This window comes from Cupriavidus sp. 10L43_2, from assembly GCF_056395265.1.
Genome location: NZ_JBFTJE010000017.1, coordinates 1 through 56,461 on the forward strand (window position 1 = coordinate 1; position 56,461 = coordinate 56,461).

The 56,461-nt window shown below is 66.2% G+C and carries 53 protein-coding genes, 1 pseudogene and 1 riboswitch (1 of these 55 cut by a window edge); of the genes and pseudogenes, 24 read left to right on the forward strand and 30 right to left on the reverse strand.

Annotated features, from left to right (window positions below):
• The 3 genes from AC1DEL_RS21010 to pruA form a co-directional block, all read right to left on the reverse strand.
• The coding region (locus AC1DEL_RS21010) for an ATP-binding cassette domain-containing protein (protein WP_477105502.1) at positions 1–222 on the reverse strand (222 nt) is incomplete at its 3' end.
• Positions 223–306: 84 nt separating this feature from the next.
• On the reverse strand, positions 307–1,515 hold the full coding sequence (locus AC1DEL_RS21015) for an ABC transporter substrate-binding protein (RefSeq protein ID WP_092296814.1): 1,209 nt from the start codon (positions 1,513–1,515) through the stop codon (positions 307–309).
• A gap of 45 nt (positions 1,516–1,560) precedes the next feature.
• Complete coding sequence (gene pruA, locus AC1DEL_RS21020; RefSeq protein ID WP_477126179.1) at positions 1,561–3,186, reverse strand: L-glutamate gamma-semialdehyde dehydrogenase; 1,626 nt, start codon at positions 3,184–3,186, stop codon at positions 1,561–1,563.
• A 118-nt stretch (positions 3,187–3,304) separates the two neighbouring features.
• Between pruA and AC1DEL_RS21025 the strand changes: the two genes are divergently transcribed.
• Complete coding sequence (locus AC1DEL_RS21025; RefSeq protein WP_092296809.1) at positions 3,305–3,976, forward strand: GntR family transcriptional regulator; 672 nt, start codon at positions 3,305–3,307, stop codon at positions 3,974–3,976.
• A gap of 6 nt (positions 3,977–3,982) precedes the next feature.
• Here the strand turns inward: AC1DEL_RS21025 and AC1DEL_RS21030 are convergent, their stop codons facing one another.
• A complete protein-coding gene (locus AC1DEL_RS21030; protein ID WP_477126180.1) occupies positions 3,983–4,594 on the reverse strand; it encodes a helix-turn-helix domain-containing protein in 612 nt (203 codons plus the stop codon).
• A 98-nt stretch (positions 4,595–4,692) separates the two neighbouring features.
• On the opposite strand from AC1DEL_RS21030, the gene kbl reads away from it, so the two are divergent.
• From kbl to cydB, 9 genes and pseudogenes are all read left to right on the forward strand, one after another.
• Entirely contained in the window at positions 4,693–5,895 is a 1,203-nt protein-coding gene (gene kbl / locus AC1DEL_RS21035; protein ID WP_477159172.1) for a glycine C-acetyltransferase, read from the forward strand.
• Entirely contained in the window at positions 5,892–6,851 is a 960-nt protein-coding gene (locus AC1DEL_RS21040) for an NAD-dependent epimerase/dehydratase family protein (RefSeq protein WP_477126181.1), read from the forward strand. Before kbl ends, AC1DEL_RS21040 begins: the two co-directional genes overlap by 4 nt.
• A 77-nt stretch (positions 6,852–6,928) precedes the next feature.
• On the forward strand, positions 6,929–7,393 hold the full coding sequence (locus AC1DEL_RS21045) for a MarR family winged helix-turn-helix transcriptional regulator (protein WP_092296800.1): 465 nt from the start codon (positions 6,929–6,931) through the stop codon (positions 7,391–7,393).
• A gap of 5 nt (positions 7,394–7,398) precedes the next feature.
• Positions 7,399–9,375, forward strand: a complete 1,977-nt coding sequence (locus AC1DEL_RS21050; RefSeq protein ID WP_441593306.1) for an FUSC family protein — start codon at positions 7,399–7,401, stop codon at positions 9,373–9,375.
• Positions 9,375–9,584, forward strand: a complete 210-nt coding sequence (locus tag AC1DEL_RS21055) for a DUF1656 domain-containing protein (protein WP_092296794.1) — start codon at positions 9,375–9,377, stop codon at positions 9,582–9,584. Before AC1DEL_RS21050 ends, AC1DEL_RS21055 begins: the two co-directional genes overlap by 1 nt.
• On the forward strand, positions 9,581–10,456 hold the full coding sequence (locus AC1DEL_RS21060; protein ID WP_477126182.1) for an efflux RND transporter periplasmic adaptor subunit: 876 nt from the start codon (positions 9,581–9,583) through the stop codon (positions 10,454–10,456). The genes AC1DEL_RS21055 and AC1DEL_RS21060 overlap by 4 nt, the downstream gene beginning before the upstream one ends.
• An 8-nt stretch (positions 10,457–10,464) precedes the next feature.
• A complete protein-coding gene (locus tag AC1DEL_RS21065) occupies positions 10,465–11,916 on the forward strand; it encodes an efflux transporter outer membrane subunit (protein ID WP_441593302.1) in 1,452 nt (483 codons plus the stop codon).
• 284 nt (positions 11,917–12,200) lie between these two features.
• Positions 12,201–13,571 (forward strand): annotated as a pseudogene (locus AC1DEL_RS21070) (cytochrome ubiquinol oxidase subunit I).
• A gap of 26 nt (positions 13,572–13,597) precedes the next feature.
• A complete protein-coding gene (cydB, locus tag AC1DEL_RS21075; protein WP_477126183.1) occupies positions 13,598–14,584 on the forward strand; it encodes a cytochrome d ubiquinol oxidase subunit II in 987 nt (328 codons plus the stop codon).
• A 64-nt stretch (positions 14,585–14,648) separates the two neighbouring features.
• Here the strand turns inward: cydB and AC1DEL_RS21080 are convergent, their stop codons facing one another.
• The 8 genes from AC1DEL_RS21080 to AC1DEL_RS21115 form a co-directional block, all read right to left on the reverse strand.
• Complete coding sequence (locus AC1DEL_RS21080) at positions 14,649–15,902, reverse strand: cupin domain-containing protein (protein WP_477159173.1); 1,254 nt, start codon at positions 15,900–15,902, stop codon at positions 14,649–14,651.
• A 106-nt stretch (positions 15,903–16,008) separates the two neighbouring features.
• On the reverse strand, positions 16,009–16,344 hold the full coding sequence (locus AC1DEL_RS21085; protein ID WP_177219956.1) for an HdeA/HdeB family chaperone: 336 nt from the start codon (positions 16,342–16,344) through the stop codon (positions 16,009–16,011).
• A gap of 141 nt (positions 16,345–16,485) precedes the next feature.
• Positions 16,486–18,807, reverse strand: coding sequence for an FdhF/YdeP family oxidoreductase (locus AC1DEL_RS21090; RefSeq protein WP_441593296.1), 2,322 nt, complete (start codon positions 18,805–18,807; stop codon positions 16,486–16,488).
• A gap of 214 nt (positions 18,808–19,021) precedes the next feature.
• Positions 19,022–19,201, reverse strand: coding sequence for a hypothetical protein (locus AC1DEL_RS21095; protein WP_143093917.1), 180 nt, complete (start codon positions 19,199–19,201; stop codon positions 19,022–19,024).
• A 189-nt stretch (positions 19,202–19,390) separates the two neighbouring features.
• Positions 19,391–19,594, reverse strand: coding sequence for a hypothetical protein (locus AC1DEL_RS21100; RefSeq protein WP_092296770.1), 204 nt, complete (start codon positions 19,592–19,594; stop codon positions 19,391–19,393).
• Positions 19,595–19,890: 296 nt separating this feature from the next.
• On the reverse strand, positions 19,891–21,372 hold the full coding sequence (locus AC1DEL_RS21105) for an efflux transporter outer membrane subunit (protein WP_477126184.1): 1,482 nt from the start codon (positions 21,370–21,372) through the stop codon (positions 19,891–19,893).
• Positions 21,373–21,386: 14 nt separating this feature from the next.
• Complete coding sequence (locus AC1DEL_RS21110; protein WP_477126185.1) at positions 21,387–22,571, reverse strand: efflux RND transporter periplasmic adaptor subunit; 1,185 nt, start codon at positions 22,569–22,571, stop codon at positions 21,387–21,389.
• Entirely contained in the window at positions 22,568–25,765 is a 3,198-nt protein-coding gene (locus AC1DEL_RS21115) for an efflux RND transporter permease subunit (protein ID WP_441593289.1), read from the reverse strand. The genes AC1DEL_RS21110 and AC1DEL_RS21115 overlap by 4 nt, the downstream gene beginning before the upstream one ends.
• Before the next feature lie 333 nt (positions 25,766–26,098).
• On the opposite strand from AC1DEL_RS21115, the gene AC1DEL_RS21120 reads away from it, so the two are divergent.
• Both AC1DEL_RS21120 and msuE read left to right on the forward strand, forming a co-directional pair.
• The gene (locus AC1DEL_RS21120) at positions 26,099–26,854 is read left to right on the forward strand and encodes a MetQ/NlpA family ABC transporter substrate-binding protein (protein ID WP_477126215.1); all 756 of its coding nucleotides are present in this window, start codon (positions 26,099–26,101) and stop codon (positions 26,852–26,854) included.
• Between the two features lie 92 nt (positions 26,855–26,946).
• The gene (gene msuE / locus AC1DEL_RS21125) at positions 26,947–27,510 is read left to right on the forward strand and encodes an FMN reductase (RefSeq protein ID WP_477113480.1); all 564 of its coding nucleotides are present in this window, start codon (positions 26,947–26,949) and stop codon (positions 27,508–27,510) included.
• 27 nt (positions 27,511–27,537) lie between these two features.
• Here the strand turns inward: msuE and AC1DEL_RS21130 are convergent, their stop codons facing one another.
• From AC1DEL_RS21130 to AC1DEL_RS21155, 6 genes are all read right to left on the reverse strand, one after another.
• Complete coding sequence (locus AC1DEL_RS21130; RefSeq protein ID WP_454757879.1) at positions 27,538–27,786, reverse strand: hypothetical protein; 249 nt, start codon at positions 27,784–27,786, stop codon at positions 27,538–27,540.
• Positions 27,787–27,837: 51 nt separating this feature from the next.
• Positions 27,838–29,310, reverse strand: coding sequence for an amidase (locus tag AC1DEL_RS21135; protein WP_477126186.1), 1,473 nt, complete (start codon positions 29,308–29,310; stop codon positions 27,838–27,840).
• A 15-nt stretch (positions 29,311–29,325) separates the two neighbouring features.
• Positions 29,326–30,174: an S-formylglutathione hydrolase gene (gene fghA / locus AC1DEL_RS21140; protein WP_092296873.1), complete on the reverse strand. Its 849-nt coding sequence runs from the start codon at positions 30,172–30,174 to the stop codon at positions 29,326–29,328.
• Between the two features lie 11 nt (positions 30,175–30,185).
• A complete protein-coding gene (locus AC1DEL_RS21145; protein ID WP_092296751.1) occupies positions 30,186–31,292 on the reverse strand; it encodes an S-(hydroxymethyl)glutathione dehydrogenase/class III alcohol dehydrogenase in 1,107 nt (368 codons plus the stop codon).
• Between the two features lie 99 nt (positions 31,293–31,391).
• Positions 31,392–32,750 (reverse strand): NTP/NDP exchange transporter, encoded by a 1,359-nt coding sequence (locus AC1DEL_RS21150; protein WP_477126187.1) that lies wholly within the window; start codon positions 32,748–32,750, stop codon positions 31,392–31,394.
• Between the two features lie 9 nt (positions 32,751–32,759).
• A complete protein-coding gene (locus AC1DEL_RS21155) occupies positions 32,760–33,704 on the reverse strand; it encodes an aldo/keto reductase (protein ID WP_477126188.1) in 945 nt (314 codons plus the stop codon).
• Positions 33,705–33,871: 167 nt separating this feature from the next.
• On the opposite strand from AC1DEL_RS21155, the gene AC1DEL_RS21160 reads away from it, so the two are divergent.
• From AC1DEL_RS21160 to AC1DEL_RS21180, 5 genes are all read left to right on the forward strand, one after another.
• Positions 33,872–34,735, forward strand: coding sequence for a branched-chain amino acid ABC transporter permease (locus AC1DEL_RS21160; protein WP_177219959.1), 864 nt, complete (start codon positions 33,872–33,874; stop codon positions 34,733–34,735).
• Positions 34,732–35,754, forward strand: coding sequence for a branched-chain amino acid ABC transporter permease (locus tag AC1DEL_RS21165; protein ID WP_092296740.1), 1,023 nt, complete (start codon positions 34,732–34,734; stop codon positions 35,752–35,754). Before AC1DEL_RS21160 ends, AC1DEL_RS21165 begins: the two co-directional genes overlap by 4 nt.
• Positions 35,751–36,503: an ABC transporter ATP-binding protein gene (locus AC1DEL_RS21170; RefSeq protein ID WP_092296737.1), complete on the forward strand. Its 753-nt coding sequence runs from the start codon at positions 35,751–35,753 to the stop codon at positions 36,501–36,503. The genes AC1DEL_RS21165 and AC1DEL_RS21170 overlap by 4 nt, the downstream gene beginning before the upstream one ends.
• Positions 36,496–37,200 (forward strand): ABC transporter ATP-binding protein, encoded by a 705-nt coding sequence (locus AC1DEL_RS21175; protein WP_477126189.1) that lies wholly within the window; start codon positions 36,496–36,498, stop codon positions 37,198–37,200. Before AC1DEL_RS21170 ends, AC1DEL_RS21175 begins: the two co-directional genes overlap by 8 nt.
• A 126-nt stretch (positions 37,201–37,326) precedes the next feature.
• Entirely contained in the window at positions 37,327–37,614 is a 288-nt protein-coding gene (locus tag AC1DEL_RS21180; protein WP_143093916.1) for a hypothetical protein, read from the forward strand.
• Here the strand turns inward: AC1DEL_RS21180 and AC1DEL_RS21185 are convergent.
• The 7 genes from AC1DEL_RS21185 to AC1DEL_RS21215 all read right to left on the reverse strand — a co-directional run bounded on the left by AC1DEL_RS21185 (position 37,593) and on the right by AC1DEL_RS21215 (position 44,875).
• Positions 37,593–37,913 (reverse strand): c-type cytochrome, encoded by a 321-nt coding sequence (locus AC1DEL_RS21185; RefSeq protein WP_369823487.1) that lies wholly within the window; start codon positions 37,911–37,913, stop codon positions 37,593–37,595. The two genes, AC1DEL_RS21180 and AC1DEL_RS21185, sit on opposite strands and share 22 nt — an antisense overlap.
• Complete coding sequence (locus AC1DEL_RS21190; protein WP_477145026.1) at positions 37,910–39,172, reverse strand: PQQ-dependent sugar dehydrogenase; 1,263 nt, start codon at positions 39,170–39,172, stop codon at positions 37,910–37,912. Before AC1DEL_RS21190 ends, AC1DEL_RS21185 begins: the two co-directional genes overlap by 4 nt.
• Positions 39,173–39,295: 123 nt before the next feature.
• A complete protein-coding gene (locus tag AC1DEL_RS21195) occupies positions 39,296–40,477 on the reverse strand; it encodes an ABC transporter substrate-binding protein (RefSeq protein ID WP_477159174.1) in 1,182 nt (393 codons plus the stop codon).
• 126 nt (positions 40,478–40,603) lie between these two features.
• Positions 40,604–41,965 carry a GntP family permease gene (locus AC1DEL_RS21200; RefSeq protein ID WP_092296719.1) on the reverse strand — a complete coding sequence of 454 codons (1,362 nt, stop codon included), beginning with the start codon at positions 41,963–41,965 and terminating at the stop codon, positions 40,604–40,606.
• A gap of 116 nt (positions 41,966–42,081) precedes the next feature.
• Positions 42,082–42,474 carry a RidA family protein gene (locus AC1DEL_RS21205; protein ID WP_477110565.1) on the reverse strand — a complete coding sequence of 131 codons (393 nt, stop codon included), beginning with the start codon at positions 42,472–42,474 and terminating at the stop codon, positions 42,082–42,084.
• A 32-nt stretch (positions 42,475–42,506) separates the two neighbouring features.
• The gene (locus tag AC1DEL_RS21210; RefSeq protein ID WP_092296713.1) at positions 42,507–43,970 is read right to left on the reverse strand and encodes an N-acyl-D-amino-acid deacylase family protein; all 1,464 of its coding nucleotides are present in this window, start codon (positions 43,968–43,970) and stop codon (positions 42,507–42,509) included.
• Positions 43,971–43,972: 2 nt separating this feature from the next.
• On the reverse strand, positions 43,973–44,875 hold the full coding sequence (locus AC1DEL_RS21215) for a MurR/RpiR family transcriptional regulator (protein ID WP_441593273.1): 903 nt from the start codon (positions 44,873–44,875) through the stop codon (positions 43,973–43,975).
• A gap of 126 nt (positions 44,876–45,001) precedes the next feature.
• Here AC1DEL_RS21215 and AC1DEL_RS21220 point away from each other — a divergent pair, with 126 nt between their 5' ends.
• Genes AC1DEL_RS21220 through AC1DEL_RS21230 form a run of 3 tightly spaced genes read left to right on the forward strand, consistent with a single transcriptional unit; the run spans position 45,002 to position 47,933 of the window.
• Positions 45,002–46,282: an amino acid deaminase gene (locus AC1DEL_RS21220; protein ID WP_092296707.1), complete on the forward strand. Its 1,281-nt coding sequence runs from the start codon at positions 45,002–45,004 to the stop codon at positions 46,280–46,282.
• Between the two features lie 15 nt (positions 46,283–46,297).
• Positions 46,298–47,233 carry a sugar kinase gene (locus AC1DEL_RS21225; RefSeq protein WP_441593269.1) on the forward strand — a complete coding sequence of 312 codons (936 nt, stop codon included), beginning with the start codon at positions 46,298–46,300 and terminating at the stop codon, positions 47,231–47,233.
• Between the two features lie 58 nt (positions 47,234–47,291).
• The gene (locus AC1DEL_RS21230) at positions 47,292–47,933 is read left to right on the forward strand and encodes a bifunctional 4-hydroxy-2-oxoglutarate aldolase/2-dehydro-3-deoxy-phosphogluconate aldolase (protein WP_092296701.1); all 642 of its coding nucleotides are present in this window, start codon (positions 47,292–47,294) and stop codon (positions 47,931–47,933) included.
• A 115-nt stretch (positions 47,934–48,048) separates the two neighbouring features.
• Here the strand turns inward: AC1DEL_RS21230 and AC1DEL_RS21235 are convergent, their stop codons facing one another.
• The 5 genes from AC1DEL_RS21235 to AC1DEL_RS21255 all read right to left on the reverse strand — a co-directional run bounded on the left by AC1DEL_RS21235 (position 48,049) and on the right by AC1DEL_RS21255 (position 52,106).
• Positions 48,049–48,180, reverse strand: coding sequence for an entericidin A/B family lipoprotein (locus tag AC1DEL_RS21235; RefSeq protein ID WP_092296698.1), 132 nt, complete (start codon positions 48,178–48,180; stop codon positions 48,049–48,051).
• A gap of 151 nt (positions 48,181–48,331) precedes the next feature.
• Complete coding sequence (locus AC1DEL_RS21240; protein WP_441593266.1) at positions 48,332–49,654, reverse strand: GGDEF domain-containing protein; 1,323 nt, start codon at positions 49,652–49,654, stop codon at positions 48,332–48,334.
• 352 nt (positions 49,655–50,006) lie between these two features.
• Positions 50,007–51,320, reverse strand: coding sequence for a hemolysin family protein (locus tag AC1DEL_RS21245; RefSeq protein WP_092296692.1), 1,314 nt, complete (start codon positions 51,318–51,320; stop codon positions 50,007–50,009).
• A gap of 142 nt (positions 51,321–51,462) precedes the next feature.
• Positions 51,463–51,810: a HigA family addiction module antitoxin gene (locus AC1DEL_RS21250; protein ID WP_477126190.1), complete on the reverse strand. Its 348-nt coding sequence runs from the start codon at positions 51,808–51,810 to the stop codon at positions 51,463–51,465.
• Positions 51,807–52,106: a type II toxin-antitoxin system RelE/ParE family toxin gene (locus tag AC1DEL_RS21255; RefSeq protein ID WP_092296686.1), complete on the reverse strand. Its 300-nt coding sequence runs from the start codon at positions 52,104–52,106 to the stop codon at positions 51,807–51,809. Before AC1DEL_RS21255 ends, AC1DEL_RS21250 begins: the two co-directional genes overlap by 4 nt.
• Positions 52,107–52,281: 175 nt before the next feature.
• On the opposite strand from AC1DEL_RS21255, the gene AC1DEL_RS21260 reads away from it, so the two are divergent.
• From AC1DEL_RS21260 to AC1DEL_RS21275, 4 genes are all read left to right on the forward strand, one after another.
• Entirely contained in the window at positions 52,282–53,172 is an 891-nt protein-coding gene (locus tag AC1DEL_RS21260) for a helix-turn-helix domain-containing protein (protein WP_477159175.1), read from the forward strand.
• Positions 53,173–53,251: 79 nt separating this feature from the next.
• Positions 53,252–53,419: riboswitch (FMN riboswitch) on the forward strand.
• A 128-nt stretch (positions 53,420–53,547) separates the two neighbouring features.
• Positions 53,548–54,237, forward strand: coding sequence for a 3,4-dihydroxy-2-butanone-4-phosphate synthase (gene ribB, locus AC1DEL_RS21265; protein WP_092296680.1), 690 nt, complete (start codon positions 53,548–53,550; stop codon positions 54,235–54,237).
• Positions 54,238–54,383: 146 nt separating this feature from the next.
• On the forward strand, positions 54,384–54,860 hold the full coding sequence (locus AC1DEL_RS21270; protein ID WP_092296677.1) for a surface-adhesin E family protein: 477 nt from the start codon (positions 54,384–54,386) through the stop codon (positions 54,858–54,860).
• Between the two features lie 97 nt (positions 54,861–54,957).
• Positions 54,958–56,461, forward strand: partial view of a mechanosensitive ion channel family protein gene (locus AC1DEL_RS21275; protein ID WP_092296674.1) — the 5' portion only. The gene runs 215 nt beyond the window's last position; only the first 1,504 of its 1,719 coding nucleotides appear in the window; the start codon lies at positions 54,958–54,960; its stop codon lies off the right edge, out of view.

Below are 56,461 nucleotides of genomic sequence, written 5' to 3' on the forward strand. Positions count from 1 at the left end.
CGGTTTCTCGCGGGTGATGTCGATGCCGTTGAAAAGGATGGTGCCGGTGGTCGGCTCCAGGAACTTGGTGAGCAGGTTGAAGCAGGTCGTCTTGCCCGCGCCGTTGGGGCCGATCAATGCGTGGATCGAGCCGCGTCGCACCTGCAGGTCCACGCCGCTGACCGCCGTGAAGCCCTTGAAGGACTTGGTCAGGTTGCGGACTTCTAGTACGTTGGTTTGCATGAGTCTCTTATAGGCTGCCGGTTGGCTCCCCTCCGTCTGCGGGAAAGCGGCAGGAGAGGGGAGCAAAGCATGGCTGTCGTCTATTTACTTCTTCACCAGCGGGCAGCGCGATTGCGACAGCGGCTGGAAGGCTTCCTCAGCCGGCACGGTGGCCACGAGCTTGAGGTAGTCCCACGGCGTCTTCGACTCGTTCGGCGCCTTCACTTCCATCAGGTACATGTCATGCATCATGCGGCCGTCGGCGCGGATGTAGCCGTTCTTGGCGAACGCGTCGTTGATCTTGGCCTTCTTCAGCGCCGCCATCACGGCGTCCGAATCGTCGCTGCCTGCCGCCTGCACGGCCTTCAGGTACTGCAGCACGGCCGAGTACGTGCCGGCATGCACCATGTTCGGCATGCGCTTCATGCGGGCGAAGAAGCGGGCGCCGAACTCGCGCGTCTGCGGGTTCAGGTCCCAGTACCAGGCATCGGTCAGCTTCATGCGCTGCGTCAGCTTCAGGCCCAGGCTGTGCACGTCGCTGATGGTCATCAGCAGGCCCACCAGGGTCTGGTTGCGCGGCAGGCCGAAGTCGTTGGCCGCCTTGATGGCGTTGATGGTGTCGCCGCCGCCGTTGGCCAGCGCCACCACCTGGGCCTTGCTGGCCTGGGCCTGGAGGATGAACGACGAGAAGTCCGATGCGTTCAGCGGGTGCTTGATGTTGCCGGCCACCGTACCGCCCGACGCCTTCACCACATCCGCCGTGGCGGTTTCCAGCGACTGGCCGAACGCGTAGTCGGCCGTCAGGAAATACCAGCTCTTCAGACCCTGCTTGACCATGGCCTTGCCGGCTACGTTGGCCAGCGCGTACGTGTCATACACATAGTGGACGATGTACGGCGAGCATTCCTCGTTGGTGTGGCGCAGGTTGGCGCCGCCAGTGATCAGCGAGATGCGCTTCTTCTCCGACGCGATGCGCGAGACGGCCAGCGCGACCGACGAGTTCGGCAGGTCGACGATGGCGTCGACGCCATCACGGTCGATCCACTCGCGCGCCTTGGCGCTGCCGATGTCCGCCTTGTTCTGGTGGTCGGCGGTAACCAGCTCGATCTTCTTGCCCGGCAGCCCATTGCCGAAATCCTCGATGGCCAGCTTGGCGGCTTCGACCGAGCCCTTGCCGGCGTAGTCAAGGTAGACGCCAGACAGGTCGGTCATCACGCCGATCTTGACGACATCTCCGGAAATCGCGGCGCTGGCAGCGCCGGCAAACGTGGAAAGGCTGAACGCCAGGGCGGACAGCAGGGTGGCTCGCTTCATCTCTTCTTCTCCGTGGTGGTGTTGCTAGAAAAGCTGGGCGGCTGCTCAGACCGCCATGTGCGCGTACCGGTAGTCGGCCGGCGGCACGAATGTTTCCTTGACCGTGCGCGGCGACACCCAGCGCAGCAGGTTCAGCGGCGAACCGGCCTTGTCGTTGGTGCCACTGCGGCGCGCGCCGCCGAACGGCTGCTGGCCGACCACCGCGCCGGTCGGCTTGTCGTTGATATAGAAGTTGCCGGCGGCGAAGCGCAGGGCGTTGGAAGCCTGGGCGATGGCCGCGCGATCCCTTGCAAAGATCGCGCCCGTCAGTGCGTAGGGGCTGGTGCCGTCGACCAGTTCGAGCACCTCGGGCCAGTGCGCGTCGGCGTAGACGTAGACGGACAGCACCGGGCCGAACAGTTCGGTTTCCATCAGCGTGTGGCGCGGGTTGTCCACCTCCAGCACGGTTGGCGTGATGAAGTAGCCCACGCTGTCGTCGGCCTTGCCGCCGGTGACGAGCTTGACGGCGCTGTCGCTGGCGGCGCGTTGCAGATGGCCATGGATGCGGTCGAACGCGCGGCGGTCGATCACGGCGCCCATGAAGTTGGTGAAGTCGGTCACATCGCCCATCTGGATGGTCTCGGCCATCGCCACCACGCGCTCGCGCACGGCCGGCCACAGCGAGGCGGGGATGTAGGCGCGCGACGCCGCGCTGCACTTCTGGCCCTGGTACTCGAAGGCGCCGCGCAGCAGCGCCACGGCCAGCGTGTCGGCATCGGCGGACGGGTGGGCGAGCACGAAGTCCTTGCCGCCGGTTTCGCCGACCAGACGCGGATAGCTGCGGTAGCGCGACACATTGCGGCCGACTTCGCCCCACAGTGTGTCGAACACGGCCGTCGAGCCGGTGAAGTGAATGCCGGCCAGTTCGGGCCGCGCCAGCACGGCACCGCTGATCGCCACCGGGTCGCCCGGCAGGAAGTTGATGACCCCCTTCGGCAGACCGGCGGCCTCGAGCAGCTCCATGAACAGGAAGTTCGACAGCGACGCCGTGGCGGCCGGCTTCCACAGCACGGTGTTGCCCATCAGCGCCGGGGCGATGGCCAGATTGCCGCCGATGGCCGTGAAGTTGAACGGCGTGACGGCGTAGACGAAGCCTTCCAGCGGACGGTATTCGAGGTGATTGCGCATGCCCGGCGACGAAATCGGCTGGCCGGCCGTCAGTTCGTGCGCGAACTGCACGTTGAAGCGCAGGAAGTCGATCAGTTCGCAGGCCGAGTCGATTTCGGCCTGGTAGGCGGTCTTGCTCTGGCCGAGCATGGTCGCCGCGTTCAGGCGGGCGCGCCACGGGCCGGCCAGCAGGTCAGCGGCCTTGAGGAAGACGGCGGAGCGCTCGGCCAGCGTGGCGTTGGCCCAGTCGCGTTGGGCGGCCACTGCGGCGTCGATGGCGGCGTGGATGGTGGTCTCGCCGGCGTTATGGACTTCGCCCAGGCGGCGGGCGTGGGCGTGCGGGGCGCGCACGTCGGTGATGTCGCCGCTAAGGATGCGCTCGCCGCCGACGATGGCCGGGATCTCGCGCACCAAGGCTTGCTGCTTGTCGAGTTCTGCCGTCAGCGCGACGCGTTCGGCGGTGCCCGGGGCGTAGTTCAGGACCGTTTCATTGATGGATTTTGGATAGGAATTGTTTGCAGACATATACGTTACTAGCTTCTTTGGATATGAACATTAATAAATTGGATCCAGTTTAGCAGTCGGGATATTCAGGCACAATAGGGGCCTCACTCGAATCGCATACCGATCTCCAGCACCTCCCATGTCCACGCAAACGGGCCGCGCAAGCGCTCCTACCAAGGGTTTACCCCAGATCATTCGCGATCAGCTTCGCTACGAAATTCAGAAAGGCACGTTGCCGGCCGGGGCGCAGTTGCGCCAGGACGCGCTGGCGGAACGCTTCAACGCGAGTCGCATTCCCGTGCGGGAAGCGCTGCGCCAGCTCGAAACGGAAGGGCTCGTCACCTATCAGCGCAACCGTGGCGCGGTGGTGTCAGGCATGGATGCGACGCAGATCTGCGAGTTGCTCGATATCCGTGTCGCGCTGGAATGCCACGCGGCGCGCATCGGCGTGCCGAACATGGTTCAGCAGGACTTCCAGCAGATGCAGGAGATTCTGGACGCGTACTCGCAGTCGGATTCGCTCGCGGAGTGGGCCGAGTACAACCGGCGCTTCCATTTGGCGCTGTGCGCGCCCGCTAATAACAAGCGGCTGCGCCGGCTGATCGAGGAGTTCTGCCTGAACACGGACCGCTACACGCACGAGCAGATGTCGATGGCCACCGGCAAGGAAGGCCCGCAGGCGGACCACTATCGCATTCTGGAAGCATGCAAGGCGCGCGATGCCGAGAAGGTGGCGTCGCTGCTCGAGGAGCACATCCTCGAGACCAAGCGCAATCTGCTTGCCAGCGAGCGGATGAAGGACGTGGATTAAATCAAATCAGGCGGGGTGCACGACCACGAGCAGCGCCGTGGCGGCACTCTTGCCCGGATTGGCGATCGCATGGGCCACGTCCGCGCCATAGCGGGCGGTATCGCCATGCTTCAGCTTCTTCTCGTCCTCTGCGGCACGCACGGTCATTGACCCGCTCAGCACCGACAGGTGCTCCTGCGTGCCCGCGTCATGCGGCTCGGACGCCAGCACCCCACCGGGCTGGATCGTCAGCTCATACCACTCGAATTTCCCCGCCAGGTCGATCGGCCCGAGGATGCGCAGCTCGCAGCGCCCGTCCGGGCTTTTCAGCGCCGGGATGGCGTGCGGCTGCACCACGGCAATCGCCGGGGCCGGCGCGCTGGCCGCGCCATTGGCGAGGAAGTCCGCCAGGTTCACGCCCAGCGCGTTGGCCAGCCGCCACAGCACCGCCACCGTCGGATTGGTCAGGTTTCGTTCGATCTGGGACAGCATAGACTTGGAGACACCGGCGCGGCGCGACAGGTCGTCCAGCGAGAGCTGCTGGGACTGCCGCAGCGCCTGGAGCGCGCCTCCCACGGCGGGTGGCCCATCGGACTGGACGGGCGGCTTGGGGGAGTTGGGCGGGGAGGGTTGCGTCATCGTCATGTGTTCGTTATAGTGCACGAACCGTTCGTTATATAGAACATGTTCGATTTATCGAATCGAACGACCGAGACACTACCACCGGGAGCCGGGCCATGTCGAGTGCCGAGACTTTCTATGCATCCATCCGTGCGGAACTGGATGCCATCCGCGACGCGGGGCTGTACAAGCGCGAGCGCATCATCGCCACGCCGCAGGGCGCGGTCATCCGCACGGCCGACGGCCGGGAAGTGATCAACCTCTGCGCCAACAACTATCTGGGACTGTCCTCGCACCCGCAGGTGATCGAGGCCGCCCACGAAGCCTTGCGCACTCACGGCTTCGGCCTCAGCTCGGTGCGCTTCATCTGCGGCACGCAGGACCTGCACAAGACGCTGGAGGCGCGGCTGGCCCGCTTCCTCGGCACCGAGGACACCATCCTCTACGGCTCCGCCTTCGACGCCAACGGCGGCCTGTTCGAAACCCTGCTGGGCCCGGACGACGCCGTGATCAGCGATGCGCTGAACCATGCGTCGATCATCGACGGCATCCGGCTCTCCAAGGCAAAGCGCTACCGCTACCAGCACAACGACCTCGACGACCTGCGCGTCCAACTCCAACAAGCCGACGCTGACGGCGCGCGCTTCAAGCTCGTGTTCAGCGACGGCGTGTTCTCGATGGACGGCACCGTGGCGCGTCTCGATGAGATCCGTGCGATCTGCGACGAGTACGGCGCGCTGCTTGGCATCGACGAATGCCACGCCAGCGGCTTCATGGGCGCACGCGGGCGCGGCACGCACGAGGCGCGCGGGGTGTTCGGCAAGATCGACATCATCACCGGCACGCTCGGCAAGGCGCTGGGCGGCGCCTCGGGCGGCTTCACCAGCGGGCGCAAGGAAGTGGTGGAACTGCTGCGTCAGCGTTCGCGTCCGTATCTGTTCTCGAATACCGTGGCCCCGGCCATCGTCGGCGCCAGCATCGCCGTGCTGGATATCCTCGAGGCCAGCACCGACCTGCGCGACCGGCTCGAGCGCAACACCGCCTTCTTCCGCAAGGGGATTGCCGCGCTGGGCTTCGATATCAAGCCGGGCGACCATCCGATCGTCCCGATCATGGTCTACGATGCGGAGAAAGCCCAGCAGCTTGCCGAGCGGCTGCTGGCGCTGGRCGTCTACGTGGTGGGCTTCTTCTACCCCGTGGTGCCGAAGGGCCAGGCGCGCATCCGCGTGCAGCTGAGCGCGGTGCACGATGAACCCACGCTGCAACGCGCGCTGGACGCCTTCGCGCAGGCCGGCCGTGAACTGGGGCTGATTCGATGAGCCAGGCAGTGAGCAAGCCGCAGATCCTGATCATCGGCGCCAACGGGCAGCTTGGGTCCGAACTCGCGCTGGCGCTGGCCGAGCGGCACGGGCGCGAGCATGTGGTCACCTCGGACGTGGTGCCTACCGGCCGCCACGTGCATATCGCCCATGAAATGCTCAACGTGACGGACCGGGGCGAACTGGCCACGGTGGTGGAGCGCCACGGCATCACGCAGATCTACCTGCTGGCCGCCGCGCTCTCCGCCACGGGCGAGAAGGCGCCGCAGTGGGCGTGGAACCTGAACATGACCGGACTGCTGAACGTGCTGGAACTGGCACGCCAGCAGGGCATCGAGCGCGTGTTCTGGCCCAGCTCGATCGCCGCGTTCGGCCCCACCACGCCCGCCGTGGACACCCCGCAGAAAACCGTCATGGAGCCGACCACGGTCTACGGCATCTCCAAGCAGGCGGGCGAGGGCTGGTGCCGGTGGTACTTCGAGAACCATGGTGTGGATGTGCGCAGCGTGCGCTATCCGGGGCTGATCTCGCACAAGACCCCGCCCGGCGGCGGCACCACCGACTATGCGGTCGATATCTTCCACCACGCGGTGCGCGGCCAGCCCTACGACTGCTTCCTGGAGTCCGACGAGCGACTGCCGATGATGTATATGCCCGACGCGATCCGCGCCACGCTGGAGCTGATGGAAGCGCCGCGCGAATCGATCCGGGAGCGGGGCAGCTACAACCTCGCCGGCATGAGCTTTACCCCGGCCGAGATTGCCGAGGCGATCCGCCGCCGGGTGCCGGACTTCGCCGTGCGCTATGCGCCGGACTACCGGCAGGCTATCGCCCGGGGCTGGCCCGATTCGATCGATGACAGCGCCGCGCGTACCGACTGGGGCTGGCAGCCGAAGTTCGGCCTCTCGGAGATGGTCGACGACATGCTGGAGAACCTGAAGGCCACCGTCGAATAAGCGCTCCCCAGATCACGTGAACTAGTTCGGAAAGAAATAGTTTGCATCCTAATTAATTCACGTCTATCATTCGGCCCATGCCAAAGATAGACGCCCTCCTTTTTGCCTTTACCGGCCAGCTCATGCTGGCGGGCCGCCAATGGCGCCAGATCAGCCAGGCGTCGGTCACGGCACACGGGATTTCCGCAGCGGCCGCCGCGCCGCTGCTTTTCATTCGCCGCCTCGGCGGTGGGGTGCGCCAGGTGACACTGGCGGACTACGTGGGCGTGGAAGGCGCCACGCTGGTCCGTCTGGTCGATCAACTGAGCGCCGCCGGGCTGGTCCGCCGCGAGGTGGACCCCAGCGACCGCCGCGCCAACGTGCTCTCGCTCACCGATGCCGGTGAGCGCATGGCCGAGCAGATCGAAGTCGAACTCAAGCAACTCCGCGCCGAAGTGTTCGCCGAGATCAGCGAGACTGACCTCGAAGCCACGCTGCGCGTGCTGGACGCCTTGTACAAGGCCGCAGGAAATGCTTCCGCGGCGGCCAAGCTGGAGCCCTGAGCATCATGGGTAGTTGGCCATCCGCAAGGGACTGGGTTTTCTCGTTCAAGGCGTTCGCCGCCGCCATGCTGGCGCTCTGGATCGCGATGTACATGGGCCTGCCGCGGCCGTATTGGGCGATGGCGTCCGTCTACGTCGTGGCGCATCCGCTGACCGGCGCCACGCGTTCCAAGGCGCTGTACCGCGTGCTTGGCACGCTGCTGGGCGCCGCAGCCGGCGTGGCGATGGTGCCCTCGCTGGTCAACTCGCCGCCGCTGTTGATGGGCGCGGTGGCGCTCTGGACCGGCTGCCTGCTCTACATCGCGCTGCTGCACCGCACCCCGCGTAGCTACGTCTTCATGCTCGCCGCCTACACGCTGCCGCTGGTGGCGCTGCCGGCGGTCGACAATCCCGCCGCCATCTTCGATATCGCCATTGCCCGGGCCGAGGAAATCAGCCTGGGCATCCTGTGCGCGGCCGTGGTCGGCGCCGTGGTGTTCCCGGCGAGCGTGGCAGACGTGCTGCGCGACAAGTCGCGCCAGTGGATGGCCGACGCCGCGCTCTGGGCCGGCGACATGCTCTCGCCCAGCCCCGGCATGCAGGTCACGCGCCACCAGAGCCGTCACCGTCTGGCCGCCGATATTCTGGCCCTCGATCAACTCATCAGCCAGCTTGGCTACGACACCGAAAGCATCGCCCGGGTGCGCGCCGCGCGCGAACTGCGCGGGCGCATGACGATGCTGCTGCCGGTGATGTCCTCGCTGGCGGCCATCGTGGAATCGCTCCAGGCCGCCGGCGGCTTGCCGGACGGGCTGCGGACCCAGATGCGCGGGGTCCGCGCATGGATACAGGGCGGAGCGGTAGACGCGCCGCCCGAGCTGACCGGTACGCCGCTCGAACCCGGCTGGGATGCCGCGCTGGTCACTGCCGCCGAAGACCGCCTGCAACAGATGGTGGCGCTGTGGCGCGACTGCGTGTCCCTGTGCCGGCGCATCGGCGAACGCGACGTGCGTGGCGGCTGGATGCCTGAGTTCCGGCGTTGGGACGTCGGCCAGACGCGCCACTACGACCACGGCCTGCTGCTGTTTTCCACCGTCACGGTGGCCCTGTCGATCTTCGCCATGGGCATGCTCTGGATCCACATGGGCTGGGCCGATGGCGCCGGCGCCGTGGCGCTGGGCGCGGTGTCGTGCTGCTTCTTCGCCGCCCTTGATGAACCCGCGCCGATGATCCAGTCGTTCTTCAACTGGAACGTGGTGTGCATGGTGATCTCGATGGTGTTCCTGTTCGCCGTGCTGCCCGTGGCGCATGACTTCGAGATGCTGGTGCTGATGTTCGCCGTGCCGTACCTGATCATCGGCCTGCTGGTGGCGCAGCCGCGCCTGGCGATGATCGGCATGCCGCTGGCAGTGGTCACGGCCAACGACATCGGCATCTCGGGCGCCTACAGCGCGGACTTCCATACCTTCTTCAACAGCAATATCGCCGGCATCGCCGGTATCGCCTTCGCGCTGGTCTGGACGCTGGTGATGCGGCCGTTCGGCACGGCGGCCGCCACGCGCCGGCTGGTGCGGTCAAGCTGGGGCGATATCGCCGACAACGCGGTGGGCACCCGCCCCGAAGAACACACCCGGCTGCGCGCGCGCATGCTGGACCGGCTGGCGCAACTGGTGCCCCGGCTGGCCGCCAGCGAGAGCGAGGTATCGCCCGATGGCTTCAGCGAGGTGCGCGTGGAGCTGACCACGCTGGCACTCCAGCGCGAGATGCCCACCCTGTCAGCGCCCGAGCAGCATGCCGTCAAGCGCGTGCTGCGCAGCGTGGCCGGCTACTACCAGGCACGGCTGGACGGCAAGCTGAACGGACCGCCGCCGGCGCTGCACACGCGGCTGGCTAACGCGCAGCAGAAGGTGCAGTCGCGCATCGCGCTGGCTGCCCTGGTGGAGATGCAAGTGGCCCTGTTCCCGCCGGCCGTGGTGCCGGCCCCTGTTACCGGAGGCGCCTGATGCCCGGCGAATTCAGTCTTTATGGCGTGTTCATCCCCAGCCTGCTGGTGTGGATGCTGGCCGCCTTTGCGATCACGAGTGGCGCGCGTGCAGTGCTGACGCGCCTGGGGTTCTACAAGCTCGTGTGGCACCGTTCTCTGTTCAATCTGGCGCTGTACGCGATCGTCCTGGGTGGGGTGGTTGCCGTGGTGCCGTGGTTCCAATCATGAAATTCAAACTCTCTTCGCTCGGGCCAGTCGTGCTGACGCTGGCCGTCACCGCTGTCGGCGCGGTTGTCGTCAAGCATCTGTGGGATTACTACACCGTGGCGCCGTGGACGCGCGACGGGCATATCCGCGCCGAGGTGGTGCAGGTGGCGCCCGATGTCTCGGGGCTGGTCACGCGCATCGCCGTCAAGGACAACCAGCGCGTGAAGGCCGGCGACCTGCTGTTCGAGATCGACCATGAACGCTACGCACTGGCGCTGCGTCAGGCCCAGGCCACCGCCGCCGCGATGCGCGCCAGCCTGGCGCAGTACCGCCGCGAGGCGAACCGCAGCCAGAAGCTGGCCGAGGTGGTGTCGCGCGAGGTCGTGGAGGAAGGCCTGGCCAGGGTGCAGCAGGGCGAAGCCACGCTGGCACAGGCCGAAGCCGCCGTGGACGTGGCCAAGCTGAACCTGGAGCGCACGCGCGTGGTGAGCCCCGTGGAAGGCTACGTCAACGACCGCCTGCCGCGCCTGGGCGACTACGTCAGCACCGGCAAGCCCGTGCTGTCGATGGTCGATGCCCGGTCGTTCCATGTGGAAGGCTACTTCGAGGAAACCAAGCTGCACGGCATCCATATCGGCAGCCCGGTGGACATCCGCATCATGGGCGAGAAGGGCGTGCTGCACGGCCATGTGCAAAGCATCGCCGCCGGTATCGAGGACCGTGACCGCACCAGCAGCAACAGCCTGCTGCCAAACATCAACCCGACGTTCAACTGGGTGCGGCTGGCGCAGCGCGTGCCGGTGCGGATCCAGTTCGACCAGATGCCTGCCGACGTGCGGCTGGTGGCCGGACGTACCGCCACGGTCTCGGTGACCGGAGGGGGTACGCAGTGAACAGCGCAGTGAGTCGCTTAAGCCGTGCCGTGCTGGCGGGGATGCTCCCGCTCGCGCTGGCAGCCTGCATGACCGTCGGCCCCGACCACAAGGTGCCCGGCGATGCCGTGGTCAACGCCACCACCGCCAACGGCCCGTTCCAGGGCGCGGACAACCCGGCGGTGTCGATCGGCGACGTGCCCAACGACTGGTGGAAGCTTTACGACGACCCGAAGATCGAAGGGCTGGTGAAGCAGGCGCTCGTCGCCAACACCGACCTGCGCGTGGCCGCCGCCAACCTGAAGCGCGCCATCGCCGTCTATCACGAGGTGGAAGCCGAGAACTTCCCCGAAGCCAAGTTCCGCGCCAGCGCGGAGCGCGGCCAGATTGCCGGCGAACCGCTGCTGAAGGAAGAAAAGATCCCGGCGATGAACTTCGGCGACATCGGCTTCGACGTGTCGTACCTGATCGACTTCTGGGGCAAGCTCACCCGCGCCGACGAAGCCGCGCTGGCCGGCGCACAGGCCAGCCAGGCCGCGCTGGACCAGGCCCGCGTGGGCGTGGTGGCGGAAACGGTGCGTGCCTATATGCAGGGCTGCACCGCCACGCATGAACTGCACGTGGCGCAACATCAGCTCGACCTCCAGGTGCGCGGCGCACAGCTCGCCCAGAAGATGGTCGATGCCGGACGTGGCATGCCGACCGACGTGCTGCGCGCGCAGGCGCAGGCCGATTCGCTGCGCGCCGTGCTGCCCAAGTACCGCGCCGAACAGGAAGGCGCTGCCTACCGGCTGGCCGTGATGCTGGGCAAGCCGCCCACCGCGCTGGACATGTCGAGCGTGGCATGCGAGCACGTGCCCACGCTGCGTCAGGCCCTGCCGGTTGGCGATGGCGCTGCGCTGCTCAAGCGCCGCCCGGACGTCCGTCAGGCCGAGCGTGAACTGGCCTCGGCGACGGCCAAGATCGGCGTGGCGACGGCGGACCTCTATCCGCAGATCCGCATCGGCGCCTCGGCGGGCTTCACCGGCATTCTCGATCACCTGGGCCAGGCGCCGACCGCGCACTGGGGCTGGGGCCCGGCGATTTCGTGGACGATTCCGACCAGCGGCACGCGCGCCCGCATCCACAACATGGAAGCCGGTGCAGAGGGTGCGCTGGCCCACTTCGACGGCGTGGTGCTGCGCGCGCTGCGCGAGACGCAAAGCGCGCTGTCCAGCTACACGCACGAACTCGAGCGAAACCAGGCGCTGCGCGACGCACGCGACAAGGCCGATGAGGCCGCCCGGCACAACCGGCTCCTGTATCAGGCGGGACGCTCGCCGTACCTGCAGAGCCTGGACGCGGACCGCACGCTGGCTAACAACGACGCCGCGCTTGCCGCCTCGGACGCGCAGATCGCCATGGACCAGATCAACCTGTTCGTGGCGCTGGGCGGGGGCTGGCAGGATGCACCGGCCGTGGCGAGTGCCCCGATAAATTAGCGTTGGCAAATCGGAAAGCGCCGCCGCGGAACCTGCTTGAATCCATCCGGGTTAGCCGGCGGTCTTCCTGGCGCTTTCCGTCCCTCGGCGGGCTTATAGCGCTCGTCGATGGCATCCTCCAATTGAAGCGGCACGCATAACTGGCGCCTATGGGCCCAGTCGCTTCGTCGTGCGCTATCGAAAGGGGCGGTTTCCTTTGCAACGGCGCTACCTCGCTTTTGGCGAGAATCATTTCACAAGCGAAATGATCCAGGTAAAGGTGCTCCATGGAAGTCAGCGCACTCATGCTCTCGCGCATTCAGTTTGCGTTCACGGTGTCGTTTCACATCATCTTCCCTTCGCTCACGATCGGGCTGGCCGCTTGGTTGACGCTCCTCGAGGGTATGTATCAGTTCACGCGGAAGGAAGTCTATCGACGCGTGTTCGATTTCTGGCTGAAGATCTTCGCCGTTGCCTTTGGCGTTGGCGTAGTTTCAGGTGTCGTGCTGGGATTCGAGTTCGGAACGAACTGGAGTGAACTGTCGCGCCTCTCCGGACCCGTGCAAGGTCCGTTGCTGACGTATGAGACTTTCACCGCATTCATGCTCGAAGCGTCGTTCTTCGGGGTGCTGCTGTTCGGGCGATCCAGGGTCAAGCCAGGCTTCTACTTGTTCTCGGTAGCGATGGTTGCGCTCGGGACGACGTTCTCAGCCTTCTGGATCATGGTCAACAACAGTTGGATGCAACACCCGGTTGGCTACGATTTCATCGATGGTCGCTTTGTCCCGACGGATTAGGCCGAGATCATCTTCAGTCCGGTCGTTTGGGTGCGCTTTCCTCATATGTTGTTGGCGTCGTACCTGACTGGCGCGTTCTGTGTCGCTGCGACTGGTGCCTGGTACACGCTGCGCAAACTCTGTGAGCCGGAAGCGAAGGTGATGCTACGGATGGGCCTGGCGCTGGCCACGGTTCTCATACCAGTGCAACTTGTGTTCGGGCACCTGGTCGGTGACTATGTACACGACGACCAGCCGGCAAAATTCGCTGCAATTGAGGGGCGTTGGCATGACGAGCAGCCTGCGGCAGAGGTGCTCATTGGATGGCCGGACGAAGAAAAGGAAACGAATCACTACGAAGTATCGATTCCGATTCTCGGAAGCCTGATTGCGACCATGACCACCGATTCGAAGGAGGTGGGGCTCACGAGTTTTCCAAAGGAGCAGCGGCCACCGGTATTGATTCCGTTTCTCGCATTTCGTGTGATGGTCGGCTGTGGGATTGCGATGCTGCTTATTGCGTGGCTCGGTAGCTGGTTCTCCTTCAGGAACAGCATCGAGGAAAAGAAGACGCTCCTGTGGGCAACCTATCTTTCGTTTCCCTTGCCGTTCGTGGCGATTCTGACGGGATGGTTCGCAGCAGAAGTTGGGCGACAGCCCTGGACCGTATGGGGGGTGCTGCGCACAGCAGACGCACTGACGCCGACGCTGACGGCTCGCGCGGCGGGCGCTTCACTGTTTGTCTTCGTTGTGACGTACTTGATTGTCTTCTCGTTCGGCACGTATTACGTCTACAAGCTACTCCGCAATGGTCCCGCTTCGATCGACCAGGACCGCGAGCCATCGGGAACGTCCAACAGACCGTTGGCAGTCGCTGCGGCGGAATCGTTTCGTGATTGATGAACTGACTACTCTGTGAGGCAACCATGATTACGTACTGGTCCGCAATCCTGGCCATCAGTATGCTCGTCTATGTGCTGCTCGATGGTCTTGACCTCGGTGTCGGCATGTTGTTTGGCACGACTCGGAATGAAGCACGAAGAAAGTCGATGCTGGCTTCAATCGCGCCGATTTGGGATGGTAACGAGACGTGGCTGATCGTGGCGGGCGTTGTGCTTTGGGGCGCATTCCCAATGGTCTATTCGACGCTGCTCGGTGCCTTCTACCTTCCCGTCTGCGTCATGCTGGCGGGCTTGATCTTCCGCGGCGTTTCGTTCGAGTTCCGTGTCCATGCGCATCGTTCCAAGCCGGTGTGGGATTGCGGCTTAGTCGTTGGATCTCTCGTGGCAACGTTTATGCAAGGCGCGATGATTGGCGCGTTGGCAGAGGGTCTGCCCATCGAAAATGGGCGATTCATGGGCAACGATATGAGCTGGCTCAGCCCGTTCTCCGTAGTCGCCGGCATTGCGCTTTGCTTCGGCTACATGTTGCTCGGAGCGGGGTGGCTGGCGAAGAAGTGCGAGGGAGAGACGCGCGATGCCGCATTCAGGGCGATTCCTCGCTTGCTTGTCGTCGTACTCGTCTTGCTCATCGCACTCTTCTTCCACGCGTTGTACGCCAATTTTGCGGTCATGGCGCGATGGACGGAGCGTCCAGTGCTGTTCCTTGTACCGTTCGTTGGGTTGATCGCCGTGTTGATTGTCTGGCATGGGGCAAGAAGGGCGATGGATACTTCGGTATTCCTGGCGTCCGCAGCCTTGTTCGTGGTGGCATATGGGATGTTCGCCGTCTCGTTCTGGCCGTACATCGTGCCGTTCAGCATCACGATCAATGAGGCTGCTGCGCCGATGTCGAGCCTGTCGTTCATGTTCTGGGGGGCTGGTCTCTTTGTCTTCCCATTGATGCTGGCTTACACCCTGTGCGGCTACACGGTCTTCAAAGGCAAGGTTGACGTCACGTCCGAGCATTATTGAAGGCGCTACGCTATCTGACTGACGTCGAGCATCCTCAGTCAGATAGCGGCGAAGAAGAAGCGGGTCATTCCGGCACGATGTCGGGGCKGTCACGCGGGAACTGCGCCAGCGTTTCCGCGCTGATGTTCAACGTTTGCATGACCATCTCAGGCGGTGTATGCGTGAGCCAGTCGGACAGCGCCACCTCCGCAAAGTGGTCAGCCTTGAAGACCTCGACCATGATCAGGTCCGTGTTGCCGACATTCTGCACATAGTGACCGAGCCCCTTCTTCACGTAGCCGATATCACCCGCGTTGAAGTCGGCGGTCATCGCCTTGGGACCCGTATCGAAGACAGTCATGCGCCCTTTGCCCTTGATGTAGTACTGCCATTCGTCGGCGTTCGGGTGCCAGTGCAGCTCGCGCAGACCGCCCGGCACCACCGTGACCAGCGCCGCGGCCACATTCTGCGAGATTTTGAAGTTGCGGCTGTCCGCAATCTGTACATAGCCGCTGCGCGTCTTGTGCACCGGCGTGGAACCTGCCAGCGAAAACGTTACCGGAAGTGCGGGTGGACCTTTCTTCGAGGCGGAAGCACGTTGTGCTGCCGCGAGTGGTCCCGGCTCCTTGCCTTGGAAGATCCAGAGGTTGTCGACGGGAATATCCTTGAGCGATTCCACCGGAACGCCGAAATTAGCAGCCAGCACTTCAGGCGGCGTGTGAGCGAGCCAGTCCGTTACCAGCAGCGTGTTGAATTCGGACGCCATGCCGCTATCGAACGCAATCAGAAATTCCGCGCCGGTGGTGCCTGCTCCCTGCAGCGAATGCGGCAGCCCTGGCGGGAAGTACCAGAGGTCGCCTGCTTTGACGTCCTGCACCGATGAACGGCCTTCTTCATCAAGTGTCGTGATGCGGCATTTGCCGTCGAGCATGATGGCCCATTCGGCCTGCTGATGCCAGTGCATCTCGCGAATGCCGCCCGCCGAAAGCCGCATGTTCACGCCGGAGATGTCCTTGGAGATGGCAAAATCCTCCTGCGTGACTTCGCGTGCCCAGCCGCCGTTCTGGATACGCTTGTGCGCATTGTTGAACGACGACCAAAACTGCGGCATGCCGTTGACATCGGTGGCCGGCGCGTCCTGGGCGGACGGGAACTGCCGTGCCAGCATATCGTCCCGCGGGCCGGGATCGGTGAGGCCCTGCCGGTTGCGCGCGTTGATCGCCCCTTCAGGCGGACGGTCTGGATTGCCGAATGAAGCGGCATGAGCTGACGCAGCGGCGGCTGCAAACGCCGCGGTTGCCGTACCGATCATTACCTTTCGTCTGGACAAGTCAGTCATGATTTTTCCTTTGCATGGATAGGGAAGTCTCACGCGCGTCAGAAGCGCCCAAGGGACGGTGTTGGAGGGCCCGCCAGGCATCGCCGCCATGTCGGGCAAGAAGCCATCAGGCGCCGTTGTAGTTGATCTTCAGCGTCTGGTTATCCAGCGACGTTCGCACCTTGTCCGAGAGCTTCTTGGTGGGTGCTTTCCGGCATTCGTCAACCACGTGAGCGACCGTGCGCGGCGTGTCAACGACGATCTGGTCGTTCTCGCGCACGCCCAGCTTGTCTACGCTGGCGATCCAGTAGACCACCGCCGGCTTGTAGGTTTCGCTGACCGAGAGGAACTCCTCGCAAGTCATCTTGAACGGCTTCACGGTCTTGACTTCGTCAGTGGCAGCAGAGGCGATGAGCGGGGCGGAAAGGGTGACGATAGCGAGGGAAAGAATCAGGCGTTTCATGCTGGCTCCTGGAAGCTTCGTTGGGATGGATCGACGTGAAGCGCAATCAGGAGAATGATCTCGTTCACGCCTGGGCCTATCGTAGAAGGTCGCGCAGGTGGGGGATTTTCGGAGCATGTCAGGCGTTTTCAAATCGCATGGCTATGCCTTCTTCGAGGCAGGGGAGGCCGTCGGGTGCAACAGCACTGGAATGGATTTTGAGGTTGGGGTATTGCAGACGTCCCCCACGCTGTCCAACGGTACCAGCGGGTTGGTTTCCGGATAGTAGGCGGCGATGCATCCGCGCGGAATGTCGTACGCCACCAGTCGGAATCCGTCGGCACGCCGCTCGACATCGTCGTGCCATACCGTGGTCATGTCGACCCAGTCGCCGTCGCGCAGGCCCAGCATTTCCAGGTCCGCCGCATGGATGAAGACCACGCGCCGCTGCCCGAAGACGCCGCGATAGCGGTCGTCCAGCGCATAGATCGTCGTGTTGTACTGGTCATGAGAACGCGTGGTCATCAGCGTCATCAACCGCTCGCCATAGCGGGCGCGGGCCTGGGCAATCGGTGTGTCCGGAGTCAGTGCGTTGACAATGAACTCCGCCCTGCCGGAGGGCGTGTGCCATTGCCGCTCGCGCGCGGGAACATACAGATGAAAACCACCGCGCATGGCGATGCGGGCGTTGTAGTGCTCGAAGCCGTCGATGACTTCCGCGATCTTGTCCCGAATGCGGGCGTAGTCCTGTGCGTACCAGAGCCAGTCGACCGTCTCGCTGCCCAGCGTCGCATGGCCCAAGTTGGCAATGATGGCAGTTTCGGACATCAGGTCGGGTGATGCGGGCTTGTTCATGCCAAAAGAGATGTGGACCTGCGAGACTGAGTCTTCCACGGTCACGCCTTGCGGAGCGCCGTCCTGCAGGTCAATCTCAGTGCGCCCCAGTGTCGGCAGGATCAACGCCTCTTTTCCATGGATAAGGTGGCTGCGGTTAAGCTTGGTGGCGATATGCACCGTCAGGTCGCATGCGCGCAGGGCGTCCCAGGTGCGCTCGGTATCAGGTGTAGCCGATGCAAAATTCCCGCCCAATGCGATAAAGACCTTCACGTCTCCCCGCAGCATCGCCTCGATGCTCTCCACAACGTCGTAGCCGTGTTCGCGCGGCGGATTAAAGCCGAAGGCTGCGCCGAGCTTGTCGAGGAAGGCCCCGGTCGGCTGCTCCTCGATGCCGACCGTCCGGTTCCCCTGCACATTGGAGTGGCCGCGAACGGGGCACAGGCCCGCGCCTTCGCGCCCGATATTGCCACGCAGCATCATCAGGTTGGTCAGCATCTGGATCGTCTGTACCGAGTGCTTGTGCTGAGTCAGACCCATGCCCCAGGTACAGATCACGCGCTCGCCCCGGACATAGATGGTGGCCAGACCCTCGATCTCTTCGCGCGGTACGCCAGATTCGCGCTCGATGATGGGCCACGATTCGGCGCGCAGGTCGGCCGCGAAAGGCGCGAAGCCGTGCGTGTGCTCAGCAATGAAAGCCGTGTCCAGTACGCGAGCCGTTCCATTGGTCAACGCTTCGTCGTCCAGTTCCAGCACGCGCTTCGCCACCCCCTTGATCAGCGCGTAGTCGCCGCCAAGTGTCGGACGCACGAACACCGAGCAGATCTTCGTCTCTGACATTGTCAGCATTTCGACCGGGCTCTGCGGGCTGGTGAAGCGCTCAAGCCCACGTTCGCGCAGCGGGTTAATTGATACCAGCGTGGCGCCCCGCTTGGCGCAGTCGCGTAGTTCGGAGAGCATGCGCGGATGGTTTGTGGCGGGATTCTGGCCAAACAGCAGGATCGTGTCGCAGGTCTCGAAATCATCCAGCGTGACTGTGCCCTTTCCGACGCCTACGGTGTGCGGCATGCCACGACTGGTGGCTTCGTGGCACATGTTCGAGCAGTCCGGAAAATTGTTGGTGCCCAGCATCCGTGCAAACAGCTGATACATGAAGGCGGCCTCGTTGCTCGCGCGCCCGGACGTGTAGAAAGCAGCCTGATTCGGGTCGGGCATGGCGCGCAGCCGGGTACCAATAAGGGAAAAGGCATTCTGCCAACTGATCGGGCGATACGTATCTGACGTTGCGTCATAGACCACAGGCTCGGTCAGACGGCCATGCTGCTCCAGCTCGTAGTCGGTCTCTTGCATCAGCGATTCCACCGTGTGATGCGCGAGGAATTCGGCCGTCACGCGCTTGCCGGTAGATTCAGCTGCCACGGCCTTGACGCCGTTCTCACAGAACTCGAACGTCGATGCGTGTTCGCGGTCAGGCCAGGCGCAGCCTGGGCAGTCAAAGCCGTCTGGCTGGTTCTGGCGGAACAGCATCGCGTAGTCACGGCCCGGCACGCGTTCCTTGATGAGGTTGATGGCGACATACTTCAGCGCGCCCCAGCCGGCGGCGGCGTGGGCATAGGGTTCGATGCGGGGCTTTGATTTGAAGGCCATGACTGGGTCTCCTGCCTTAAAGAGTTCGATGCCTTGTGATGGCCCGAGCGTAAAGGAGGAAGGATTGCGGCAATTGCGTCTTGCGGAGCCAGTTTCGTTTTCGCACGACATGCCGGAGGCCCGGAATGCCGCAGGCAAACCAAAGGATGAAGTGGCTCCACAAATTGCCTAGGCGAGAAAACCCAGGGACGAATGCGGTCGGTGTGCCGGGCGCTCAGTCGGCGTACTGGAGGAACGCGACGGTAATCAAAATCAGATTCAGGACGGCAAGGACAATCCAGCCGTACATCAGCAGCAGGCTTTCCTGTTCGCTCACGAGGGCCTCCGCGATGTCAGGGTGCGTTGGGGGCGCCGGTGCGGGGATGTGGTCGGGGGCAACGGCGAGGCGCTGCATCCAGGTTATTTGGCTTGTCATGGTCGGCTCCCGTGGAAGCAATCGATGTTGACTGGAATGCTAGGAGCCCGGTGCGGATGGCCACAATAGTCGCGTAGGTGGTGTCGCGTTAAACGAAGGTATGGGGGGGCCCCCTTCTTGCCAGCCGCATCCGGAACACGCCACCGCGCGTGACGCGCGGCAGGGCGCCTAGTGCTTCGGATGGCAGGCCGCCTTGCCGTCATGGCATCGGACCGGTGCCGGTGCTTTGGCCACAGCGCTGGCGGATGGCAGCACGCTGTAGTCGTAGCGATCGGCGGCAAACGGGCTGGTGGCTGGGTCGGTGGCATGGGCGGCCACGGTACCGAGCAGGCAGGTGGCGGCTAGAACGGAGCGGAACAGGGTCGAACGCATGGAGATTCTCCAGTGGGACTGCGATGGATCTGCGGTTCAAGCGCCGATCAGCATGGCGCCGGCCCCGCAAACAGGCGGGTGCCGTCTTGGGTAATGATGTAGCGCATATCTGTCTTCCTGAGGAGTGAGTGAGACTTGAGAATACGGCCCGCGGGCGTAGGGCCATTGTGCGCGGCCGGTGGAGGTGTCGTATATGCACGTCGACCCCGGTGACGCCCGCCGCTCGCCGAGGCGCTGGGCATCATCGGCTTGAAGCGGGGCATGGGCGTCCGGGCAGCGCCAACAGAGCATCAGCCTCAGTCTGAGGCCGGCGTGCTTGCCTCGGCGGGCTCGCCCGTCTTCCCATCCTTTCTATCCCATCCCCCACCCAGCGCCCGGAACAGCGAGACGCTGGCCGTCAGCTGGCGCCGGTGCACGGCTTCCAATGCGCGGGCGTCGGTCAGGGCGGTGGCCTGCGCCACGTTGACGTCCAGGTAGGCGGAGGCGCCCTTGCGGTAACGCTCGGTGGCCTGCTGCAGGGCGCGGTCGGATGCCGTGACGGCGGCCCGCTGGCTGGCGGCTTCCTCGTCGAGCAACCGCAGCGCCGCGTAGTTGTCTTCCACATCCTGCACGGCATTGAGCACGGTCTGGCGGTAATCCGCCGCGCTGGCGTCGAACTGGGTGCGGGCGCTGTCCACGCCGGCCTGGCGCTTGCCGCCATCGAAGATCGTCGCGGCCAGTGACGGGCCGACGGCCCAGAAGCGGCTCGGCGCCGTCAGCCATCCCGCCAGGCCGGAACTTTCCAGTCCGCCGTTCAGGTTCAGCATCAGCGTCGGGAAGAAGGCCGCGCGTGCCACGCCGATCTGCGCGTTGGCGGCGGCCACCCGGCGCTCCGCCGCTGCGATGTCCGGACGGCGTTGGAGCAGTGTGGCCGGCACGGCCGCCGGCGTGGCGGGCAGGGCGATGCTGGTCTCACCCGGATTCGACGTGGCCACCGGCAGGGTAAAGGTGCTCGCCGGCTCGCCCAGTAGCGTGGCCAGTGCATGCATCAGCTGCGTACGCGCCAGTTGCAGGTCGGTCAGCTGGGCGCGCGTGCCTTCCACGCGCGCCTTCGCCTGGGCGACATCGCTTTCCGCCGCAATGCCGCCCAGGTAGCGGTTGGTCACCAGTTGCAGCACCGATGCGTAGGCGTCCACGGTCTGCTGCAGCAGCGCCGCCTCGCGGTCGAGCGATCGGATGCCGAAGTAGTCGATGGCGGCTTCCGCCAACAGGCTCAGGCGGACGGCGGCCACATCGTCGGCGCTGGCCTGCAGGCGGGCCTTCGCGGCGTCGACGTTGTTGCCGATGCGGCCGAACAGGTCCGGTTCCCAGGTGGCACCGAGACCAATCAGGTGATCGGGCGTGGTCCTGCCGGCCAGCGAATGGCCCAGCACGTTGGCTGACAGGTGTGTACTCGTGACGCTGGCGGCGACGCCGACGGTGGGGAAGTAGTCGGCGCGGGCGGCAGCCACCTGCGCGCGCGCATCGCGCAGCAGGGCCATGGACTTGAGCAGGCTCTGGTTCGAGACGTCAATGCGTGCCAGTAGGGCGTCGAGTGTGGCGTCATCGTAGGCGCGCCACCAGTCCGACGCGATGGCGTCCTGGTGCTGGACAGCCTCGGCTTCCTGATAGGTGGCCGGCAGCGGCATCGCCGGCACTTGGTATGGCTCGGTGGCGCATCCGGCCAGCCAGGCGCAGGCCAGCACGACGGCGGTGTGCCTGATGGAAGGCCTGGTGGTGCGCTTCGTGTCCCGCTTCATCTTCCGGTCGCCGCTCATGCCGCGTCCCCCTTGGCGGGGGCGGCCACGCGCACGGGCATGCCGGAGACGATGCCGTCGCCGGGGTTGACGACGACCCGGTCGTTCTCCTGCACGCCACTTAGTACCTCCACATGCGAACCGAAATCTCGACCGAGTGCGACCTGACGAATCGTCAGCTTGTTTTCAGCATCCACAACGGCCACCGCAGGGCCACTGGCGGGAAACATCAACGTATTGGCTGGCAGATCCAGGCCCGCATGGGCGCTGCCCACTTCCAGATGCACCTGGGCGTAGGTGCCGGGCAGGATACGGCCGTCCTGGCTGTCGACGTCAAGCTCCACGCGCAGGCTGCGCGTGATGGGGTTGATCGCACCGGCCGTGCGCGTAACGGTGGCGGGGTAGCGTTGTCCCGGCGCTTGCGGCAAAGTCAGCCAAGCGCGCGTGCCCGGCACCGTTGCCGCGCTGACATCCTGGGGGACCTGAGCATAGACGCGCAGCCGCGTGCCGGCCGAGATATGGAATAGTTCGCGGTCCTGGCTCGGTGCGCTACCCGCGTCAATCAGCGCCCCCGTATCGACATTGCGTGCGGTAATCACGCCATCAAACGGCGCGCGGATCTGCATGTAGCTGGCCAGTTGTGCCAGCCGCGAAGTATTTGAGCGTGCCGCGGCCAGCAAGGCCGCCTTGGCATGCACGTCGGCGACTTTCTGGTCGGTTTCCTGCTGCGCGACGGAGTTAGTCGCCTGCAGGTCCTGCCAGCGCTTGGCCGTGGTGCTGGCCAGCTGGTAGTTGGCGGCCGCTGTTGCTTCGTCGGCGCGAGCCTGGCGCAACTGGTCGGATACCTCGGGCGCATCAATCTCCGCTAGCAACTGGCCAGCCTTCACCGAGGTGCCGATGTCGGCGTACCAGCGCCGCAGATAGCCGTTGACGCGCGCATGGATGGCGGCATCGTCGTAGGCCTGGACATCGGCTGGCAGGGTGATATCGCGCACGGCTGCAGCATTTCGGGGGGACACCACACTGACGACAGGAATTTCCGCGCTTTTGGCGCGCAACTGCAAAGCGCCAAAGCTGTGCCAGCGTGGGAAGATCCCGGCAGTAAGGGCCGTTGCGACGCAAAGCCCCGATACCGCCAGTATGGCGAGGCGTGACCGGCTACGTGGCGCCGAGGCCGTAGTACGAGGTTTGCTATGTGTCATGCCAGGTCTTCTCGAAGCGTGGCGGAGTCGTCGACTCGGGTGCGGCCCGCCATCCAGTCATGCAGGGTGGCAAAGAACACTGGCACGAGTACCAGCGTTGCGGTTGTGCCGAATGCCAGGCCGCCAATCACGGTGCGACCGAGCGGCGCATTCTGCGCGCCCGCACCACTTGTCGCCAAAGCCATCGGCACCATGCCGAACAGCATGGCCAGCGCCGTCATCGCCACAGGGCGGAAGCGGCTGAAGCCAGCTTCCCATGCTGCATCCACGGCAGATTTTCCGCCTGCCATCCCTTCGCGCGCGTGGCTTATCACGAGGATGCTGTTAGCCGTCGCGATGCCAACGCAGATGATGGCCCCCGTGAGCGCGGGAACACTGATGGTGGTATCGGTCGCAAATAACATCCATGCCATGCCAGAGAGTGCTACGGGAAGTGCGCCAACGATGGCAAGTGGATCCAGCCACGACTGGAAGTTCACGACCATCAACAGGTAGACCAGCACGATGGCAGCAGCCAGGCCGGCCAGCAGGCCTGCAAACGATGCATGCATTGTCTGCACCTGGCCGCGGACAACGATGTCTGAGCCAGCCGGCAACTGATCGTGCGCCTTGCTGACGATACGCTGCACATCGCTGGCCACCGAACCCAAGTCGCGACCCCGTACCGCAGCGAACAGATCGAGTACTGGTTGCACGTTGTAATGCGAAACCACACCTTGCTGACTGGAGCGCGTGATGGTGCCGAACTGGCCAAGCTGCCCAGCGCCACCTTGCTGCACAGTGTCAGCGCCCAGGCCAAGTGGAATGCTCGACAGCGTTTGCAGTGAGTCCATTGCATACTGCGGCACCGATACGGCCACCTGATAACTGACGCCGTTCTTGGGGTCAAGCCAGAAGTTGGGCGCTGTTTGGCTGCTGCCGGACAGGGAGATCAGCAGGTTCTGCGCCACTTCGCGTTGGGACAGCCCCGCCTGCAGGGCACGTGTGCGGTCAACATTGAGACTCAGGGCAGGCTGGTCGCTCGGCTGTTGGAGGTGCAGGTCGGTCAGTCCGGGCACGCCTGCCAGGCTGCGCATCAGTTGATCGGCCACTTTGCGGTTGCCTTCCAGGTCTTTCCCGACTATTTGGATGTCGATAGGCGCAGGCAGGCCGAAATTGAGGATCTGGCTGACCATGTCGGCCGGCAGAAACGAAAAGCTGACCCCGGGAAAGTTCTTCCGCAGGGCCGCGTCGAGCTGTTCGACCAGCGCGCCAGAACGGCCGGCATCGGGCTTCAGCGACACCAGAATCTCCGCGTCGCCGGTGCCAATCGGCAGCGCAGAATCGTAGGTCAGGTTAATGCCGCTGACGGGCAGGCCAATGTCGTCGACGATGCCGGCCACGTGGGTGGGTCCGATGACCAGGCGGACCTCATTTTCCACTTCATCTACGATACGCGCCGTTTCCTCGATGCGCGTGCCGGTGCGTACCCGCATATGCAGTCGGATCTCGCTGCCTTCGATGGTGGGAAAGAAATCCTGGCCCAGGAACGGCACAAGCGTCATCGACACCAAAAAAACTAGCGCGAAGAACGAAACGGTACGGCGTGGCGCAGCCAGCGCAGCGCGCAGCAGGCGCGAATACGAAAGCCTCACCCGTTCGAATCTCGCGTCAAATCTCGTATGAACCGCGCTGAACCAGCTGGCCAGGCGTCCGCCCTTGGGCCGCTGCGCATTTTCGCCGCGCAGTAGATAGTGCGCCAGCGTGGGAATGAGCGTGCGGGAAAGGAAGTAGGAAGCCATCATCGCAAACACCACTGATTCGGCCAGGGGCACGAACAGGTAGCGAGCGACGCCGCTGAGTAGGAACATCGGCAGGAACACGATGCAGATGCACATCGTGGACACCAGCGTGGGCAGTGCGATTTCTCCCGAACCGTCAAGGATGGCCTGCTCGAGTGGCTTGCCTGTCTCGCGATGATGGGCAATATTTTCGATTGCCACGGTGGCGTCATCTACGAGTACGCCCACGGCAAGCGCGAGCCCGCCCAGTGTCATGATGTTCAAGGTCTGCCCCAGCGCCGCCAGTGCGATGAGTGCTGCCAGTACCGATAGCGGAATCGTGATGGCAATGATCAGCGTGGCGCGCCAGCTACCCAGGAACAGCAGGATCATTGTGGCTGTCAGGCAGGCGGCCACCAGCGCCTCGTGCAGCACACCGTCGATCGCCGACAATACGAACACTGACTGGTCCGAGAGGGGTTGCACGTGGAGCGACTTCGGCAGTCCTGAAAGAATGTGCGGCAGCAGGGCCCGGATCTGCGAAACGACGGTCAGTGTTGAGGCACTGCCAGTCTTCTCGATTTCCAGCAGCGCGGCTCTCTTGCCGTCATGCCGCACCACATTGGTCTGGGGCGCGTAACCATCGTGGACCTGCGCCACGTCGCGAACATAGACCGTGCCGTTGGGGCCGCTGCGGACCGGCAAGTCGTTCAACGCGGCTACGGTCTGCGTACTGCCATTGAGATCTACCCGGTATTCCAGCGAGCCAATCTTGGCGGTGCCGCCAGGCAAAACCAAATTCTGGGCGTTGATCGCGCTCACGACATCGACTGGAGCCAGGCCGCGTGCCTGGAGTGCCGGTACATTAAGGTCCACCGTCACCTGGCGTACTTTGCCGCCGTAGGGAAGCGGCACTGACGCGCCCTCTACTGTGGCCAGTTGGGTGCGGATAAAGCTGTTGCCCAGGTCGTACAGTTCCTGCTCCGGCAGCGTGTCGCTGCCTAGCGCCAGGCGCAGGATTGGTACCGTAGAGGCGTTGTAGCTAAGGACAAGGGGTGGCGTGGCGCCCGGCGGCATCTGCTTGAGAATCGATTGCGCGCCGGCCGTGGCTTGAGCAATCGCCCGGTTGATGTCAGCGCCGGGGTGGAAGAAGACCTTGATGACGGCCACCCCCGGTAGCGACTGCGACTCGATGTGCTCGATATTGTCGACGTCGGTGGTCAGGGAACGCTCGTATTCCGTGACGATACGTTGCGCCATGTCTTCGGCAGACAAACCGTTGTAGCTCCAGACCACGCTGACCACCGGAATGTCGATCGACGGAAAAATGTCCGTAGGCATGCGCAGGATGGAAACCATCCCACCAAGCAACAGCAGAATGGCTAGCACAACGAAGGTATAGGGCCGGCGTAGTGCAAGCCTGACGATCCACATGTTCGTTTTCCTGGTTCACCTGTCCCGATTGAAGGCAAAGTGAGTCTAGGAAGAAATGGCCGCAGGACTATTTCGGAAACTGGCGGCGCTTTTCTGTTCGAACTGTCGAGATATGCAATTTTTGAAAAGCGCAACGTGCCGACGATGAGTGCGAGCCACCCGACCGGCAAGGCACATTGAGGTAAAGTTTCGTCCCGGCCGCGTCCATCCGACGCGGCCTTGCCGCCGCCGATCCGCGCGCGCGGCCTTCGATCCTGAGGAAAAAGACGTATGAAGACGCTTTCGTTCGCAAAGACCCTGTCCGCCGCCGTGGTGGTGGCGACATTTGGCGTGATGGCCGCCGGCAACGCCGGGGCCCAGGAACAGACCGTGCGCGTGGGCACCGTGAGCGGCCCGGATGCCGAGGTCTGGCAAGTGGTGCAGAAAGTGGCCAAGCGCAACGGCCTGAACGTGAAGGTGGTGGAGTTCAACGACTACGTGCAGCCGAACGCCGCGCTGGACGCGGGCGATCTGGAGGCCAACAGCTTCCAGCATCAGCCGTACCTGGACAGCCAGGTCAAGCAGCGCGGCTACAAGATGGTCAGCGTGGGCTACACCTATATCTCGCCGCTGGGCGTGTACGCGCAGAAACTGAAGTCGCCGAAGGACCTGCCGCAGGGCGCCAAGGTGGCCGTGCCGAACGACCCGTCGAACGAGAACCGCGCGCTGCTTTTGCTCGCCGCACAGGGCGTGATCAAGCTGAAGCCGGGCGTGGGCACCAACGGCGTGAACGCTACGCCGCTGGACGTGGCCGAGAACCCCAAGAAGCTCAAGATCGTGGAACTGGACGCCGCCCAGCTGGCGCGCGTCCTGCCTGACGTGAGCGCCGCGGTGATCAACACCAACTACGCGCTCGCCGCCGGCCTCCGGCCGACCAAGGACGCCATCGCCATGGAAGACATCCGCAGCCCGTACGCGAACATTATCGTGGTGCGCACGCAGGACAAGGACAAGCCGTGGGTCAAGAAACTCGTGGCGGCGTACCAGTCGGAAGACGTGCGCCAGTTCATGAAGGAAAAGTACAAGGGCGCGATGGTGCCGTCGTTCTGATCGGCACTTCATCTATCCATACTCGATTTCCTTCGTTCGCCCTCGGCGGCGACGGCGCTAAGGTAGGGGTCGATCCAAACGGAGAACCACCAGTGGCTACCCCCCTCAAAGTCGTCGCCGTCAATGGCAGTGTCCACCAGCCCTCGCGCACGCGTGTGCTCGTGGAGGCACTGCTGGAAGCGCTGGAAGAACGGCTCGTGCTCGACACCCGCATCGTCGACCTGAGCGAGATTGCCCGCCCGCTGGGTGGCGCGCTGTCGCGCGAGGAACTGCCTGCCGAGATTGAGGCGCAACTGGCGGACATCGAGTCGGCGGACCTGCTGATCGCCGCCGCGCCGGTCTACCGGGGCTCGTTCCCGGGCCACTTCAAGCATCTGTTCGATCTGGTCGGGATGAACGCGCTGGTGGATACGCCGGTGCTGCTGGCCGCCACGGGCGGCAGTGACCGGCACGCACTGGTGCTGGAGCACCAGTTGCGCCCGCTGTTCGGCTTCCTGCAGGCGCTGACGCTCCCGATTGGCGTGTATGCCTCGACGGCTGATTTCGACGGCTATCAGGTCGGCAATGGCCCGCTGCAGGAACGCATCCGCCTCGCGGCGGATCGTGCCGCGCCGCTGTTCGCCAGCCACGCGCGCCAGTTGCTGCGCGTGGCCTGACCTGGCCTGATTTGGCCCGGCTCGGGTTCAGATTCCGAGAAGCTTCTTCGCCTCGCCGAGCGACTTCATCGAGGCGTCGTGATCGCCGGCCTTGTGCTGCGCTTCGCCGTCGGCGCGCAGCTTCTGGACCTTGGTCATGTCGGCCTGCGACAGCGCCGGCTTGGTCGCCAGTTTCGCGTCGATGGCCTTCATCTCATTGGGACAGTTATGCGCCAGCGCGGCACCGCTCGCGAAGAGCAGGCCCAGCGCCAGGGCGATGTGACGTGAAGTGCCCATGGCAGGCTCCTTCATACGGGGATGGGGAGCCTTCAGGATAGTGCACCGCGATCAGTCTGCAATGGCTGGCGGCAGCCGGCTGCCCACCCAGTCGCGCGCCTGCTCATAGGCGGCGGCGAGTTGCAGCACGGCCAGGTCGTCGCGCGGGCGGCCAATCAGCTGCATGCCCATCGGCAACCCCTCCGCATTGAACCCCACCGGCACGCTGATGACTGGCGAGCCAGACAGCGTCCACGCCACCACCACCTCCATCCAGCGGTGATAGGTATCCATCTGCCGGCCGGCGATCGATGTCGGCCACGGCTGCTTCACATCGAACGGGAACACCTGCGCCGTGGGCACCGCCACGTAGTCGAACGTGGCAAAGGTGCGTTGCAGCGCGTTGTACCAGGCCGAGCGCTCCGTGCTGGCGGTGTAGAGGTCGCTGGCGGTCTGGTTCAGCGCGCCTTCGATCTCCCAGATGGCCTCTGGCTTCAGCTGCGCGCGCGTGGCCGGGTTGCGGTAGAGCGTCATGCGGGCGTTGCCGACGAGGAAATGGCGATGGGTCAGCCAGGTCTGCCAGATTTTCTCGGGCGGATAAGGGGCGCCGATAGCTTCCACGCTGACGCCGAAATCCGGGAAGAAGCGCAGCGCCTGCTCGCACAGCGGCAGGATGCCGTCTTCCATCGGCAGGTAGCCGCCCCAGTCGCCCAGCCACGCCACGCGTTTGCCGTTCAGGTCGGCGCGCAGCACGTCCGTGACGTTCGCGGGCGTGAGCGAGGCCAGCACCGGGTCGGCTGGAAGCGCCTGCGGGGTGCGCGCGTCGGGGCCGGCCTGCGTGGCCAGCAGCAGGGCAAGGTCCGCCACCGTGCGTGCCATCGGCCCTTCGCAACCGAGCTGCGACAGGAACAGTTCCGGCGTGGGGCCGTAGGGCACGCGGCCCGCCGAGGGCCGGAAGCCGAATACGTTGCAGTAGCCGGCCGGGTTGCGCAGCGAGCCGCCGAAGTCGCTGCCATCCGCCACGGGCAGCATGCGCAGCGCCAGTGCCGCCGCCGCGCCGCCACTGCTGCCGCCCGCCGTGCGCGTGGCATCGTAAGGATTCAGCGTGGCGCCGTACACCGGGTTGAACGTCTGCGAGCCCAGCCCGAACTCGGGCGTGTTGGTCTTGCCGATCAGGATCGCCCCGGCGCGGCGCGCGCGCTCGACCACGATGGCATCGATCGTCGGCACATTGTCCTTGTAGATCGGCGAGCCGAACGTCGTGCGGATGCCGCGCGTCATCGCCAAATCCTTGGGCGCCTGCGGCATGCCGTGCATCCAGCCTGCGGAGCGGCCCGCCGCCAGCGCCTCGTCGGCGGCGGCGGCCTCGGCCATCAGCGCCGCTTCGTCCCGCATGGCCACGATGGCGTTGCTGCCCGGATTGACCTGCGCGATATGGGCCAGGTAGGCGCCCATGACCTGCCGGCACGACACCTCGCCCCCGTGGATGGCCTGCGACAGCGCCCGCGCGGACAGCATGACGATGGGATCGGCGGCGTAAGGCATGGCGGGCTCGGTGTCTCAGAGTTGGGCGGCGTGATGCCGGATATGGTCGGCCATGAACGTCTGGATGAAGTAGTAGCCGTGGTCGTAGCCGGCGTGCCGTCGCAGCGTCAGCGGCTGGCCGGCGACCTTGCAGGCGGCCTCGAACGCTTCCGGATGCAGTTGCTCCTCGAGGAAGCGGTCGGCCAGACCCTGGTCGATCAGGATGCCGGCGGGGAAGGGCGGCGCGTCCTGCCCGGTCATCAGTTCGCTGGCGTCGTGCTCGGCCCAGCGCACCGGATCGTTGCCGAGGTAGCCGCTGAAGGCCTTGATGCCCCACGGGCATTTCATCGGCGCGGCGATCGGCGCGAAGGCGGACACCGAGCGGAAACGGTGCGGATAGCGTTGCGCCAGCACCAGCGCCCCGTGGCCGCCCATCGAATGGCCGAAGATGCCCACGCGCGCGGCATCGCCGGGCAATTCCGTGGTGGCGATGGCGAACAGCTCGCTCGCCACGTAGCTCTCCATATGCCAGTGCATGTGCCACGGCGCCTCGACGGCATCCACGTAGAACCCCGCCCCCACGCCGAAGTCCCACGAATCGGCCTCGCCCGGCGCGTTGGCGCCGCGCGGGCTGGTATCGGGCGAGATCAGCATCATGCCGTGCTCGGCGGCGTAGCGCTGGGCGTCGGCCTTGATCGGGAACGTTTCCTCGGTGCAGGTCAGCCCGGCCAGATAGAACAGCGCCGGCACGCGCGTGGTGCCCGTGCCCAGCGCTTCCTTCGGCAGGAACACCGAGAACCGCATCGGCAGCCCGATGGCGGCCGAGTGGTGCCGGTAGAAGCGCTGCACGCCGCCATGGCAGCCGTGCTCGGCGAGCAGTTCCAGGTCGGTCTGCATCAGTACAGCACCACCGAGCGGATCGATTCGCCGCGCTTCATCAGGTCGAAGCCTTCGTTGATGCGCTCCAGCGGCAGCGTGTGGGTGATCAGGTCGTCGATGTTGAGCTTGCCTTCCATGTACCAGTCGACGATCTTCGGCACGTCCGTGCGCCCGCGTGCGCCGCCGAATGCCGAACCCTTCCACTCACGGCCCGTCACCAGCTGGAACGGGCGCGTCGAGATCTCCGCGCCGGCTTCCGCCACGCCGATGATGATCGACTTGCCCCAGCCCTTGTGGCAGCACTCCAGCGCCTGGCGCATGACCTGCGTGTTGCCGATGCACTCGAACGAGTAGTCGGCGCCGCCGTCGGTGAGCTGGACGATGTGGTCCACCACGTTCGGCACGTCCTTGGGGTTGACGAAGTGGGTCATGCCGAACTTGCGCGCCATCGCCTCGCGGCCCGGGTTCAGGTCCACGCCGATGATCTTGTCAGCGCCGACCATCTTGGCCGCCTGGATCACGTTCAGGCCGATGCCGCCGAGGCCGAACACCACTACGTTGGCACCGGCTTCCACCTTGGCCGTGAACAGCACGGCGCCCACGCCGGTCGTCACGCCGCAGCCGATGTAGCAGACCTTGTCGAACGGGGCATCCGGGCGGATCTTGGCCAGCGCGATCTCCGGCACCACGATGTGGTTGGCGAAGGTGGACGTGCCCATGTAGTGGAAGATCGGCTTGCCGTCGATCGAGAAGCGCGAGGTGCCATCCGGCATCAGCCCCTTGCCCTGCGTGGCGCGGATGGCCTGGCACAGGTTGGTCTTGCGCGACAGGCAGAACTTGCACTGGCGGCATTCCGGCGTGTAGAGGGGAATCACGTGGTCGCCCGGCTTGAGCGAGGTCACGCCGGGGCCGACGTCGGTGACGATGCCGGCGCCCTCATGGCCCAGGATGGCCGGGAAGATGCCTTCCGGATCGGCGCCCGAGAGCGTGTAGTAGTCGGTATGGCAGATGCCGGTGGCCTTGATTTCCACGAGCACCTCGCCGGCGCGCGGGCCGTCCAGGTCGACATCTTCGATGGTCAGCGGGGCGCCGGCTTTCCAGGCGATGGCGGCTTTGGTCTTCATGGGGGGCTCCTAGGCAAGCGTGTGGGGGCGGCGCGCGTGGCGCGCGAACAGGCCACGACTATACGGCCATCGGCGGCGCGCGGCCAGACGGATGCTCGATTATCGGCCGCCCGGCGCGCCGCGCGCGAGCACCGTGGACGCCTCCCCGGCGGGTGTCAGCTGGCCTTCGTGCCGCCGACCCAGCCACCAGCCCAGCCAGGCCCACGCGATGGCCAGCACCGCGCCGGCCAGCGCCACGGAGGCGGGATGGCCGGAGATGGCGTCGATGGCGGTGCGCACCCAGGCGCTGACCGCGTCGCCCGCGCGATACACCGCCGTGTCGATGACGTTCTTGGCCTTGTACTTGGTTTCCGGGTCCACCACGGTGAACAGCATCTCGCGCCCGGGGCGCAGCAGCGCGTACTCGCCCACGCGCCGCACGATCATCGCGCCGGCCAGCACCGCGAAGGTCGGCCAGACCGCCAGCGCCAGGAAGCCGAGGGTCACCAGCACAGGCACGCCGGTCAGCAGCGCGGTCACGCCGTAGCGCCGCGCCACGCGGCCCGAAAAGAACAGCTGGATCACGATGGTCAGCGCCTGCACCGTGGCATCGAGCGCGCTGAAGACCTGTGTCTGCTGCGCGCGCGACGGATACGCGGCGGCCACCAGCTTGGCCTGCTCGAAGTACAGGAAGGTGCTCGCCGTGGCGAGCAGGATCACGAACACGCTGATGCCGAGCAGGTAGCGCGAGCGCGCCACGAGCACCAGCCCCGCCCACAGCCCGCCACCGACCGGCTCGGCCGGGTCCTGCCCCGCACCCGTGCTGCCCACACCGGCCATCCCTGCCCCCGAGCGGCGTCGCCAGCCGAACAGAAAACCCACGCCGGGCAGCGTGGCGGCCAGCAGCGCCGCCGACAGCACCATCAGCCCCGTCAGCCCGATGCTTCCCACCAGCCAGCCGCCCAGCAGCGGACCGGCCAGCCCGCCGGCGCTGGCGCCCGCCGCCAGCAGCGCGAACAGCCGCTTCGCCTGGTCGGGACGGAACACATCGGCCATCAGGCTCCACGCCACCGACACCACGAACAGGTTGAAGACCGAGAGCCAGACATAGAACACGCGCGCCAGCCACACGTTGTCCGGCATCGCCCGCGTGGCGAAGGCAAAACCGAGCAGGTTGGCGATGAAGAATGCGTAGACCCACGGCACGAAGCGTCGACGGGGCAGCCACTTGCAGCAGGCGCCGTAGAACGGGATGGCCACCAGCATCACCACGAAGGTGGCGGTGAACAGCCATTGCAGGTTCTGCACGCCGCCGGCGATGCCCATGGTCTCGCGCACGGGGCGCAGCATGAAGTAGCTGGCGAACAGGCAGAAGAAGAACAGGAAGCCCGCCACCACGGCGGGGGCTTCGCCGGGGCGCATGCCGAGGCCGCGTTGCAGCGGACGGGCCGCGTCAGGCTGGGGCGGGGGCGTAGCCATGACCGGCGCTCAGGCCAGCGCGGCGGCAATGCGGGCCCGCTCGCGCGTATCGGGCATGCGGCCGAACGCCGCGCCGAGGTTGTCGGCCATATTGCGCGGCTTGGAGGTGGCCGGGATGGCCGCCGTCACCGCCGGGTGGCTGACCACGAACTTCAGGAACAGCTGTCCCCAGGTGGTGCAGTCCACCTCGCCGGCCCAGTCGGGCACCGGCTTGCCTTTCACCGCGCCGAATAGCCGCCCATCCTGGAACGGCCGGTTGACCAGCACCGCCACGCCGCGCTCCTCGCACAGCGGCAGCAGCGTCTTCTCGGCGTTGCGCTCGCCCAGCGAGTAGTTGATCTGGAGGAAATCCATCTTTTCCTGCCGCAGGATCTGCGCCAGGGTGTCGTGCGAGTCTTCCCGATAGTGGGTGATGCCGATATAGCGGGTCTTGCCGGCTTCCTTCTGCTGGCGCAGCCAGCGCAGGTTGTTCTGCCAGTCGATCAGGTTATGCACCTGCAGCAAATCCACGCTGTCGAGGTGGAGATCGGACAGCGACCGGGCGAACTGCGCCGGCACCTGCGCCACGCTGGTAGAGACCTTGGTCGCCAGGAACACCCGCTGGCGGGCCTTGGCGGCTTGCAGGAGGTCGCCGGTGACGGCTTCCGCGCTGCCGTAGCTGGGCGCGGTGTCCACCACGGCGCCGGGAATGCGCTGCAGCAACAGCGCCATGACCTCGGTGAGCGGGGTGCGTTCGTCGGCGCCGGTGCCCACGTTGAAGGTATCGGCCGTGCCCATGCCGATGACCGGCAACTGCACATTGGTGCCCGGGATCTTGCGCCGCATCGGCGCCTCCATGGTGGCGGCATGAGCGGCTGCATGAGCGGCTGCATGAGCGGCGGCCAGGGCAGGGGTGGCCGGCAAGGCGGCCAGCGCGGCGGAAAGTCCCAGGAAGGTGCGGCGGTCGATCGGCATGGCAATGTCCCTCGCGGTCGGGTTTCAGGACGTTAGCGCGTGGCCGGGGCGATGTAAACCAGACAACAGGCCAACATCGGGCACGGGCGGGTGGGGCCCGATTGCAAAAAAGCGGCGCACACTGAACAATCCGGCGGCAACCCTGAAAACGGAGGACGACCCCGGTGATCGCGAGTTTCCTTGGCGTGCTGTTCGACGGCCTGGCGTACGGCAGCCTGCTGTTCCTGATCAGCATTGGCCTGTCCGTGACCATGGGGCTGATGAACTTCGTCAACCTGGCCCATGGCGCCTTTGCCATGCTCGGCGGCTATGTGGCCGTGGTGCTGATGAACCGCGCCGGCGTGCCGTTCCTGGCGGCGCTGCCGCTGGCCTTCCTGGGCGCGGCGGCGGTGGGCTGGCTGCTCGAGCGCACGCTCTATCGGCGCCTGTACCGGGCCAGCCACCTCGACCAGGTGCTGTTTTCCATCGGCCTGACCTTCATGGCGATGGCCGGCGCCACGTGGCTGTTCGGCCCCGGCCAGCAGCCGGTGGCGCTGCCCGAGTTCCTGATCGGGCAGGTGCAGGTGGCCGGGATCGACCTGGGCGCCTATCGGCTGTTCCTGATCGGTGTGGTGGTGGTGATCACGCTGGCGCTGGGGTGGCTGGTGGCGCGCACGCGCTTCGGGGCGCAGGTACGGGCTGCCGTCGATCACCAGCAGGCCGCGCGCGGTCTCGGCATCAACGTGGAGCGGGTGTTCAGCCTGACGTTCGCGCTCGGCTCGGGGCTGGCCGGCCTTGGCGGCGGACTGGGCATCGACGTGCTCGGGCTCGATCCCGCCTTCCCGCTCAAATACATGGTGTATTTCCTGCTGGTAGTGGCCGTGGGCGGCGCCGGCTCCATCCGCGGCTCGCTGCTCGCGGCGATCGTGCTTGGCGTGGCGGACGTAGCCGGCAAGTACTACGTGCCGGCGGTGGGCGCGTTCGTGATCTACGCGATGATGGTCGTGCTGCTGGTGGCCTTCCCGGCCGGCCTGTTCGGGAGGCGCGCATGAAATCCGTCCTGCGTACCGATCAAGCCGTCCAGCCGGCGGCGGCCCAGCGCCACCGCCTGCCCGATGGCCGCTGGCATCCGGCCGAAATCGTCTTCTGGCTCGCCCCGGTGGCGGTCTTCTTTCTCCTGCCCGACTACCTGATCCTCGGCAGCCAGATCCTGATTACCGGCCTGTTCGCGCTGTCGCTGGACCTGATCCTCGGCTATGCCGGCATCGTCTCGCTCGGCCACGCGGCCTTCTTCGGGCTGGGCGCCTATACGGCGGGCCTGCTGGGCGCGCACGGCTGGGGCGAGCCGATTTCCGGCCTGCTGGCCGCCGGCGCCGTGGCCGGGCTGGCGGGCTGGCTGTGCAGCTTCCTGGTGGTGCGCGGCGGCGACCTGACCCGGCTGATGGTCACGCTCGGCATCGGCCTGATGCTGTTCGAGGCCGCCAACAAGGCCGCTTTCCTGACCGGCGGGGTCGATGGGCTGTCCGGCGTGACCATGGGCAAGGTGCTCGGGCTGTTCGAATTCGACCTGTTCGGCAAGACGGCCTATCTATATAGCCTCGTGGTGACCTTCCTGCTGTTCGTGGCGGTGCGCCGGATCGTGGCGTCGCCGTTCGGGCTGTCGCTGCGCGGCGTGCGCGAGGGCGTGCGGCGCATGCCGGCGCTGGGCGCCAACGTGCCGCGCCGGCTCGGGGCGGTGTTCGCGGTGTCGGCGGCGGTGGCCGGGGTGGCCGGCGGCCTGCTGGCCCAGACCACGCAGTTCGTCGGGCTCGATGTGCTGGGCTTCCCGCGATCGGCCGAGCTGCTGGTCATGCTGGTGCTCGGCGGCACGGGCCGGCTCTACGGCGCGCTGGTCGGCGCGGCGCTGTTCATGATCGCGCAGGACGTGCTGGCGGGCATCAACCCGGTCTACTGGCAGTTCTGGATCGGCCTGCTGCTGGTGCTGATGGTGCTGTTCGCCAAGGGTGGGGTGATGGGCGCGGCCAGCGCCATTGCGGGCCGGCTGCGGCGCGGCCGGGGGGAAGCACCATGACGGCCACGCTCCGCACGGCAGGGCTCGGCAAGTCCTGGGGCGCCTTCGCCGCCAATAGCGACATCTCGCTCAGTTTCGCGCCGGGCGCGCGCCACGCGCTGATCGGGCCGAACGGCGCCGGCAAGACCACCTTCATCAACCTGCTGACCGGGGCGCTGCCGCCATCGGCAGGGCGGATCTGGCTGGGCGACCGCGATATCACGGCGCTGCCCCAACATGCGCGCGTGCGGCTCGGCATGACGCGCACGTTCCAGATCAACACGCTGTTCCCGGGGCTGACGGTGCTCGAATCCGTCGTGCTGGCGGTGGCCGAGCGCACCGGGGCCGCACGCATCTGGGCGCGCACGGTGGCTTCCCAGACGCCCCTCGTCGACGAAGCCATGGCGGTGCTGGCCATGCTGCGGCTGGACGCCGATGCTGACGTCGAGACCCGCCAGCTGCCCTACGGCAAGCAGCGGCTGCTGGAGATGGCGCTGGCGCTGGCCACGCGGCCGTCGATCCTGCTGCTGGACGAACCCGCCGCCGGCATTCCCACGGGCGAGAGCGCGGAGCTGTTCGCGGTCATCGCCGGGCTGCCGCGCGACATCACGATCGTCTTTATCGAGCACGACATGGATCTGGTGTTCCGCTTCGCCGAGCGCATCACGGTGCTGGTGGCGGGCCGCGTGTTGACCGAGGGCACGCCGGCCGAGATTGCCGCCGATCCGCGTGTGCGCGAGGTGTATCTGGGGGAGGCCGCCCATGACTGAACTGCTGCGGATGGAGAGCGTCAGCGCGGGCTATGGCGACGCGCTGGTGCTGGACGGCATCGACCTGACGCTCTCCTCCGGCGACAGCCTGGCGCTGCTGGGCCGCAACGGCGTGGGCAAGACCACGCTGCTGGCTACGCTGATGGGCTTCACGCGGCTGCGCGGCGGGCGCCTGCACTGGCAGGGGCGCGACCTCGCCCGCGTGCCGCCGCACCGGCGCGCGCAAGGTGGCATCGGCTGGGTGCCGCAGGAGCGCTGGGTGTTTCCGTCGCTGACCGTGGCGGAGCACCTGAGCGCCGTGGCACGCCCCGGGCCGTGGGACATCCCCCGCGTTTTTCAGGTCTTTCCGAGGCTCGAGGAGCGCCGGAAGAACCTCGGCAACCAGTTGTCGGGCGGGGAACAGCAGATGCTGGCGATGGCGCGCGCGCTGATGGTCAATCCTTCACTGCTGCTGCTCGATGAGCCGATGGAAGGGCTGGCGCCGATCATCGTGCAGGAGCTGCGGCGAGTGATTGCCGGGCTGATCGCGGAAAGCGGCATGGCGGTGATCGTGGTGGAACAGCACGCCCGGCTGGCGCTGGCGATGACGCAGCGCGCGATGGTGCTCGACCGGGGGCGCGTGGTGCACGCCGGCGAGAGCGCCGGGCTGCTTGCGGATCGTGCCCTGCTGGATCGGCTGGTGAGCGTGGCGGCGTAGGTGGTGGCGTAGGTGACGGCATAAGACGAGTCTGATTGCTTTTCAGAAACGTCTCATATCTCTGGGCGCGCTTCATTCCCAGAATGCATGGATCGACATCATCCGCTCAGACAGCAGGAGATCGCCATGCACAAACCGAAACCGTCTTCCCGGACATCCATTACACCCGGCATGCTCGGCACCCCGGGGTTCCCCGGGCCGATGGCGCCGTCGGCCCCGGCCCTGCGGCAACTGGAGCGCATTCAGGAAGCGCTCGGGGTGATGTCGGCGGCGCTGGATAACGCGGCCTCGCCGGACTTCGGCAACGCCGGCGCCGCGCTGATCATCCGGCTGATCCGGCGCGAGGCGGCGTCAGCCATCTCGGTGCTATCGCCGCCGAAGGAACGTTCCGGTCACGGCTTCAAGCCGCTGTAGAACGCCGCGAGGTTGGCGATGTCCTTGTCGGTCAGCGGTTTGGCCATCAGGTTCATCATCTCGTCCTTGCGCGCGCCGGTCTTGTAGTCCTTGAGCGCCTTCACGAGGTAGGTCTCGTTCTGGCCGGCCAGGTGCGGCGCCTCGGGCAGCTTCGACTTGCCGTCCAGGCCATGACAGGCCTGGCACTGCAGTGCGCGGGCCTTGCCGGCCTGGGCGTCTGCGGCCAGGGCAGGAGCCCCGGCCACGGCCATTGCCATCCCCAGCCAGGCGGCGATTGTCAGCGAACCGTGTCGCGTCACTTGGCCCCCGCGTAGGAGATGCGGTAGATCGCCCCGGCGTAGTCGTCGGACACCAGCAGCGAGCCGTCCTGCAACTGCTGCACGTCCACCGGGCGGCCCATGTACTCGCCGTTGGCCGTCAGCCAGCCTTCGGCGAAGACCTCGGTGGCGCCGACCGAGCCGTCGGCGTTGACCGGCGTGTAGACGATGCGGGCGCCAATCGGCTTGGTGCGGTTCCAGGAGCCATGCTCGGCCGCGAACACGCCGTTCTGGTACTTGGCCGGGAACATCTTGCCGGTATAGAACGACATGCCGAGGTCGGCCGCGTGGGCGGCGTACTCCACCACCGGGAAGACGGCGTCTGCCGGCGGCTTGGCGTCCTTGTACTCGACCGTGCGGACCTTGCCGCCGCCGTACCACGGGAAGCCGAAGTTCTGGCCGCCCTTGGTGGCCCGGTTCAGCTCGCCGGGGGGCTGGTCGTCGCCCATGCCGTCCACCTGGTTATCGGTGAACCAGAGCATCTTGTCGACCGGGCTGAAGTCCAGGCCCACGGAGTTACGCACGCCATGGGCATAGACCTCACGATTCTTGCCGTCCTGGTCGATCCGGATAATGCCGCCGACGCCGTTCTTGTCGAGCGTGGCCAGCTTGTCCTTGGGCGGCACGTTCCACGGCTGGCCGAGGGCCACGTAGAGCTTCTTGTCCGGGCCGATGCGGCAGGCGCGCGCGCCGTGGTTGAAGCTCTCGAACTCGGTCGGGACCAGCTTGCCCTGCGGCACGACCACGCCGACGGCCACGTCGGGGCCGCCCTCGCCGAAGAACTGGGCGGCCGGGAACGCCAGCACGCGGTTCTGCTCGGCCACGTAGAGGATGCCGTCGGGGGAGAAACAGACGCCGTTGGGCACCTTGAAGGCGACGGAACTGGCGAACTGCACCACGTCGTCCGCCACGCGGCGCTTGTTGCGGTCCGTCACCTGCCAGACCTTGGTCTTGCGCGTGCCGACGAAGACCACGCCCGTGGACGGCTCCACCGCCATGTGGCGGGCTTCGGGCACCACCGCGTACAGCTCGATCTTGAAGCCCTGCGGCAGCTTGATCGTCTTGAGGTTCTCGCGGATGGCGTCGGCGCGCGTGCCGGTCTGCGGCACGGTTTCCGGCGTGGCGGTGCCGGTCGGCTTGAAGCTCTGGAGCTTCTGGAGGTTGTCGGGGGCGGCCATGGCAGGCGCCAGGGCCAGGAACATCGCGGCGGCGGCCGCGGAGGATATGGCAGTCCTGATCATTTTGTCGTCTCCGGAGTTCTTCTTGTGTGCATCAAACAGCTTAGGTCAAGAATCGGAACCCGCGTGATGCACTTTCTTGACGACGCAATAAAAGATTTTCAGGACGGCCGCCGCCGGGCAGGCTTACTTGCCGGARTCCTTCACSCCSTCGAAYTTGTCGAACTCGACGTTGTAGAGCTCCCCGTTGACCTTTTCCACCTTGCGGATGTAGACCGTCTGCACCACGTCGCGCGTGGCCGGGTCGATGGTGATGGCGCCGCGCGGGCTCTGGATCTTCATGCCCTTGAGCGCCGCCAGGAACTTGTCGCCGTCCGTGACGCCGTTGGTTTTCTTCAGGGCTTCGTAGATGGCGGCCATGCCGTCGAAGGCGGCCACGGCCATGAAGTTGGGCCGGCCGGCGCCCGGGTTGGCCTCGGCAAACGCCTTCAGGAACGCCTTGTTTTCCTTCGAATCATGGGCGGCGGAGTAGTGGAACGAGGTGATCACGCCCAGCGTGGCGTCGCCCATGGCCGGCAGCACGTGGTCGTCGGTCAGGTCGCCCGTGGCAATCACGCGGATGCCGGCGGCGGCCAGGCCGCGCTCCCGGAAGCCCTTCATGAAGGCCACGCCTTGCTCGCCGGCGGGCAGGAACAGGAACACGGCCTCCGGCTTGGCGTCCTTGATGCGCTGGATGAAGGGCGCGAACTCGGGGTTGCGCAGCGGCACGCGGATCGACTCGATAATCTGCCCGCCGCCGCCCAGGAAGTTGGTCTTGAACGCGGTTTCGGCGTCGATGCCGGGCGCGTAGTCCGCCACCAGCGTGACCACCTTGCGGATGTTGTTGCGCACCGCCCAGGTCGCCATCGGCGCCGAGATCTGCGGCAGCGTCATCGACACCCGTGCGATGTAGTTCGACTTGGTGGTGATGACGGAGGAGGCCGCGTTGAAGATCACCATCGGCTTTTTCGCCTGCTCGGCGATGGGCGCCACGGCCAGCGCCTCGGGCGTGAGGCCGAAGCCGGCCAGGATGTCCACCTTGTCGCGCACCACCAGTTCCTGGGCCAGGCGCTTGGCCACGTCCGGCACCGGGCCGGTGGTGTCCTTGAGGATGACTTCGATCTTGCGGCCGCCCACGGTGTCGCCGTGGAGCTTCTGCCAGGCCTTGACGCCGCCTTCCATCTGCTTGCCGTAGTCGGCAAAGCTGCCCGAGAACGGGGCGATCAGCCCGATCTTGACCGGATCGGCCGCAAAGCTGGAAGCGGGGAATGCCAGGACGGCGAGGGCGCCGCACGCCAGGACGGCGCGCCGCAGCGGGGTGAAGGTCATCGAAGTCTCCCGAAAAGTGCGGTACTAGGCGACCGCATCGAACGGGAGTGTAGGGGGGAGGGCGGCTGTGCGCAATCCCGTGTTTCGCTCCCCCTCCCGCAGGCGGGAGAGGGGGAAAACCAAGGCTCAGACCACCGTTGCCAGGGCCAGCGTCAGGCCCAGCGCCACCACCGAGATGATGGTTTCGCAGACCGACCAGGTCTTGAACGTCTGCGCCACGGACATGTTGAAGTACTCCTTCACCAGCCAGAAGCCGCCGTCGTTCACGTGCGAGAGGATCAGCGATCCGGCGCCCGTGGAGAGCACCAGCAGTTCCGGGCGGGTGCCCGGCACGCTGGCGGCGATCGGGGCGACGATGCCGGCGGCCGTGGTCATGGCCACCGTGGCCGAGCCCGTGGCGATACGGATCATCACCGCCACCAGCCAGCCCAGCACCAGCACGGACACGTGGGCGCTGGTCGCCACGTCCACGATGGACGTGGAGATGCCCGAGTCGCGCAGGATGCGGCCAAAGCCGCCGCCGGCGCCCACCACCAGCGTGATGATGGCCGTGGGGGCCACGCACTCGTTGGTGAACTTCAGGATCATCTCGCGGCTGAAGCCGCGTGCCTTGCCGAAGGTGTAGAAGCTCACCAGTGCGGCGATCAGCAGCGCCATCACCGAGTTGCCGATCAGCTTCAGGAAGTCGTTGGCGAAGGTCTTCGGCGTGGTGAACAGGTCGGCCCAGCTACCGATCAGCATCAGCATCACCGGCAGCAGGATGGTGAACACCGTGATGCCGAAGCTCGGCAGGGCGTGCGTGGCCTTGACGCCCTCGTCTTCCTCGGTGAACTGCGCGGCCAGCGGGTTCACATCGGGCAGCTTCACGTAGCGGTCCATCAGCTTGGCGAACAGCGGGCCGGCGATGGCGGCCGTGGGCACGCCCACGATCAGCGCGTACATGATGGTCTTGCCGATGTCGGCGCCATAGGCCGTCACGGCCAGCAGCGCAGCCGGGTGGGGCGGGATCAGCCCGTGCACCACGGACAGGCCGGCCACCATCGGAATGCCCACCAGCACCATCGAGGTACCGGTGCGCTTGGCCACGTTGAAGGCGATCGGCACCAGCAGCACGAAGCCGACCTCGAAGAACACCGGCAGGCCGACGATGAACGCGATGGTCACCATGGCCCAGTGCACGTTCTTCTCGCCGAAGAAGTCGATCAGCGTCAGCGCGATGCGCTCGGCGCCGCCCGACTCGGCCATCATCTTGCCGAGCATGGTGCCCAGCCCGATCACCAGCGCGATGTGGCCCAGCGTGCCGCCCACGCCGGCCTCGAACGACTTGATGATGTCGCCCATCGGCATGCCCACGGCAAAGCCGAGCGCGACGGACACTATCACCAGCGTGATGAACGGGTTGAGCTTGAACCTGGCGATCAGTATGACCAGCGCGATCACGGCGATCAGCGCATAAACCAGGAGTGTGGTTCCTGTTACGGCACCCATATTGTCTCCTTGCGCGGGTGCCGTCCGGAGGACGGTCCGCTTCCGCTATGAAAAGGCCGCTATTCCTGTGGGGCTTAGCGGCCGGGTTGATAAATCGGTTGGCTCACCGTGCGGGCTTATGCCGCGGTTTTCCTGTAGGCAATGCAGTCCACTTCGACCTTGCAGTCCACCACCATGCTGGACTGCACGCAGGCGCGGGCCGGCGGGTTGGCGCCGAAGTATTCCTTGAAGATCTTGTTGAACGAGGTGAAGTCGCGGGCGTCGTCCAGCCAGACGCCGCAGCGCACCACGTGCTCGGGGCCGTAGCCGGCCTCGGCCAGGATCGCCAGCACGTTCTTGATGGCCTGGTGGCTCTGCGCCACGATGCCGCCGTCGATCACCTCGCCGCCCACCATCGGCACCTGGCCGGATACGTAGAGCCAGCCGTCGGCGGCTACCGCGCGGGCGAACGGCATGTGCGAACCGCCCTGGCCCGTGCCGCCTTCCACGCCGAAACGCTTGATGTCCATGAAAACTCCTGTTTACTGAATGATGAAAGGGGTCAGGCCGTGGCGCGGGGGCCGCGCGGCAGGAAGCGGCCGGCGCGCACGCCGGTGGCCTCGCGCTGCTGCCACGACAGCTCGCCGTTGACCCAGACCGCCGCGATGCCCTCGGCGGGCTGCATGGGGTCGGTGAAGCTGGCGGCGTCCCGGATCGTGGCGGCGTCGAACAGGACCAGGTCGGCCCAGTAGCCTTCGCGCACGAAGCCGCGCCCGGTCAGCCCGAAGCGCTCGGCGGAGAGGCCGGTCATCTTGTTGACGGCCACGCTCAGCGGAAATAGCTCGCGGTCGCGCGCGTAGTGGCCCAGCACGCGCGGAAACGCGCCCCAGAGACGAGGGTGCGGCAGCGGGTCATTGGGCAGGCCGTCGGAGCCGACCACCGTGGCCGGATGGCGCAGGATGCGGTCCACATCGGCATCTTCCATGCAGTGGTAGACCGCGCCGGCCGGTTGCAGTCGCCGCGCGGCTTCCTCCAGATCGACATTCCACTCGGCGGCGATGTCGGCCAGCAGGCGGCCGCCCATGGCCGGGTGCGACTCCGACCACGTGACCTGGATGTCGAAATCGCTGGTCACCTGCTTGAGGTCGAGCGTGGACGAGCTGGCCGTGTACGGATAGCAGTCGCAGCCCACCGGCTGCCAGCGCTGGGCGCCTTCCAGCGCGTCCAGCACCTCGCCGCTGCGGCCCCAGTTGGGCACGCCGGCGCATTTCAGGTGCGAGATGACCACCGGCACGCGCGCATGGCGGCCGATGCGGAAGGCTTCGTCCATGGCGTCGAGGATCTCGGCGAACTCGCTGCGCAGGTGGGTGGCGTAGAGCGCGCCGGCGTCCGCGAGTGGCTCCGCCAGGGCGAGGACTTCCTCGGTCGGCGCGCAGAAGGCGTTGGCGTAGGCCAGCCCGGTGGAGAGGCCCAGGGCGCCGTGGGTCAGGGCTTCCTCCAACTGCGCGCGCATCGCGGCGGTCTCGTCGGGGGTGGCGGCGCGGTCGAGCCGGTCCATATGGTTGCTGCGCAGGGCCGTGTGGCCGACCAGCGCGGCCACATTGACGGCCGGCTGCGCCGCGTTGACGGCCTCGACATAGGCCTGGAAGCTCGGGTAGCGAAACGCCTCGGCGCGGCCCAGCAGGTTCATCGGATCGGGCGGATCGCCCGCCAGCGTGACCGGCGCCGCGCTGATGCCGCAGTTGCCGACGATCACCGTCGTCACGCCCTGCGAGATCTTCGGCGTCATCTCGGGCTGGCGGACCACGTTGGTGTCGTCGTGCGTGTGGACGTCGATAAAGCCGGGCGAGAGCACCATCCCGTGGCCTTCCACCACGTGGGAGGCGGTGTCCGGGTCGATGGCGCCGGGGGCGTCGATGCGCGTGATGCGGCCGTCGCGGATGCCCACGTCGGCCAGCCGGGGCGCGGCGCCCGAGCCGTCGATCAGGCTCACGAGGCGGATCAGGGTGTCGAACAGGTGTGGCATGGTCAGTCTCCCAGCGGCTGGCGGCTGTCCGGCCCGTCGCTGTCCTGGCTCACGCCGCGGTGGGCGTCGAGCACGTATTTGAGGCGGCGCAGCTTCTCGGCACTCTGTTCCTGCGTCAGCAGGGCCAGGCGCGTGGCGAGCACGTCGAGCACCAGCAGCATTGCGTAGCGCGAGGCCGATGGCTTGAAGATGAAATCCGTCTCCAGCGAGCGCACGGGCAGCAGCACATCGGCACGCGCCGCCAGCGGCGAACCGAGCGCCGTCACGGCGATCAGCCGGGCGCCGTACTCGCGCGCGATGTCGCAGCTGGCCAGCATCTCGGGCATGTTGCCGCTCGCCGAGAACGCCAGGACCACGTCGTCGCGCGTCAGCGTGGCTGCCACCATCTTCTGGAGGACCGCGTCCTGATACGAGGCCACGGGGTGGCCGAGCCGCGCCAGCCGGTAGCGCGCCTCGTCGGCCATGAACGTCGAGCCGCCACCCATGCCAAAAGCGTAGACCATGCGCGCGTCCAGCAACAGCCGCGCGGCGATGCCGATGCGTTCAGGGTCGATCAGCTTGCGATTGACCTCCAGCGTGTTGATGACATCGGCGTGAATGCTTTCTGCCAGCGAGGCGGGCGCCCCGGGCTCCGCCAGCGGCACCGGCTGCAGGAAGCGCGAGCCCACCGCGGTGGCCTGGGCCAGCCGCAGCTTCAGGTCGCGCACATCGCGGCAGCCGATGGCCTTGGCGAAGCGCGTGACACTGGCCTCGCTCACCGCCGCCTTGCGCGCCAGTTCATTGATGCTGGCCGCCGCCGCGCCGGCCAGGTCTTCCAGGATCACCTGGGCGACCTTCTGCTCGGCCAGGCGCAGCGCGGGGCCACGTTCGGCAATGCGGGTCAGGATGTCGAAAGGCGCGGTCATGGCGGGCGGATGCGCGTCCCCCGGCAGGGCTGTCGGGCGAGGCATGTTACTTTATAACAAGGATGAAATATCGTAGTTTCAAGGCTATGATTACGTCAATCAGAATTTTTGCGGGGTGATGACAGCATGCGTGAGACAAAGTATCAGGGTGAATACCAAGCCGGAATCATCGATCCGCTGAACAAGGCGCTGGGCCGGATGGACACCCCGCTGGCCCCCGCAAACGCCAGCCAGGTCGGCTGGAACCTGTTGTGGGAGGACCTGAGCCTGCCCGCGGCTGTGCTCTATGAGGAACGTCTCGCGCACAACCTCACATGGATGCGCCGCTTCATGGGTGAATACGGGGTGCAGCTGGCGCCGCATGGCAAGACCACCATGGCGCCCAAGCTGTTCGCGCGACAGTTGCAGGAAGGTGCCTGGGGCATCACCCTGGCCACCGCGCACCAGACCGCCGCCGCCGCCGCGCATGGTGTGAAACGCGTGCTGATGGCCAACCAGCTGGTTGGCCGCCGCAATATGGAGATCGTGGCGGACCTGCTGCGCGATCCTTCCTTCGAATTCTTCTCGCTCGTCGATTCAGCGGATCTCGTCGATCAGCTCGGCGCGTTTTTCCGTGCGCGCGGCCAGAAGCTGCAAGTATTGGTGGAACTGGGCGTGGAGGGTGGCCGTACTGGCGTGCGCGACGCCGCCCAGCAGCAGGCCGTGATGGACGCGTTGGCGCGCTGGCCCGACGCGCTCGCGCTGGCCGGCGTGGAAGTCTACGAAGGCGTGCTCCAGCAGGAGGCCGACATCCGCGCCTTCCTGCGGCGCACTGTGGCCGTGACGCGCCAGCTGGCCGCCGAAGGCCGCTTCAGCCGCAGCCCAGTGGTCATGTCGGGCGCGGGCTCGGCCTGGTATGACGTGGTGGCCGAGGAGTTCTCGCGGACCGACATCGGCGCCCCCATCGACATCGTGCTGCGTCCCGGCTGCTACCTGACCCACGACGTGGGCATCTACCGTGCCGCGCAGACGCGCATCCTGGCCAACAACCCCGTGGCGCAGCAGATGCGCGAGGGGCTGCTGCCCGCGCTGCAGCTCTGGGCCTATGTGCAGTCGATTCCCGAGCCGACGCGCGCGATCATCGGCATGGGCAAGCGCGATGCCGCGTTCGACGCCGGCATGCCGATTCCCGCGCGCCTGTACCGGCCCGGCACGGACGCCCCGGTGGACACCCCGGCGCACTGGCAGGTGACCGGCATGATGGACCAGCATGCCTATTTGCAGATTCAGGCTGGCGACGATGTGCGCGTCGGGGATATGATTGCCTTCGACATCTCGCATCCCTGCCTGACGTTCGACAAGTGGCGGCACATCCCCGTGCTGGACGACCAGTTGCGCGTCATCGACATCGTGCAGACGTTCTTCTGAGGGAGACCCTGCGACATGAGCATCGACATTCTTGCCTACGGCGAGCCGCTGGTGGAATTCAACCAGCAGCCCGACGACGCCAGCCGCTACCTGCAAGGCTTTGGCGGCGACACCTCGAACTTCTGCATCGCCGCCGCGCGGCAGGGCGCCACCACCGGCTACATCAGCGCGGTGGGCGCCGACAGCTTCGGCGAGCGCCTGCTGGCCCTCTGGACTACCGAGCGCGTGGATACGCGGCACGTCAGCGTGAATGCGGCGGCGCCCACGGGCGTCTATTTCGTCTCGCACGACAGCCACGGCCACCGTTTCGACTATCTGCGCGAAGGCTCGGCCGCGAGCCGCTACCACCATGACCAGCTGCCGCTGGCGGCGATTGCCCAGGCGCGCTTCCTGCACCTGTCCGGCATCAGCCTGGCCATCAGCACCAGCGCCTGCGACGCCGGGCTGGCCGCGATGGAGCACGCGCGCAAGGGCGGCACGCAGGTGTCGCTCGATACCAACCTGCGGCTGCGGCTGTGGTCGCTGGCCCGCGCGCGCGGCATCATGCGCGAGGCGTTTTCGCTGACCGACGTCTGCCTGCCGAGCTGGGACGACATTACCGTGCTCACGGGGCTGGACGACCGCGATGCCATCGTCGATTACCTGCTCGGCTGCGGCATCGGGCTGGTGGCGCTGAAGCTGGGCGAGGAGGGCAGCTACGTGGCCACGCCCGAGGCGCGCTCGCTGGTGCCGCCGTACCCGGTGCGGCCGCTCGACGCCACCGGCGCGGGCGATTGCTTCGGCGGGAGCTTCATCGCCCGGCTGGCTGCGGGCGCGGATCCGTTCGATGCCGCGCGCTACGCCAACGTGGCGGCTGCGCTGTCCACTACGGGCTACGGCGCGGTCGCGCCGATCCCGCGCGCCGATACCGTGCAGGCGCGCCTGGAACAATCCGTGTCGGTGATTGCCTGACTGGAACCAGACGGGCGTGCTTCGCCCCCCATATTTGCCACCCAACATCGGGACTGTCATGCCAAATCAACCTTCCCCGCTGCTAGAACGACTCGTCAATGTGCCGGTGATTCCGGTGCTGGAATACCACTCGGTGGACGACGCGCTGCACGTCAGCGAGGCGCTCGTCGCCGGCGGCCTGCCGCTGCTGGAGATCACGCTGCGCACGCCGGTCGCCCTGGAGGCCATCCAGGCCGTGGCCAAGGCGCTGCCGCAGGCCGTGGTGGGTGCCGGCACGGTGCTGACCGTGGAACAGCTTCACGCCGTACGCGACGCCGGCGCCCAGTTCGCGGTCTCGCCCGGCCTGACGCGCAAGCTGGCCGATGGCGCGCAAGGCGCGGGCATCACGCTGTTGCCGGGCGTAGCGACTGCCAGCGAGGCCATGGCGGCGCTGGAATCCGGCTTCACCTTCCTGAAGTTCTTCCCGGCCGAGGCAGCCGGCGGCGTGCCGATGCTGAAGTCGCTGTACGGGCCGCTGGCGCAGCTCAAGTTCTGCCCGACCGGCGGGATCGACCTCATCAAGGCCCAGCACTACCTGGCGCTGCCGAACGTGGTGTGCGTGGGCGGCTCGTGGGTCGTGCCCAAGGACGCCGTGGCCGCCAAGGACTGGGGCCGCATCCGCAAGCTGGCCGAGGAAGCCGCACGGCTCTGCAAGGGCTGATCGCCCGACCGCTGGAAAGCGGGGAGTAAAAACTACAAAGCCGATCGGGAATTCATTCCCGGTCGGCTTTTTTAGTCCTCGGAGCGCCCGCTACGGCGCCTCGGCTGGAGAGCGTTTACTTCGCCTTTTCAGCGGAGTTCTCGAGTTTCTGACCGCCCTTCTGCACGTCCTGGCCGACGCCGGCCATGGTGTTGCAACCTGCCAGCAGGGTGGCACACAGTACGCACCAGATCCATCCTTTTTTCACGAGTGGCTCCTTTAGGGATAGTGAGAAGTGGGCACATTCTACCGTCGCCCCAATCGATCTCGATGCAGGATGTGTGCCAATTTGTAAGTAGGAAAACGCTGACAAACGGCTACAAACGGCTGACAAACAGGCCCTCCGGCACCGTGCCCGATCAAGGGCGAAGGCCGGGGCCGAGCAGTTGCCGCGCGCGGTCCACGATGGCCGCGTGGGTCTGCGCCAGCCAGTGCGCGGGGAAGGGCTGGGCGAGCAGATAGCCCTGGACGCTGTCGCAGCCCCAGTCGCGCACGGCCTCCAGCTGGGTGCGCGTCTCCACGCCCTTGGCACAGACCGGTACGCCATGCGCGTGGGCCAGCACGCACGCCGCGCGCAGGTGGGCGGCGATGTCGCCGCTGCGGGTAGCGTGCCCCAGATGGCGCGCATCGAGCGTGACCACATCGGGCCGGGTGATTTCCAGTGCGCGCAGGCTTGCTGCGTTGTCGGTGAAGTCGCTGAGCGCCATGCCGATGCCGGTGTCATGCAGCAGCGTAGCCTTGTGGGCGGTCTCCGGACTGTCCGGCACGATGCTCACCGGCACCTCCACACACAGCCGGCCGGGGCCCACGCCGTAGGCCTCGACGGCCCGGCGCAGCATGTCGATGCTGCCGGGCGACTGCAACTGCGAGCTTGACGCCAGCAGCGTGAAGGGCACCGGCGCCACGGTCTCCGTGGCCCGCATCAGGGGCAGCAGTTGCTGAAGAATCCATTGCCCCATCTCGTCCATCATGCCGAGTGCCTCGACGGCGGGCAGGAAGTCGTGCGGCGCAATGCGGCCCAGCACCGCGTGCTGCCAGCGCAGCCGCACCGTGTAGGCGACGATCTTGGCGGTGGAAAGTAACGCGCGGGGCTGCAGATGCAGGCTCAGTTCGCCCCGGGCGATGGCATGGGGCAGGGCGGCGAGCAGCGGTGCCATGCGCGGGGGCGTGGGCAGGCTGGCGCGGCCAACGCCGTCGCCGCCGCGCCGGTTGATCTGCAGCATGGCGTCGAAGGCCTGCTGCAGGTTGCGTTCGGTGGCGCTGTCGGGGTGATCCATCGCCGCGCCGATGCTGCACGACAGAAACAATTCGAAACCATCGACCAGATAGGGCCGGCCCAGCACGGCTGCAATCGTCATGCTCAGGCAGCCGGGGTCGTCCGTGCCCTCGGGGAGCAGGCAGGCAACGCCGAGATCGGCCGGGCCCAGCCATTGCATCACGGCCGGCATGGTGGCGAGGCTGGCCACCCGCGACTTGACCTCTGCGCGCAGCAGATTGGCGCGCGCCGGACCGAGGGTGTCGCAGGCATGCTGGAAGCGGTCGAGGCGGATGACCAGCACGGCCAGAGGATGGGCCGTGCCGACCTGCGCGCGATGTTCGTCCAGCGCGGCAATGAACACCGCCGGCTGGGCCGCGCGGTTGCCGTCCATGGCTGGTGGCGTGTCGTGAGTGTCCGCGCTCATCAGTGACTCGCGGCGCCGTAGAGGCCGTGGCAGACATCAGCCACCGGCAATACCCGTTTTGCGTTCCCGTTCATGCATTCCATCTTTCGGGGCGCTCTGCTGGCGCCGCTCGATTTTGTTAGCGACTGCGTGGTACTGCGGATGCTGCAAGGCAGATCATACGGCAGCCGCGTAGAACTAGGAGAACGGCTAGGTCCACGTGCACAGTGCGTAACAGCGATGTTTGATTCTGCACAACGAATCGCATGTCGCTACAAAAGTCGTCTTGACCAGTGAGCAGGAATCGCGTTAGGGCGCGGGCAATAAAAAACGGACGCATAAGCGTCCGTTTCGGGGTGAGGCGGGCAGGCGGTCAGCCGGTGGTTTCGGGCTCCGGGCCGTCCTCGGGCGGCACCTGGGAGGCCAGCACCTTGTCGATGCGCTTGCCGTCCATGTCGATGATCTCGAACTTCCAGTCGCCCCATTGCACGCTGTCGGTGGTCTGCGGCAGGCGGCCGAGGAGCAAGAGCAGCATGCCGGACAGCGTGTGGTAGCGCTCCTTGTCTTCCTCGGGCACGGCGCGCAGGCCCAGGCGGTCCTTGAATTCCGGCACCGGGATCATGCCGTCCAGCAGCCACGAGCCATCGTCGCGCTGCACGGCCCACTCGCCACCTGCCTCATCGGGCTTGAACTCGCCGGTAATCGCCTCGATCAGGTCCTGCAGCGTGACCAGACCCAGCACCTCGCCGTATTCGTCGATCACGAAGGCGATCTGGCCGCCGGAGGCACGGAAGTTCTCGAGCAGCTCCATGCCGGTGACGCTTTCCGGCACGAACACGGCCGGCTGGAGCACCGCGGTCAGTTCGGCACGCTCGCCACGGAGGCGGCGGGCCAGCAACTGACGCGCGCTGACCACGCCCAGAATGTCGTGCATGCCACCCCGCACCACGGGGAAGCGCGAGTGGTCCGATTCCTCGATCCGGCGCAGGTTCTCTTCTTCGGAGAGGCCGGCGTCCAGGTAGACCACATCGCCGCGCGGCACCATCAGCGAGGCCAGCTGGCGATCATCGAGCCGGAACACGTTGCGCACCATCGTGTGCTCGTGACGTTCGATGACGCCTGCCTCCGAGCCTTCCACCAGCAGCGCGTGGATTTCTTCCTCGGTCACGGCCGGGCCGCGATCGGTCTTGACACCGAGCAGCCGCAGCACGAGCCGCGTGGAGCCGCCCAGCAGCTTGACGAAYGGTGTGGACGCCGTGGCAAGGAACGAGATCGGGCGCGCCACCGCGCGCGCGATGGCCTCGGGCGCCAACTGGCCGAGCCGCTTCGGCACCAGTTCGCCAAGGACGATCGAGAAATAGGTCAGGCCGGCCACCACGATGGCCGTGGCGGTATAGCCGGCGGTCGTCGGCGACAGGCCCAGGCCCGCGAGCCATTCGCCGAGCGGCGCCGCCAGCGTGGATTCCCCGACCACGCCGTTCAGCACGCCGATGGAAGTAATGCCGATCTGGACGGTGGACAGGAACCGCGTGGGGTCCTCTCCGAGCTTGACGGCCTCTATCGCGCCACGGTCGCCGTTCTCGATCTGCCGCTGCAACCGGGCCTTGCGGGCCGTGACGAGTGCGATCTCGGACATGGCGAACAGGCCGTTAACCAGAATGAGCGCCAGTAATATGGCTATTTCCATCAGGGTGCGCGCCCTATGCGCGCGGGAATTGAAAAGTCAAAGCATACCATCGGCATGTGACCGGACCACTGCGCGGTGGCGCACACGTCACAAGATGATGGCCCGTCCGGTGGACGGTCTTGCACGGCAGCGCAAGCACGGATCATGCCGTCAGCGGCTGGATGTCCCGCTCGATCTTCTCGCCGGCCTTCTCCTGGGCGATGCGCAGGTCGTACGCCGCCTGGAGATTGGCCCAGAACTGTGGCGTCGTGCCGAAGTAGCGGGCGAGCCGCAACGCGGTTTCGGGCGAGATGGCGCGGCGCCCGCGCACGACGTCGTTGATGCGCGGCGCGGGCACGCGCAGGGCAATCGCCAGCGCATTGGCCGAGAGCCCGTGCGGGGCCATGAAGTCCTGGCGCAGGATCTCGCCCGGGTGCACCGGCGCGAGGGGCTCGCCCGTTTCGACGTCCCTGGCATCGAGGCGCTGCAGGTCTTCACGCGTGATGGTCATGCTGGCTCCGGTTGTCGGTGATAGTCCGCAATGTCGACGTCCCATGCTTCGCCGTTCTGAAAACGGAAGCAGATGCGCCACTGGTTGTGAATCTGGATGCTCCATTGGCCCCGCCGCGCGCCACGCAGGGGTTCCAGCCGGTTCGCCGGCGGGGCCTGCATGTCGACCAGCGATGCCGCCGCGTCCAGCAGCCCGAGTTTCCTGAACGCCGTGGCCTGAATATGCCGTGGCAGGGTGTTGACGTACCGGCCGCAGAACAGGGCCGCCGTGGCTTTATTGGCGAACGTCCGGATCATGGATGTCGATGGTATAACGTATTGCATTAAATGGCCAGCATCTAGGATGAGGGTGAACCGTCATCCTAGAAAGCCGCGCGCCATTGCGACATGGGACGAATCTGAAACCTGTGAATCACGATGATTACCTGCGAGGGAATCGTCACGCTTCCCGGCCCATGCTGTAATACCCGCCATGGAATCCCTCACGCCCGGCTCCGAAGCCGCTCTCGATTTCCCCGCCCTGCTGCGCTACTGGCGCGGCAAGCGCGGTTACAGCCAGCTCGCGCTGTCGCTCGCGGCCGGTGTATCGCAGCGCCATATCAGTTTTCTGGAGTCGGGCCGGGCGCGGCCCAGTCGCGAGATGGTGCTGGCGCTGGCAGACCGCCTCGCCGTGCCGCTGCGGCAGCGGAACCGCTTGCTGCTGGCGAGCGGCTTCGCGCCGGCCTATAGCGAACACGCGCTGGCGGCGCCGCCCTTGCACATGGTGCGGCAGGCCATTGCGCTGATCCTGAGCAAGCAGGAGCCCTATCCCGCCGTGGTGCTGGACCGGTTCTGGAATCTGGTGGACGCCAACACCGCGTACCGGCGCATGTTCGGCACGCTGCTGGCGGGGCGCCGGCCCGCTTCGCTCGATGAGGATGGCCGGCGCATCAACCTGATGCTGACCGTGTTCGACCCGGACGGCCTCTGGCCGATGATCGAGAACGCGCAGCAGGTGGGCCGCTACCTCGTGCGCCGGGTCTGGCAGGCGTTGCAGGCGCAGGCGCACGATGAGGTGGCGCGTGAGATGTTTCGCCGCATCGCCGCATGRCATCCAGACATGGTGGGGCCCGGCGGCGAGCTGCTGGCGGATGAGGATGACCCCGAGGCGGACGGCGCGCCGCCGCCGGTCTTGCCCGTGATCGTCCAGGCTGGACGGTTCCGCGCGTCGCTGTTCTCCACCCTGACCACGCTGGGCATTCCGCAGGACGTCACGCTGGAAGAGTTGCGCATCGAGTGTTTCTTCCCGGCCGACGAGGCCACCCGCGACCTGTTTGAGTCTCTGGCCGGCACTCCCGCGCCCGAGCGCGCGCTCGAGTCGTAGTTCAGCCAGAATCGCACGCTCGTGCTAACATCGCCGGGCCGTTGTGGCAGTGCGGAAAACGCCTGCCGCCACGGCGTCGTTACGTCTTCAGGGCGGGGTGAAACTCCCCACCGGCGGTATGTTGCCAGCGTCGTGCATCGATGACGCGAGGCAGCGAGCCCGCGAGCGCCCGCATTCCCGTGCGGGGTCAGCAGACCTGGTGAGAGGCCAGGGCCGACGGTCAGAGTCCGGATGAAAGAAGATGGGCGAAAATCCGCAAGCCGGCCTTGCGCGCGTGGACACGTCCGCCCGCGCGGCGGAGCGTCGTCGTATTTTTGCGGGTTTTCGCTGATCCACCCTGAAACGCCCACTGATCCCTATATATGGAGCGTTTCAATGCTGCACCACACCGAAGTCAATCTCCCGAACGTTAATTCTGGCGCCAACCTTGCCATCGCCGATGCCGATCCGCGCCCGCTGGCCGAGCGCATCGCGCACGCGCTCGAGGCCATGCGTGAGGGCCGTCCCGTCGTGCTGCTCGATGACGACGACCGCGAGAACGAGGCGGACCTGATCCTGTCCGCCGAGCGCCTGACTACGGCCAATATGGCGATGATGATCCGCGAATGCAGCGGCATCGTCTGCCTGTGCCTGACCGAGACCAAGGTCCGCGAACTCGGCCTGCGCCCGATGGTGGAGAACAACCTCAGCCAGTACGGCACCGCCTTCACCGTCTCCATCGAGGCGCGCGAGGGCGTGACCACTGGCGTGAGCGCCGCCGACCGCATCACCACCATCCGCGCGGCCATTGCCGAGGATGCCGGCACGGACGCCGTGGTCAGCCCCGGCCACGTGTTCCCGCTCGTGGCCCGCGACGGCGGCGTGCTGGTGCGGCGCGGCCATACCGAAGGTTCGGTGGACCTCGCGCGGATGGCGGGACTGTCGCCGGCGGCGGTGCTCTGCGAACTGATGAATCCGGACGGCACCATGGCGCGCCGCCCCGAGGCGCTGGCGTTTGCCGAGATGTACCAGTTGCCGGTGCTGACCATCGAAGACCTCGCCGCCTGGCGTGAAATCAACGGCTGAGGGAGCCCGGAAGGGCGCCTCAGGCGCCTTCGGCCCGGCGCGATGACGCAATCTGATGCAGTTTCATCGCGCCAAACGGGCGAATAGGCAGCCTCGCTGTGCGACAATGCGGGCTGCTTTTTTCCCGTCATGACGAGGGCTTCCCGATGTCTGTTCGCGCGTTCCTCCCGCATTTTTCGCGATTTCCCCGATTTCTCGCACGCCTGACCGTCCTGGCTGGCGCGTGCTTCTGCCTGACCGCCCACGCCGGCGGGCAGGCCGATCCCGCCCCGCCGGACCCCCAACGCTGGGTGCCGATGGTGGGCGCCACCGGCATGACCTCCTACTTCGACCAGACTGCCGTGCGCCGTCGCGGCCCCGAGGTGGGCGTCGTGCTGATGCATAACGCCCCAACGGGCGGCGTGATCCGCACCGCCAGCGGCGACGCCATTCGCTCGTCGCTGAAGCGGATGGTGCTGAATTGCGCCACGTCGATGTTCGCGGTGGTGGAGCAGACCCTCTACAGCAAGCGCTACGCGCGCGGCGAATCGCTATATACGATCCGCGCCCCGCAGACGGGCATGCCCCAGCCGATTGCCTCCGGCACCCTCGCCGGGGAGCTGATGAGCCGGCTCTGCCGCTGAGGCCAACCGCCACGGGCTAAGGCCGCTCGTCAATAGCGGTCCCGTTTTCCGCCGCGACACGCTATGCTTCGCCTCACGTCCACACGAGGGGGCAGGCATGGCGCACGCATGGCGGCAGGTGGCATGGTTCTGGCTGACGACTATTGGACTGGTCGGCATCTTCTGTGGATGGGTGCACGCGGCTTCAGCGCCGGCCGCACCATCCTCTCCTCCGGCGGCCGCCACGGCCGCAGCCCAGTCCACGCCCGTGGAACTGCGGCTGATGAACCGGCCCGTCGCCACCCTGCGCGGCACCCTGGGCGGCGCCGGCCCCGCCACCCGCGCCGAGCGGGCCGAAACCACGTTCGACAACCTGAGCGAGTCAGAGCTGGGGCTGCCACTGAGCCAGTTGAGCGGCACGCTCGGCGATGTCAGCGGCGTGGCCTTCCGCCTTGGCGACCGCGTGCTCTTCGCCCTGGTCGAAGGCGATCTCGATCCTACCGATGGCCTGACGATCGAAGTGGCAGCCGCCCAGACGCGCGCGCGGCTCCAGGCCGTTATCGACGCCCGCCGGGCCCAGCTCTACTGGCCTAACCTGCTGCGCGGGGCCTTGTTGTCGCTGGGCAGCCTGGCGCTGATGGTCGGGTTGATCTGGGGCATTGGCCGCGCCCGCAGCCGCATGCGCGGCGCACTGCAACACGCGCTGGACGTTCATCTGCAACAGCGCAGCGGCAGCCAGTTCGACTGGACCGGCGCGGTCTACCAGCTCGTCAGCCGCATCGTCCAGATCCTGGCGGTGGGCTCGGTCATCGCGCTGGGCTTCCTCTGGCTCCAGTTCGCGCTCGAGCAGTTTCCGCTGACCGAACCGCTCGGCGACCGCATGGGCGCCTTCTTCCTTGGCCTGCTGCGGCATATCGGCGTGTCGATCGTGGAGTCGATCCCGGGGCTGGTCACGGTGGTGGTCATCCTGCTGATCACCCGCGCGATCCAGCGGCTGGTCGGCAATATCTTTGTCGCCGTGCAGAAGGGGCAGATCACGGTGCCGGGCATGCACCCGGAAACGGCCGGCGCCACGCGGCGGCTGGCCAGCGTGCTGGTCTGGGCGCTCGGGTTCACCTTCGCCTATCCCTATATCCCCGGCTCTCAGAGCGACGTGTTCAAGGGCCTGTCCGTGCTGATCGGCTTCATGATCACGCTGGGCTCGGCCAATATCGTCAACCAGATCATGAGCGGGATGGTGGTGGTCTATTCGCGCGCGCTGCGCCGGGGGGACATGGTCAGCATTGGCGATACGGTGGGCACGGTGATCGGGCTGGACGCGCTGTCGGTCAAGGTCGTCAACCTGCGCAACGAGGAGGTGACGCTGCCGAACGCAGTGGTGGTGGGCAGCGCCATCCACAACTTCTCGCGCCATGGCGCCACGCGCGACCCTGGCACCGCCGAGCAGGGCGCGATGGTGTCCACTTCGGTCACCATCGGCTATGACACGCCGTGGCGGCAGGTCCACGCAATGCTGCTGGAAGCCGCCGCCCACGCCACCCACGTGGTGGCGGCGCCCACGCCGTTCGTGCTCCAGCGCGGGCTATCGGATTTCTACGTCGAATATGAGCTGTTCACGGCGA

Bases quoted from the DNA above. Each gene is read 5' to 3' on its own strand.
- AC1DEL_RS21015 (WP_092296814.1), bottom strand. From the start codon at position 1,515: ATGAAGCGAGCCACCCTGCTGTCCGCCCTGGCGTTCAGCCTTTCCACG.
- pruA (WP_477126179.1), bottom strand. From the start codon at position 3,186: ATGTCTGCAAACAATTCCTATCCAAAATCCATCAATGAAACGGTCCTG.
- AC1DEL_RS21025 (WP_092296809.1), top strand. From the start codon at position 3,305: ATGTCCACGCAAACGGGCCGCGCAAGCGCTCCTACCAAGGGTTTACCC.
- AC1DEL_RS21030 (WP_477126180.1), bottom strand. From the start codon at position 4,594: ATGACGCAACCCTCCCCGCCCAACTCCCCCAAGCCGCCCGTCCAGTCC.
- AC1DEL_RS21040 (WP_477126181.1), top strand. From the start codon at position 5,892: ATGAGCCAGGCAGTGAGCAAGCCGCAGATCCTGATCATCGGCGCCAAC.
- AC1DEL_RS21045 (WP_092296800.1), top strand. From the start codon at position 6,929: ATGCCAAAGATAGACGCCCTCCTTTTTGCCTTTACCGGCCAGCTCATG.
- AC1DEL_RS21050 (WP_441593306.1), top strand. From the start codon at position 7,399: ATGGGTAGTTGGCCATCCGCAAGGGACTGGGTTTTCTCGTTCAAGGCG.
- AC1DEL_RS21055 (WP_092296794.1), top strand. From the start codon at position 9,375: ATGCCCGGCGAATTCAGTCTTTATGGCGTGTTCATCCCCAGCCTGCTG.
- AC1DEL_RS21060 (WP_477126182.1), top strand. From the start codon at position 9,581: ATGAAATTCAAACTCTCTTCGCTCGGGCCAGTCGTGCTGACGCTGGCC.
- cydB (WP_477126183.1), top strand. From the start codon at position 13,598: ATGATTACGTACTGGTCCGCAATCCTGGCCATCAGTATGCTCGTCTAT.
- AC1DEL_RS21085 (WP_177219956.1), bottom strand. From the start codon at position 16,344: ATGAAACGCCTGATTCTTTCCCTCGCTATCGTCACCCTTTCCGCCCCG.
- AC1DEL_RS21090 (WP_441593296.1), bottom strand. From the start codon at position 18,807: ATGGCCTTCAAATCAAAGCCCCGCATCGAACCCTATGCCCACGCCGCC.
- AC1DEL_RS21095 (WP_143093917.1), bottom strand. From the start codon at position 19,201: ATGCAGCGCCTCGCCGTTGCCCCCGACCACATCCCCGCACCGGCGCCC.
- AC1DEL_RS21100 (WP_092296770.1), bottom strand. From the start codon at position 19,594: ATGCGTTCGACCCTGTTCCGCTCCGTTCTAGCCGCCACCTGCCTGCTC.
- AC1DEL_RS21105 (WP_477126184.1), bottom strand. From the start codon at position 21,372: ATGAAGCGGGACACGAAGCGCACCACCAGGCCTTCCATCAGGCACACC.
- AC1DEL_RS21110 (WP_477126185.1), bottom strand. From the start codon at position 22,571: ATGACACATAGCAAACCTCGTACTACGGCCTCGGCGCCACGTAGCCGG.
- AC1DEL_RS21115 (WP_441593289.1), bottom strand. From the start codon at position 25,765: ATGTGGATCGTCAGGCTTGCACTACGCCGGCCCTATACCTTCGTTGTG.
- AC1DEL_RS21120 (WP_477126215.1), top strand. From the start codon at position 26,099: ATGGCCGCCGGCAACGCCGGGGCCCAGGAACAGACCGTGCGCGTGGGC.
- AC1DEL_RS21130 (WP_454757879.1), bottom strand. From the start codon at position 27,786: ATGGGCACTTCACGTCACATCGCCCTGGCGCTGGGCCTGCTCTTCGCG.
- AC1DEL_RS21135 (WP_477126186.1), bottom strand. From the start codon at position 29,310: ATGCCTTACGCCGCCGATCCCATCGTCATGCTGTCCGCGCGGGCGCTG.
- AC1DEL_RS21145 (WP_092296751.1), bottom strand. From the start codon at position 31,292: ATGAAGACCAAAGCCGCCATCGCCTGGAAAGCCGGCGCCCCGCTGACC.
- AC1DEL_RS21150 (WP_477126187.1), bottom strand. From the start codon at position 32,750: ATGGCTACGCCCCCGCCCCAGCCTGACGCGGCCCGTCCGCTGCAACGC.
- AC1DEL_RS21155 (WP_477126188.1), bottom strand. From the start codon at position 33,704: ATGCCGATCGACCGCCGCACCTTCCTGGGACTTTCCGCCGCGCTGGCC.
- AC1DEL_RS21165 (WP_092296740.1), top strand. From the start codon at position 34,732: ATGAAATCCGTCCTGCGTACCGATCAAGCCGTCCAGCCGGCGGCGGCC.
- AC1DEL_RS21170 (WP_092296737.1), top strand. From the start codon at position 35,751: ATGACGGCCACGCTCCGCACGGCAGGGCTCGGCAAGTCCTGGGGCGCC.
- AC1DEL_RS21175 (WP_477126189.1), top strand. From the start codon at position 36,496: ATGACTGAACTGCTGCGGATGGAGAGCGTCAGCGCGGGCTATGGCGAC.
- AC1DEL_RS21180 (WP_143093916.1), top strand. From the start codon at position 37,327: ATGCACAAACCGAAACCGTCTTCCCGGACATCCATTACACCCGGCATG.
- AC1DEL_RS21190 (WP_477145026.1), bottom strand. From the start codon at position 39,172: ATGATCAGGACTGCCATATCCTCCGCGGCCGCCGCCGCGATGTTCCTG.
- AC1DEL_RS21200 (WP_092296719.1), bottom strand. From the start codon at position 41,965: ATGGGTGCCGTAACAGGAACCACACTCCTGGTTTATGCGCTGATCGCC.
- AC1DEL_RS21205 (WP_477110565.1), bottom strand. From the start codon at position 42,474: ATGGACATCAAGCGTTTCGGCGTGGAAGGCGGCACGGGCCAGGGCGGT.
- AC1DEL_RS21210 (WP_092296713.1), bottom strand. From the start codon at position 43,970: ATGCCACACCTGTTCGACACCCTGATCCGCCTCGTGAGCCTGATCGAC.
- AC1DEL_RS21215 (WP_441593273.1), bottom strand. From the start codon at position 44,875: ATGACCGCGCCTTTCGACATCCTGACCCGCATTGCCGAACGTGGCCCC.
- AC1DEL_RS21220 (WP_092296707.1), top strand. From the start codon at position 45,002: ATGCGTGAGACAAAGTATCAGGGTGAATACCAAGCCGGAATCATCGAT.
- AC1DEL_RS21225 (WP_441593269.1), top strand. From the start codon at position 46,298: ATGAGCATCGACATTCTTGCCTACGGCGAGCCGCTGGTGGAATTCAAC.
- AC1DEL_RS21230 (WP_092296701.1), top strand. From the start codon at position 47,292: ATGCCAAATCAACCTTCCCCGCTGCTAGAACGACTCGTCAATGTGCCG.
- AC1DEL_RS21240 (WP_441593266.1), bottom strand. From the start codon at position 49,654: ATGAGCGCGGACACTCACGACACGCCACCAGCCATGGACGGCAACCGC.
- AC1DEL_RS21250 (WP_477126190.1), bottom strand. From the start codon at position 51,810: ATGACCATCACGCGTGAAGACCTGCAGCGCCTCGATGCCAGGGACGTC.
- AC1DEL_RS21255 (WP_092296686.1), bottom strand. From the start codon at position 52,106: ATGATCCGGACGTTCGCCAATAAAGCCACGGCGGCCCTGTTCTGCGGC.
- ribB (WP_092296680.1), top strand. From the start codon at position 53,548: ATGCTGCACCACACCGAAGTCAATCTCCCGAACGTTAATTCTGGCGCC.
- AC1DEL_RS21270 (WP_092296677.1), top strand. From the start codon at position 54,384: ATGTCTGTTCGCGCGTTCCTCCCGCATTTTTCGCGATTTCCCCGATTT.